The following is a 53,669-nucleotide window of genomic DNA, read 5'->3' as shown; positions in this document are numbered from 1 at the left end:
CTCCGGAACGGAGACGCCTGTGGCCCCTGTGACGTACCACGCGCAGGCCCGCTCCGTTGTCGCTATGAGGCGGGCAGTTGGTCGATTCTTCCGGCGCCGAGGCGCAAGTGACGGATGGGACGAAACCTCACACCTCGAACCGATACCCCATGCCCGACTCGGTGAGCAAGTGCTTGGGGTGCGACGGATCGTCCTCGAGTTTACGCCTCAGCTGCGCCAAATAGACTCGTAAATAATGGGTTTCGGCGGCATACGCCGGTCCCCACACCTCCTTGAGGAGCTCTTCTCGGCCGACCAGCTTGCCGCGGTTGCGGACCAGCACTTCGAGCATCCCCCACTCGGTGGGGGTGAGGTGGACCTCGGTGCCGTTCTTGATGACCTTCTTGGCGGCCAGATCGACGGTGAAGGCATCGGTCTCGATCACCGGCTGCTCCAGCTCGGCCGCCGCGGTGTTGCGGCGGATCGCTGCTCGCAGCCGGGCCAAGAACTCGTCCATGCCAAAGGGTTTGGTGACGTAGTCGTCGGCCCCAGCGTCGAGCGCCTCGACCTTGTCCGACGAGTCGGTGCGCGCCGACAGCACGATTACCGGCGCGGTGAGCCACCCCCGCAGCCCGGCCAGCACGTCGATGCCGGAGATGTCGGGGAGTCCGAGGTCGAGGATCACGACGTCGGGTTTGTGCTCGGCGGCGGCGCGCAGCGCGCCGGCGCCGGTGGACGCGGTGATCACCTCGTAGCCCCGCACCGACAGGTTGATGCGCAGCGCCCGCAGGATCTGCGGCTCGTCGTCGATCACCAACACGCGGGTCATCGCGCCTCAACCATCTGTGGCGCAGCCAATTCCACCACGACCGTGAGACCGCCGCCCGGGGTGTCGCCGGCCGTGATCGTTCCACCCATGGCTTCGACGAAGCCGCGCGCCACCGACATGCCCAGGCCCACCCCCGTGGTGTTGTCGTGATCACCAAGGCGCTGAAACGCCTCGAATATCTGCTCCTCGGCCCCGTGCGGGATGCCGGGCCCCTCGTCGATGACGTTGATCAGCACCCGATCTCCGACGCGCCCTGCATTGACCCGAACCACACAGTTGGGCGCGTACCGTAGCGCGTTGTCGATCAGGTTGGCCAGAACGCGTTCGAGCAGCCCGGCGTCGGCCAGCACCACGGCGTCACCCACATCGACCTTCACCCGGTCGATGGCCGAGCGGTAGAAACCGGTGGCCCCCTTGCCGATACTGATCAGCGCCCGTTGCACCGTTTCCTCCAGATACACCCGGCGGACGTCGGGGTGCACCACCCCCGCGGCCAGGCGCGACGAGTCGAGCAGGTTTCCGACCAGAGCGGTCAGCTGGTCGATGGACTCCTCGATGGTCGCCAGCAGCTCCGCGGTGTCCGCGGGGGAGAAGGCGACGTCCTCGGCGCGCAGGCTGGACACCGCGACCTTGGCCGCCGCCAATGGCGTGCGCAGGTCGTGGCTGACGGCCGACAGCAGGGAACGGCGCAACTCGTCGGCCCGCACGATCGCCTCGGCCCGGCTGGCCTCCTGGGCGAGCTCGCGCTGCCGGATCAGACCCGCGGCCTGCTTGGCTACCGCGCCGAGCACCCGACGGTCGCGGGCCGAAAGCTTTCGGCCCGCCAACAGCATCCAGAACTCGTCGTCGCCGACCTCGATCGCGGTATCGGCGGAATCGACCGTGACGCAAGGATCCCGGCCCACGCAGGCGACGACCTCGCCACGCTTGCCGCCGCCGTGGTCCTCCTCGCCGCGTTCGCGCAGCATGCTGACCGCGCGCTGCGAGTAGGTCTCGCGCACCCGCTCGAGCAACGTCTCGAGATCCGCCCCGCGCAGCACCGACCCCGCGAACAGCGTCAGTAGCTCCGCCTCCTGCGAGGCGCGCCGGGCCTCGCGGGTGCGCTTGGCCGCGCCGTCAACCAGCACCGCCACGGCGACCGCGATCAGCAGCAGCACGAGTTCGGTGACGGCGGCGTCGGGTTCGGCGATGGTGAAGGTGTGCCGGGGGGCGGTCAGGTAGTAGTTCAACAACAGGCTGGAGAGCACCGCCGAGGCGACGGCCGGGGCAACGCCTCCGAGCAGTCCGACCAGCAACACCCCGACGAAGAACAGGGCGCTGTCGCCGCTGGTGCCCAAATATTTGTCGAGCGCTGTCACGATCACCGCGCAGATGACCGACGGCACAACGAAGGCCGCCAGCCACGACGCCACGCGCCGCTCGTTGGGCGACAGCGACGCCGCGCGAAAGCCGCGCTTGGATTCCTCGTGGGTGACCAGGTGGACGTCGATCTTGCCCGACACCTCGACGATCCGCGCGCCGATGCCCTCCTCGAGGACGCGCGCCCACCGTGACCGGCGCGACGTGCCGATCACCAGTTGGGTGGCGTTCATCTCGCGGGCGAAATCGAGTAGGGCCGTGGGTATGTCGTCACCGACCACGGTATGCAGCGAGGCGTCCAGGCTGCTTGCCAGCTCACGGATCTTGGCCATCCGGGCCTCCGACAGTCCGGCCAACCCGTCGCCGCGGATGACATGCACCACCATCAGCTCGGCGCTGGACTTCGACGCGATCCGGGAGGCCCGGCGTACCAGCGTCTCGGACTCGGGGCCGCCGGTGACCGCCACCACGACCCGTTCGCGGGCCTCCCACGTTTCGGTGATTTTGTTTTCCGCGCGGTATTTCGCCAGTGCCGTGTCGACCTGGTCGGCCAACCACAACAACGCGAGTTCCCTTAGCGCGGTGAGGTTTCCGCGACGGAAGTAGTTCGACAGCGCAGCGTCGATTCGCTCCGGCGCGTACACGTTCCCATGGGAAAGCCTGCGGCGCAACGCCTCCGGCGTGATATCGATCAGCTCGACCTGCGAGGCCTGCCGGACGATGGAGTCCGGAATCGTCTCTTTCTGTTCGATGCCGGTGATTTGAGCGACGACGTCGTTCAGGCTTTCCAAATGTTGGACATTGACGGTGGAGATCACCGTGATCCCCGCGTCGAGCAATTCCTCAACGTCCTGCCAGCGCTTGGCGTTTTTGCTGCCGGGTGTGTTGGTATGCGCGAGTTCGTCGACCAAGACGACTTGGGGTCGGCGTGCGAGGACCGCCGGCACGTCGAGCTCGGGAAAGGAACTGCCGCGGTATTCGATGTAGCGCGGCGGAACGAACTCGATTCCCTCAAGCAGCTCAGCGGTTTTCGCCCGACCGTGGGTTTCGATCACGCCGGCCACCAGGTCGGTACCGCGTTCCAGCCGGCGATGCGCTTCGCCGAGCATCGCGTACGTCTTGCCCACCCCGGGGGCCGAACCGAGGTAAATCCGCAGTTCGCCGCGCTTAGGACGGTGGTCAACGACACTCACGTCAACCATCATCCCCCTATCGCGCTAGCTCGAGACCGGATATTTGTGATCGAGTTGCAGATTGAGTTGCAACACGTTGACACACGGTTCACCGAAAAATCCGAGGGTGCGGCCGCTTTGATTCTGTGCCAGTACTTGACGGATCTGGTCCGGGCTGACGTGCCGGGCCTTGGCCACCCTGGCGACCTGGAGGTCGGCGTAGGCCGGTGAGATGTTCGGGTCGAGGCCGCTGCCGCTCGCGGTGACGGCGTCGGCGGGTACGGCGGGGTTTGCGGGCGCGGCACCGCGGATGGGCACGATCTGACCGATCGTGTAGTCCTCGCCGTATTTCGCGCATTCGACCTTCACGCCCTCGTACAGCGTCACGAAGGCCGCCGGGGTCGTCTGGCACGGTTCGTTGACGCTGACCACCCGCGTCGGATGGGTGACGTTGCCGCGGCCGTCGCGGGGGCCGATCACCGACAGCACGGCGCCCACACCGCCACCGGTGCAGAACGGTCTCGACCCGTCCACGCCTTCGAGCTGGCCCACCGCTGCGCTGCGTGAGCACACGGTGGTCAGCAGGCTCGGCTTGAAGCCCGCGTCCGAAGCGGATTTGCCCGACGCCATGAGAGCCGGATCCGCGGGCGTGTCGACGATGCTTTCCGGCCCGAGATTGCTCGCGCTTGTCGACAGCGGGTCGTAGCCGGCCCCGGCCGCCGAGGGGCGGCTCTGGAAGTACTGCGGCAGCGCGTTCCCGTCCTTGTCGGTGAAGAGTTGGCCGATCAGCCGGCTGCCGACGGGCTTGCCGTTGGCGGTGAGGATCGAGCCTTCGGCGTTGTCGTGCAGCCCCGGTATCTGCGCCACCAGCCAGATGAACAGGGGGTAGGCGAGGCCGGTGATCACGGTCAGCACGAGCAGGGCACGAAACGCCGCCCAGTGCATGCGAACAAAACTCGAGAACTTCATGTCAGGACATCCCGGGGACGAATTGGATGATCAGGTCGATCAGCTTGATTCCGATGAACGGGGCGACGATCCCGCCGAGCCCGTATACGTAGAGGTTGCGGCTCAACAGCTTTGACGCGCTGCTGGGTGTGTAGCGCACCCCACGCAGCGATAGCGGGATGAGGGCCACGATGACGACCGCGTTGAAGATCACCGCCGACAGGATCGCCGACTGCGGGCTGTGCAGCCGCATGATGTTGATCATGTCCAGCCCGGGGAACAGCGCGACGAACATCGCCGGGATGATTGCGAAGTACTTCGCGATGTCGTTGGCGATCGAGAACGTGGTCAGCGCCCCGCGGGTGATCAGCAGCTGCTTGCCGATCTCGACGATCTCGATGAGCTTGGTGGGGTCGGAGTCGAGGTCGACCATGTTGCCCGCCTCTTTGGCGGCCGAGGTGCCGGTGTTCATCGCCACGCCCACGTCGGCCTGAGCCAACGCCGGCGCATCGTTGGTGCCGTCACCGGTCATCGCGACCAGCTTGCCGCCCTCTTGTTCCCGCTTGATCAGTGCAAGCTTGTCCTCGGGTGTGGCCTCGGCGAGGAAATCGTCAACCCCGGCCTCGTCCGCGATCGCCTTGGCGGTCAACGGGTTATCGCCGGTGATCATCACCGTCCGGATACCCATCTTGCGCATCTCGTCGAACCGCTCGCGCATGCCTTGTTTGACGACGTCCTTGAGATGGATGACGCCCAGCACCGACGCGTTACCGTCGCGGATCTCCCCGACGACCAGCGGGGTGCCGCCGCCGGCGGAGATGCCGTCGACGAGCTCGCCGAGCTGCTGGGGAACCTTGCCACCTTGACCGCGAACCCATTCCGCGACGGAGCTGGCCGCGCCCTTGCGCAGCTGGTGCCCGTCGATGTCCACGCCGGACATCCGCGTCGCGGCGGAGAACTCCACCCACCGGGCGTGGGCGAGTTCGCCCGGCGTGCGCGCGCGTAGCCCGAAATGCTGCTTGGCGTAGACGACGATTGAGCGTCCCTCCGGCGTTTCGTCGGCCAGGCTGGATAACTGCGCGGCGTCGGCGAGTTGCTCGCTGGTGACTCCGTCGAGCGGGACGAAGGCGCCGGCCTGCCGGTTGCCCAGGGTGATGGTGCCGGTCTTGTCGAGCAGCAGTGTGTTGACGTCGCCGGCGGCTTCCACCGCGCGGCCCGACATGGCGAGCACGTTGCGTTGCACCAGTCGGTCCATGCCCGCGATGCCGATCGCGGAGAGCAACGCGCCGATGGTGGTGGGGATCAGGCACACCAGCAGTGACACCATCACGATGCCGGTGACGCCGTTTGCGTTGAGCGCCTGGGTGTCTGGGACGCCGGGGTTGTTCATCTTCGAATAGATCGCCAGCGGCTGCAGGGTGGCGACGGCGAAGACGAAAATGATCGTCAACGCGGCCAACAGGATGTTCAGTGCGATCTCATTGGGCGTTTTTTGTCGGTTGGCGCCCTCGACGAGCGCGATCATGCGATCGATGAAGCTCTCCCCGGGCTTCTGCGTGATCCGTACGACGATCCGGTCGCTGAGCACGGTGGTGCCGCCGGTGACCGCCGAGCGGTCGCCCCCGGACTCGCGGATCACGGGCGCCGACTCGCCGGTGATGGCCGATTCATCCACGGAGGCAATGCCTTCCACGACGTCGCCATCGCCCGGTATGACTTGGCCGGCCTCGACCACGACGATGTCACCCTGCTGCAGCAGTGGCGCGGCAATCTCTTCTTCGGTGACCGGCGCGCCGGGTTTCCAGTCTCTGAGCCGCCGGGCTGGGGTATGGGTCTTCGCCCGGCGCAGTGACTCGGCCTGGGCTTTGCCTCGCCCTTCTGCGACCGCCTCGGCGAGGTTGGCGAACAGTACGGTGAGCCATAGCCAGGTCACGGTCAACCAGGCGAACCAGGTCGGGTCGATGATGGCCAGCACAGTGCTCCAGGTGGCGCCGATCTCGACGATGAACATCACCGGGTTGCGCCACAGGGTGCGCGGGTCGAGTTTGCGCAGCGCGTCCGGCGTCGACTTCCAGAGCATCTTCGGGTCGAGCAGGCCGCCCTGAACGCGTTTTGTGCTGGCCGGGGACGCGGGCTGAGTCTCCTCAGCCGTATCGACGGTGGAAGCGGTCATCAGTGGATTCCTTCAGCGAGAGGCCCGAGCGCGAGCATGGGCAGGAAGGTCAGGGCCACCAGGATCAGCGTGACCCCGGCGACCATGCCGACGAACTGTGGCCGATGGGTGGGCAGAGTGCCCGCCGATTCCGGCGTCATTCCCTGCTTCGCCAGCGAGCCGGCCAGGGCGAGGACGAGCACGATGGGCAGGAATCTGCCGAAGACCATGGCCAGTCCGAGGGCCGTGTTGTACCAGTTGGTGTTGACGCTGATGCCGGCGAAGGCCGACCCGTTGTTGTTGGCGGCGGAGGTAAACGCGTATAGGACTTCCGACAACCCGTGCGGCCCGGTGTTCAGCATGCCGGACCGTTCACCGGGCAGGGCCATCGCGATCGCGGTGCCGGTCAGCACGATCAGCGGAGTGACCAGGAAATAGCTTGCGGCAAGCTTGATTTCGCGCGGATTGATCTTCTTGCCGAGGTACTCCGGTGTCCGCCCAACCATCAGGCCGGCGACGAAAACGGTGATTACCGCCAGGACGAGCATGCCGTAGAGGCCCGAGCCGGTGCCGCCGGGCGCGACCTCGCCGAGCTGCATGTTGAACATCGTGATCATCCCGCCGAGGCTGGTGTAGGAGTCGTGGAAGGAGTCGACGGCGCCGGTGGAGGTGAGTGTCGTCGAGTCGGCGAACACCGCCGAGTTGGCGACGCCGAAGCGCTGCTCTACCCCCTCCATGGCCGAGCCGACCGCGGTCGGCACAGTGCCATGGTGCTGCAACTGGAACCACATCATGAACGTCACGCTGATCGCGTACAGCGACGCCATGACCGACGCGATCGCATAACCCTGCTTCGTGCTGCCGACCATGCGCCCGAAGGTTCGCGGCAGCGAGAAGCTGATCACCAGCAGCAGGAAGATCTCCAGCCAGTTGGTCCACCTCGTCGGGTTCTCGAATGGGTGGGCGGAGTTCGCGTTGTAGAAGCCTCCCCCGTTGGTGCCGAGCTCCTTGATGGCCTCCTGGCTGGCCACCGGGCCGCCGGTGACGGTCTGCTGCGCGCCGCCCAGGGTGTTGACAACCTGGTCGTGCAGGTGGAAGTTCTGGATCGCCCCACCCGCGACGAGCACGATCGCGCCGACAACCGAGATCGGCAGCAGGATGCGAAGCACCGTGCGCACCAGGTCCACCCAGAAATTGCCAAGATCGCCGGTGCGCCTCCGCGCGAACCCGCGCACCAACGCGACCGCCACCGCCATGCCGACGGCCGCCGAGACAAAGTTCTGCACCGCCAGCCCGGCCATCTGCACCAGGTGACCCTGGGTGGACTCGCCCGAGTAGGCCTGCCAGTTGGTATTGGTGACGAAGCTGACCGCGGTGTTCCATGCCAGCCCCGGCGTCATCTGGGTGGCCGGATCATGCAGGTGCAGCGGCAATTTACCCTGCACCAGCTGGAACACGAACAGGAAGAGGATGCTGATCGACGAGAACGCCAACACGCTGCGCGCGTAGGCGCCCCACGTCTGCTCAGAGCGGGAATCGACACCGATCAGGCGATAGATCGCCCGCTCGACATACGAATCCTTGTCCGACGTGTAGACCCGGTACATGTAGTCCCCGAGGGGAACGTGCACCGCTGCCAGTGCCGCGACGAGGACGAGCAGGAAGATGATTCCCGCTGTTGTTGTGCTCACTAGAACCTCTCCGGGAACAGCAGGGCGCAGCCGAGAAACAGCGCAAGAATTATGGAAAGCGCCAAGCCGACGATGTTTTCGTAGCTCACAGCCGCTCGACCAGCTTTTGCACCAGGCCGAGGACGGCGAACACCGCCACCGTGAGCACGACAAAGGCCACTACGCCCATCTTGTCTCCGTTCCGCGCCGATCCGCGTGCATACGAAAGGACCTCATCGAGTCAGCCACAACGCCGTTCTCGGAGGCAAGGTCAGCTTGAAGCTAATTGGGGCAGGCCCGATAGGGCCTTTGGTTGACACTTTTCTTACGGTGGCCCAGGGCTCCCTTACGGTTTGTTTACGCACGTTCGTTCGAACCTGCCGACAACTCCCGCCCGGCGACATCCGGACCGGCGGCGGCACGCTTTTTCATCCCAGCATCGGAGTAGGTGTCCCCAATCACGATGACGGATAGGAGTTTTGAGGAACTCCGCGGCGGCCGGCCTCGTCAATCGCAAGCTGCGGCATCGGCCGGTGCTTTTACCGATCCCGCGCACAGGGTCGATTAAGGTTCCGTAAACATTGGCGCCCCGGGCGTATGGATGCCGTTGTCATCCCGGCGCGTGCCGTCCTCGCGGCGTAGACCGAAACTCATGCGTGATCGCCAACACCGAACCGTTGAATGCGGCGTAACCGAACCACCACGGGGGCGAGCAACTGTGCCGTCCTGGTTCTCGCGCCTGCTCGACGGTGACCACCTTTGGGGATCGTATGGGGCGGTGGTCAGCCAGTACGGGGTTCGCCGCTACCACCTGATCATCTATCCGCCCGGAACCAGTACCACCGACCGGCGGTTAGCAAGGCTGTGGCGTGAGTGGCCGCTAACCGCTGCCGCGCTGATGCTGTTGTGCGTCATGGTATTGGGCAATGCAATGGACTCACCCGACACCGTGCTGACAGTCGCTGCGGTCGCCTATCTGAGTATCAGCATGCTCCTGTTTTTCCGGGCCGGGCCTCCCCGTGTTCGAGCCAGGTCGATGTCGATCATCCTCATGCCCAACACCATCGACGTGCGGGAGCTGTGCAGGTACGCCCAATGGCGGACGTTGGTCGACATGCTGATCAAGGCCGACCGCATGCTGACGACTCATACGATCTCACCGGTTGAGCATGAGGCCGTCTGGTGGGATGCCTACGACCGTATGGCGGAGATCGAGCATGTCTGATGCGCTGACACCAACCCCAGGCGTCCAGGTATTCCGGTGCCCGTCCGATCATCAGCCCGCCTAGGAAAGCGAGTCGGCGAGAAGCGCGCGTATCGGAGGAGGGAAAAGCCAATGATGGCAGAAGGCCGGCCTCGGGCAAGAGTACCTGAATGTCGGGCGTCAGCGGCTGCCGGGTTTTTCGATCATCGGCAGCCGGACCCGGAAAACCGTTCTGCCCTCGGTGGATTCGGCGGTGACGGAGCCGTGGTGAGCCTTGACGATCGAACTGACGATGGCCAGACCCAGCCCGGTGCCCGTTCCGTTGAGCCTCGAGTTGTCCGCCCGGGCGAACCGTTCGAACAAGCGGGGCAGCAGCTCCGGGTCGATGCCCGGTCCGTCGTCGGTAACGGTCAATTCCGTGTACGGCTCGGGACCGTCGCGGTGGCAGGTGATCGCGGTAGTGACGGTGACCCCGGGCGGGTTGTGCACCCGGGCGTTGTTGAGCAGGTTGCTGACCAGCTGGTGTAACCGCGCGTGGTCGCCGCGGACCCACACCGGTTCGTCGGGCAGGTTCTTCACCCAATGGTGCGCGGGCGCCGCGACCGCCGCGTCGTTGACGGCGTTGCCGACCAGCTCGGCAAGGTCGACGTCCTCGCTCTGCAGGTCTTGCCCTTCACCCAGGCGGGACAGCAGCAGCAGCTCGTCGACGAGCAGCGTCATGCGCCGGGCTTCGGACTCGATGCGGGCCAGGGCGTACTCGGTGGTCGGCGGCAACTCCGAACTGTCCTGGCGGGTCAGTTCGGCGTAGCCCTGAATAGCCGCGAGCGGGGTGCGCAGCTCGTGGCTGGCGTCGGTGATGAACTGCCTTGTCCGCAGGTCGGATTCGGCGCGTTGCGCCAGCGCACTATCGACGTTGTCCAGCAAACGGTTCAAGGTGTGGCCGACGATGCCGACCTCGTTTTGCTGGTTGGTGTCACGCGGCCGGACCCGGACACTGATCCGGTGGTCGTCGTCGGCGAGCGGCATGGCCGCCACTTCCGCCGCGGTGGCCGCCAATCGGCGCAATGGCCGCAGGGTATAGCCGACGACCCACACGGTGAGCCCGGCGGTGACCGTCAGCGCGGCCGCGATGAGCAGGGTGGTGGTGACCTGTTTGCGGGCGATGATTTGGTCGGCGAGGTTCAGCGACACGCCGGCGATCAGCACGTCCGACCCGTCGACGTGGCTCTTGAGCCGGTAATACCCAAGGCTGCCCAGGTTTTCGGTCCGTGGCGGGCCGTTCGCCCACGACTGCGCCTCGATTGCGCGCACCACGTCGGCGGGCGCGGGCCGCGCCTCGGCCTCCGAGAACACCGCCGACCCGGTCACGCTGCCCTCGTGCAACACCACGATCAGGTTTCCCGGGGTCTGATCGGTGAACTGCAGCATCGCCTCCGGCAGTGGCCTCGCGCCGCCGGCCGGATCGTGTTCGCCCCGCACGTATTTGTGGTACGAGTGGCCCAACGCGTCCAAGGACTCGGCGACGTCGGCGTCGCTCATCGCGGTGACGTAGCCGCGCAGGCTCAGCACGGAGACGATTCCGACCGTCATCAGCACCACACTGACCACCGCGAGTACGCCCAATAGCAGCTGGCGGCGTAACGAACGGGGCAGCCACCGCGGAAGATCGCCGGACAGGGCGTCCCGGTCCCGGGTCATTCCGGGGGCCGCAACATGTACCCCACACCGCGCACGGTGTGAATCATCGGTTCCCGGCCGGAGTCGATCTTCTTTCTCAGGTAGGAGATGTAGAGGTCCACGATGCTGGTGCGCCCTGCGAAGTCGTAGTTCCACACCCGGTCGAGGATCTCGCTGCGGCTCAGCGCGCGGCGCGGATTGCGCATCAGGAACCGCAGCAGTTCAAACTCGGTTGAGGACAGCGATATCTGCGTGCCGCCCCGCGTCACCTCGCGGCTGGCGGTGTCCAGCCGCAGGTCGCCGACGTTGAGTGTTTCGGCCGCGGGCGGTGTCTGCTGACCGGAACGGCGCAGCAACCCGCGCAGCCGTGCCACGAGCTCTTCCAGGCTGAACGGCTTGGTCATGTAGTCGTCGGCGCCGGCGGTCAGACCGGTGACCCGGTCCATCACCGAATCCCGCGCGGTGAGGAAAAGTGTCGGGGTGTAGGTGTCGGACTGGCGGACGCGTTCCAGGATTCGCAGCCCGTCGACGTCCGGGAGCATGATGTCGAGCACCAGCACGTCAGGATTGACCTTGTCGAACTTGGCCAGCGCCTCGCGCCCGTTGTGGGCGATGTCGACGACCCAGCCCTCGTAGTGCAGCGCCATTTTCACCAGATTGGTCAGCGCCGGCTCGTCATCGACCAGGAGGACCCTGATCGGTGATCCATCGGCACGGTAAATCCTGGGCAGCTGCCCGAGGATGGCCTGGCGGGGGCGCTGGCCACCCGCGTAGCCCGACGTTGCGGTCATGTCCCTCCATTCTGGCAAGACCCACACGTAACTGTCACGGAGTTCATAGAGTTCTCAAATGTCCGCGGAGTGACCGGCCCGCGTAAGCCACCCCGAATATGAGTTCTCTATGTGTCCGGCCGGACAACTTGCGGGGTGCCGGTTTGCCAAAAACGTTGGTTCGCATGGCCATTGGTTTGCCTTCGCCGGCCGGTTCCAGGCGATACATTCCGAAACCGGGTTCACTCGAGCCGATTTGGTCTCTTTGCAATGTTCCGATTTTCCGGGGATCGGGATAGCGGCCGAAATACGTACGCTCGATGCGGCGGACGACGAAGTCCGGCTAGCGCAAATCGATCACCAAAGTTGGCCTTTCCGAACGTTTTCCGCGCACCGTCACATATCACCGCCGAGCTTCGGCGGCCTCGGGAACTCAACCAGCAGAAGGAAAGCAATGGATTTTGGCGCGTTGCCCCCGGAAACCAACTCCGGTCGGATGTATGTTGGACCCGGGGGCGCGACGCTGCTGGCTGCGTCGTCGGGATGGGACTCGCTGGCCATCGAGCTCAACTCCGCGGCCGGCGGGTACGAATCGGTGATCACGACTCTGACCGCAACGACGGGGCCGACGTCGGCATCGATGGCCGCCGCGGTCACGCCCTACGTGGTGTGGCTGCGAGCCGTCGCCGGGCTATGCGAACAGTCGGCGGCGCAGGCCACGGCCGCCTCGGCGGCTTACGACGCGGCCTACGCGATGACCGTGCCGCCACCGCTCATCGCGACCAATCGCGTCAGCACCGGCGCGGGGGCGGCGTCCGGGCTGGCATCTGCGCTCGGCGGGGCCCCCGGCGGCGGCGACGCGGCCGGGCTGTTGTCCGACGTGGCGGGATTGGGCTCCGATGCCGCCGGCTTCGGCGCCGACGGCGGTGGGGTCGATATCGACCTCTACGGTCTGGGGCTCGATTATCGGGGCCTCGACCTGGATTACCAGGGGCTGGCGCTCGACATGGAGGGTGCTGGTTCGATCCTGGGAGCGGAGGGGGGCCCCGCGCTGCACGGCGCACCAGCTCTGGGCGGTCTGGGGCACGGTGCGACGGCGAGCCTCGGCCGCGCGGCGTCGGCGAGTCTGGGTCAGGGGACGTCGCTGGGGACCCTGTCGGTGCCGCCGGGCTGGGCGAACGCCACGTCGTCGGTGACGCCAATGCCTACGGCCCTCGACGCCAAGGCCATGCCGGGCGGGTGGGGCGCCGCGCCGCCGCCGGCCACGGGTGTCTCCAAGATGCCGCTGGGCGGCATGGTCGGGCGCGAGTCCGGCGGCGTCGTTCACCGGATCGGGTTCCGGCCCTCACTGATCCCGCGTTCACCGGTGGCCGGGTAAGCGCGGAATCGAAAGGGCCCGCACACCGTGGTGTGCGGGCCCTTCGAGCGGAGAAGCGGTGTTAGGCCCAGCTGGACCCAACGGCGCTGTCGGTGCTGGCCATGTTGCTGCCGGCGCTCTGCACCTTCTGCCCGTGGGCGTTGGCCTGCTCGTAGATCACCTGGAAGTTGCGACCCAACTGGGTGATGAACTCCTGGCAGGCCACCGAACCGGCACCGCCCCAGAAGTCACCCGCAGCAAGCACATCGCGAACGATGGCCTGGTGCTCAGCCTCCAGAGACGCGGCCTGAGCGCGGATCAACGCGCCGTGGGCGTCGACATCGCCGAACTGGTAGTTAATGGTCATTGCTTAGCTCCTTAAAAGTGTTGGATAGCAGTGGTTTTCGGCTGCTAGCTGCTCAGGATCTGCTGCGAGGCCTGCTCTTGCTGCTCGTAGTTGTTGGCGTCGCGGATGAGCCCGTCGCGCACTCCGTGGAGCATGTTGACGATGTTGCGGAAGGCCTGGTTGACCTGGCCCATGGTGTCGTACGAGGTCGCCTGCGCCTGGCCGCTCCAGCCCGAGCCGGCGATGTTCATCGAGGACGCCCACATCTTGCGGGCCTCGTCCTCAACGGTCTGGGCGTGCACCTCGAAGCGGCCCGCCATCGCCCGCATTTCGTGCGGGTCAGTCATAAAACGTGTTGCCATGTTTCTTTCTCCTTATCTTTCAAGCCTTCAAACTCGAAGTCTTAACAGTTGCAATTGATGCGGTGGTGGCCGCGTTATGGACAGATTACGACCTACCGGTTAACTGATCGCCTCAAACGGGTGACATGTACCCCCTTATTTCCCGTACCGGTATTCCGACATCAGACGACAACCTGCTTGGGCATGACGATCGGCTTGAAGCCGTATCGCGGCCCGGCGCCGTAGGCACCGGCGCCCTTGGCAGCCCCCGCCATGCCGGGCATGCCGGGCATCGCGGCGACCGGCTCCGCCTCGGCCGCGGCCGTCCAGCCCGAGCCCTCGAGCGGGGCGGTGGAGGAAGCCAACGACGTCGCCGGGGCGGCGGCGTTCCAGCCGGCCGGCACCGACAGCCCACCGACCGCGGAGGCCTCGCCGAGGGCGGCTGACGCCCCCGCGCCCGACACCGAGCCCACCATCGTGCCCGGCACCAGGCCGCCGGCGAGGGGCGTGACGGAATCGGTGAGCGCGAACGGGATCGACGGCACCGTGCCGAGCGTGTGCCCCAACGACACGGCCGTCGGGATGGTGTTGCACACCCACCAGGCCGCGGTGTTGACGGCGCCGTTGATGCCGTTAAGCACGGACGGCGTGCCAAGGAAGTTGTCGATCGAGGACAACAGGCCATCGGTCGTGAAGGGGAGGGTGGGCGCGGCCAACGCGGCATTGGAGACGGGTGCCGCCAACGCCTGCACCGTGCCGCCCGACGAGTCCGCGGCGAGGGCGGTGCTGTCCGCTGCCGCTGCGGCCGCCGGGTTAGTGGTCGACGCCAGCGGCGTCACGGGCGTGAGCACCCCCGCGGCCGCCGAGGCGGCCTGGTACGCGGCCATCATCGCGGCGTCCTGAGCCCACATCGCGGCGTACTGCGCTTCCGTCGCGGCGATCGCGGCCGAGTTGACCCCGAGGAAGTTGGTCGCGACGAGTGTCGCCAGCAACGTCCGGTTCGCCGCGATCACGGGCGGGGGGACCGTCGCCGCAAACGCTGCCTCGTAGGCGGCCGCCGAGGCCGTGGCCTGAGCGCTGGCCTGCTCGAGCGTCGTCGCCGTCTCGGTCAGGTAGGTGATGATCGGCTGGGCCGCGGCCGCCGCCGCCGCCGATCCGCCGCCGGTCCAGTTCTCGGTGGTCAGCAACGAGATAATCGACTCCCACTGGGTTGCCGTGGCGCTGACCTCGGCGGCCAGGTTGGCGTATGAGGCCGCCGCGGCCATCAACGGCCCGGCACCGGCGCCGGCGTACATGAGCGAGGAGGTGATCTCCGGGGGAATTGCTGCAAAGTCAAGAACCATTTGTGTTTCCCGCTCCTTTGTCTTTAGAAATTCGAGGTTTTCGAGGGACTAGACGGTCGCCGGTTTCGGCATGACGATCGGCTTGACGCCGTAGCGCGGAGCGCCGAAGCCGGCGCTGTTGCGCGCGGCCGCGCCCATGCCCGGCATGCCCGGGATGATCGTTCCGGCGCCTGCCTGAGGCGCGGCGGCGGTCCAGCCCACGGTCTGCAGCGGCGCAGCGCTGGTGCCAACCACCGGGGTGGCCGGAGCGGCCCAGGTCGGCGGCACCGACAGTTTGCTGACCATCGTGGCCGAGCCCATCGAGGCCATCGGCGCTGCGCCCAAGCCGGCCATGCCGCCGCCCGCCATGGGCGCCGTCGTGTCCGCGAGGCCCGCGGCGCCGGCGGCAGAACCGGCGGCGTCGGCGGCGGAGGTGTCGAGCAGACCGCCACCGGCCAGACCCAGCAGGTCGGATCCGGCCGAGGCCCAGTTACCGAAGCCGATGTTGCCGATGTTGGCCCCGTTGCTGGAAAGGCCGAAGATCCCACCGAGCATGTTCGGGTTGGTGCCGTTGCCGGTGCTACCGAGCAGCCAAGCGAGGTAGTCGAGTGGAGTGTTCGACGGCGTGGCAGCCGCGGTGGCGAGCGGAGATGCGGCGCTCGACAGCGCGGCCTGGCTCGCGTTGATGGCCTCGGTGTCGCCGTAGCTGCCGGAGCTGATGCCCAGGGTCTGCGCGTAGTTCTCCAGCAACGCCTGCGCTTCGGTGGCGATCGCCTGGTACTGGGTGCCGTACGCCGAGAAGATCGCCGCCTGCTGGGCCGACACCGGGTCGGCGGCGGCCGGAGCGATGACCGTGGTTGCCGCCGCGGCGCCCGCGTTCTGCGCCGCTAGGTTGGTGTTGATCCCCGACAGCAGCTGCTCGGCAGCGAGCATCTCTTCGGTTTGTGTTGTCAGAAATGCCATCGATTGCTCCTAATGTTGGAACGAGCCGACCCCCATGCGGTGGATCGACCTGTGTGTTCGCGTAACGGCCCCTGTGCGTTGGCGTAACACTAACGACCCACGACTCCACGGTCCCGGCCGAAAGCGCCAGCGTGACAGCCGTTTACGGCTTTTTAACGAACGGGTCGGCAGTTTTAACACGGTCTTGCCGGACGACATAGCCGTGTCATCTGTCATCTGCCGGAAAGCCGTGGTTAAGGTGCGCGGGCGCGGATCTTAACCGAAGGCCGCCCCCACCGCATGCCGGACATTTCGCCTATTCGACGGGGACGCGATGTCCCGGAAACGGCGCCCGCGCGCTACATTCGCCGCCGGGCCCCCATAGCCCAATTGGCAGAGGCAGCGGACTTAAAATCCGCCCAGTGTCGGTTCGAGTCCGACTGGGGGCACCGCCGAATCTGCGCCCCGCCGCTCGCACGAGGAACGTGAGCGGCTGTCGGGCTTCACGGCGCTACCTCAGCGGAGTCGCGTGAGATTCTGGGCGCACCACAGCGCCGCGCTCTGCCCCCACTCTGAGCTCACGCAGCATGGACAGCGTCTCCCATCGCCCTCGATGAGCATCCGGACTGACATGGCGGTGGAGTCCCGGTCATCCAGGCCGGCGAGTTGGCAGCAATCCGTCCGCCAATGCCCGCGCACGGGGGCGATCACCTCATCTTTGGATGTTTGCCACACACGACACCAAGGACTTGGGATCGGTAGTCCGCGCACCTCCATGTACTTGTCGCACGCGCCGCCACCGGGTGGCGCACGCCCAGTGGGATTCGGCAGGAAAGGAGCCGCCATGACGACCGATGTCACCGCCCGTCGCGCAGCCAAATCGACTTCGCGTCGCACCCGCATGACCGGCCTGTACGCATTGAAGCCGTGGTTCACCGGGAGGTTGACTCCGATCATCGACATCGCCGTGGCTCGCCGGGTGTCTCCCGACGTCTTCACCGCCGCAGGTGTCGCCGCTGCGGGCGCCGCGGGAGCGGCCATCGCGTTCGGGTGGTGGCCGCTGGCGGCGGTCTTCATGGTGATCCGCCTGGCGGGCGCCAACCTGGACGGAGCGGTCGCGCGCGCTCGTGGGGTGAGCCGGCCGTGGGGCTTCGTCGTCAACGAACTCGGCGACCGCGCCGCCGATCTGCTCGCCTTCGCCGGCCTGGCGGTCTGGGCGGCGCGGCAGCACGGCCCCGGACTGAGCTGGCTGTCCTGGCCGGTGCTTCAGGTCCTCCTGGCGGCGCTGGCCGCCACCCTGCCGACCTTCGCATCGCTGGCCGTCGCCGGGGCAGGCCTCACGCGTCGCAACGGCGGACCGCTCGGCAAGACCGAACGCTGCCTGTTCCTGGTGCTGGCCACCGCATTCCCCGTCATCATGCCCATCCTGCTGATGCAGTTGGTGAACGGGTCACTGCTCACGACCGTTCTGCGGTTGCGGGCCGCGCATCGCGAGCTGAAGGCGCAGCGGGTGCCGGACTTCGTTCCCCGCGACCTGCAGATCGAAGCGACCGTGCCTGTCACGCTGTTCGAGCGCTTTGATGCGATCACCCAGCCGGTTGCCGCGGCTGACCACCTCTCCAACGCCGTCACGCTGCCCATGGCGCTGGTGGCGGCATGACCACCGGCCGGATTACGAGCGCGCTTCGGCACTGGCTCTGGCGGACGGTGTGCGCCGTCTCGGGCGGGCTGACCGTGACCGGACGCTGGAACACCAAAGGCGGCTGCATCGTCGTCGCCAACCACGCCTCCCACGCGGACACCGCGGTGCTGGTCGCGGCGCTGCCGTCCGCAGCCCGTCCCGTCTTCGGCGCGGCCGCCGACTACTGGTTTGACGTGCCGATGCGACGCTTCATAGCGACCTCGCTGATCGGGATACTGCCGGTGCGCCGATCGGGCGACGGCAACTACGACGCGCTGCTCGCGGCCGCCGGCCCGGCGCTCCGCGCGGGACGGACCGTCGTCATCTATCCCGAGGGAACGCGATCGACAGACGGCGTGATCGGCGAATTTCGTTTCGGCGCAATACGTCTAGCGCGTGACTGCGGCGTGCCGATCGTTCCGGTAGCGATCGTCGGGACCGCCGACGTCCTGCCAAAGGACGGAACCTTCACGCCCGGACCGATGGAGGTACGCCTCGGTACGCCTGTCGATCCCCCCACCATCTCCGCACCGCAGCTGCGGTCGCAGGTGCTGGCACTGCGCGGCGACGTCGTGGCCGATGACCGCCTCGCGCTGGCGTCCTGAACCGGCGGCCCGCAATGTCACTCGTCGGCCACTGGCTCTCTCATCTCGATCGGCGGATGCCGCTCAACATCGACCTGGGTCCGCTGCACGTTCACATGTACTCGCGGGCCGTGTTCCTGCTGTGGGTCACGGTGGCGATCCTGGGCGCCGCGGGCATCGCCGTCCTGGTATCGCGTAAGCGGGAGCTGGTGCAGAAATGGCGCACCTGGGTGCTGATCGCACCGGCCGTCGGCATCCCGGTTTGGGCCGGCCACGGCACGTCGGCGGGGTTGGCCGCCGCACTGGCCGTCGTCGCCGTGATCGAGTACGCGCGGCTGGTCAAGCTGGGCCGCGCGGACACCTACGTGCTTGTGATCCTGGCCGTAGCATACCCGATCGCGGCGTGGCTGCGCCCCTCACTCCTGCAGTTCGCGCCGATCGTCGTGCTGCTGTGCGTGGTGCCCTCAGTCCTCGAGGGCGACGTCGAGAACGGCGCCAGGCGCGCCGCGTCCGCCGCATTCGCGTCGGTGTGGATCTGCTGGTCGCTTTCCCACTTGGTCATGGTGGGGCCGGACGCATATCTGCTGTGTTTCGCCGTCGCGGCCACCGACGTCGCGGCCTGGTGTGGTGGAAAAGGGTTGCGGCGTATGCGATGGGCGCGCAGGCCGCTCTCCCCGCTGAGTCCCAACAAGACGGTCGGCGGCATGGTCGGCGCGATCATCGGCGCGTGCCTGATCCTCACCCTCTTGGGCACGATCTCCGTCGGCCTGCTCATCGCCGTCTCCATCGGCGGTGTGTTCGGTGACCTGCTCGAGTCCATGCTCAAGCGACAGGCCCAGGTCAAGGACGCCGGTGACTGGCTGCCCGGGTTCGGCGGCCTGCTCGACCGCATCGATTCCCTGCTGGTTGTCCTCCCACTCGCGTACTTCCTCGGATGAGAGATCTCGATGAATAACGACAAGCCCACGATGCCGATCACCCTGCGAAACCGGGCCGACGACGCCGCGCGCGCCACGGATATGCGTGCACGTTGGCGATTCCCGGCAGAGCCGTTCGGGTCCATCCCGATAAGTCGAACCCTCGAGCGCGTGAACCGCCTCCGGCCCGCGGCGACCGGTGGCCTGGAGATGCGCGATGTCACCCTCGCCGTCGACGGCGAAAGAGTTCTGCTGGACCGGGTTTCGTTCGCGGCGCGCCCCGGCACCTTGACCGCGGTGATCGGCCCCTCGGGGGCGGGCAAGTCGACACTGGCCAAAGTCGTCGCCGGGGCCGAACGTCCGACCAGTGGGACGGTGTCTTTAGAGGCGAGGGCCGTGCACGCAGTGCGCAGTGACATCGGGATGGTGCCTCAGGACGATCTTGTGCACGGCCGGCTCACCGTCGCACAGGCACTGCGGTTCGCGGCGGAACTTCGGATGCCCGCCGACACCGTCGCGAGCGAACGCCGGCGGGTGATCACCGCGGTGCTCGCCGAACTCGAGCTGACACCGCACGCTGACACCCGCATCGACAAGTTGTCGGGCGGCCAACGTAAGCGCGTGTCGGTGGCGATTGAATTGTTGACCAGCCCTTACCTATTGGTACTCGACGAGCCGACGACGGGGCTGGACCCCGCGTTGGACCGCTCGGTGATGGCGATGCTGCGGCGGTTGGCCGATGCGGGCCGCGTGGTGGTGGTGGTGACGCACTCGTTGACGTTCCTGGACGTGTGCGACCAGGTGCTGTTGCTCGCGCCCGGCGGGAAGACGGTGTTCTGCGGACCCCCCGATCGGCTCAGTTCCTCTCTGGGAGCGTCGGATTGGGCTGACATCTTCACGAACGTGTGCGCCGATCCGGACGGTCTTCAGCGCCGGTTCATGCAGGCGCGCGCCTCCCAGGGCGCGGACACTGTGTGCCTTGCCGCGCCCGTTCAGCCGGTCCAACCGCCCGGGGTCGGCGTGTGGCGCCAAACCTCGACGCTCGCGCGTCGCCAGGTGAGGTTGCTTGTGGCGAACCGCGGCTACCTCGCCTTCCTCGCGGTGTTGCCGTTCATCGTCGGCATGCTGCCGCTGACCGTCACCGGTCATGCGGGCCTGAGCCACCTGCCAGAGCTTGGCGCACCACCGTTCGAAGCCAAGCACATCGTCGCGTTGACGAGCTTCGCCGCGATCCTGATGGGCGCCACGCTCAGCGTCCGCGATCTCGTCGGCGAGCGCGCCGTCTTCCGGCGCGAACAGGCGGCGGGACTGTCGGCGTCGGCGTACCTCGTTGCGAAGACGATCGTCTTCGGCACTGTCGCTGTGATCCAATCCGCGATACTCGTTCTGATCGTCACGGCGCCTGCCATCGGCAAGCGCAGCGCGTCGAGTGCGGTGGTCTTGGGTAGCCCGACCTTCGAGTTGTTCGTCGGCGTCGCGGCGACGTGCGTGGCGGCCGTCCTTCTCGGCCTTGCGCTTTCGGCCCTGGCCCGCACCGGCGATCAGGTCATCGTGCTGCTGGCGATGACGCTGATGGCGCAACTGGTGCTCGCGGGAGGCTTCATCCCGGTGACCGACCGACCATTGATGGGAGCCTTGGCCTGGCTGACTCCCGGACGATGGGGGTTCGCGGCGACTGCGTCGACGGCCGATCTGACCAAACTGGTCGCGGGGATTGCCAACGATCCGCTCTGGCAGCACTCCAGCGCGGCGTGGCTGATGAACATGGGCATGTTGGCGGCGCTCGCCGCACTCTTCGCCGGGGTCACGCGGTGGCGCCTACGACGTTGAGGCGGGCGGTTTCGCGCAAACCGCCAAGCGGAACGCGGCTGGGCAGTACGCTCTGATGGTTATGACCAGGGGGAAAAAAGCTTTGATTGCGCTGGTTCTCGCGTTCGCCGTCTCGACGACGTCGGTGGGCTGCATACCCATCAACATTCCGACCTGCCCGGCGGGCGGCGGCCCGGTCGGCTGCTGATCACCAGCGCTGTAGGTTCGGCCGCTTCGGCTACCCGCCGTCGGGCGCACGTCTCGTCGCGGGGGAGCGTGTCGTCGCCTGCGCGGGCGGCGCAATCATCGCACCTCCACGCGGATAGCTAATCCGGCCACCGGGTTCGGGGCATCTTGCTGCCGGAGCTAGAGGCTTTGTGCCCTGTCTAGCCGGCGCCCCTGGAACGAAGATCACCACCAAGGGTTTAGGAGGCCGGTGGTGATCAAGCAAGCCATGGTGGGTGCTGCGGCGGTGGTTCTCTTCCTCGCGGGGTGTTCCGCCGGAAATCACAACAGCGGCGCCGGTCCCACCACGACGACGCCGCGCGCCCAGGCCGTGCGCGGATGGGTCGAACAGACCAAGGACCACATGCAGGACCTGGGGATCGCGATGGGCAAGGCCACCTTCGCGATCGGCGAGCATGACTATGTCGCCCTTGGGGCGGCCTGCCACGAGGGCCATGAGGCGGCGAGCTTCCTCCAGGGCCACTTGCCTTCCCCCGACAAGGAACTCACCGACGCGTTGCAAGCCAGCCTGGACGACTTCGATGCCGCGTCCCACTTCTGCGTCGCCGCGGTCGAGGACAAAGACGCCAACGAGGCACGGCACGCGGGCGAATTCATGAACTCCGCCGAAGGGCATCTCACCACCGCTACCGGCATCAGGGATCGCATCGTCAACGGACCCGCCTGAGTCGGAGATTGGCGACGAAGGGGCCGACGCGCGAGGACCTTGGCCCCTATCAGCGTCCGCGGGCGGGGCCGACAGTGAGAGCACACGACTGCATGACGACCGAAGGGCGAAATGATGAATCGCGAAGTAAGCAAATTTCTCTGCGGAGCGTTCGCCGGAATTGCGTATGCCCACGCGGGCTACGCCATCGCGGCTTCCAGCGGCATCATCGACGAGCCCATCTTCCTCGGGAGGAAGTGGGGCGTCGGGTTCATGTGCACGGAGGCCGTTGTCTATTCCGCGATCAGCGCGGGGCTCGGGTACGCGGGCTGGGGTGCGCGTCCGGTCGAGCCGCGCCGGGTCGGCGCGCCGGAGACGAACGGGCAGAGCGACCAGAGTGCCGGCACGGCGATGTTCCCTCAGTCGGCCTCGGGCTGATCGGCGCGCCCGACGATATGAAAGTTGTTCCGGGGAAAAGACGGAGGACGTGTGCTGTCCTGCTGTCGGCCCTCGTGCTGCTTCCGGCAGCGTCGGCGCCGGCCTCGGCCGACCCGGGCGACGACGCGTTCATCGCGTCCCTGGCGAACTACGGGATCGAAGTGCGGGACCCCGATGTCGCGATCGCGATGGCCCACCGGGTGTGCACCGGATTCGACAACAACGCGAACGCAAGCGTGCTGGCGATGAAGGTGAAGCGCGACACCGATCTCTCGATGAAGGAAGCCAGCTACTTCGTCGGCCTGTCCGTGGCCGCCTACTGCCCGCAGTACCGGGGGCTCATCGACAGCTCGTTGATCTGGCTCGTCCCGGGGCCCCCGCTGATGTGAGCCGACGGCCGGCATCGGCAAGCCGAAACATCTCGGGCACAGTAAGTTGGTCGCGACCGCCACCGTGAAGGAGCCGCGCCGAAGTGACCGACGATCCGCGGGGCGACGGCGTCTCCCGCCAATACGATCGATGGGAGTATCCGCCTCCGGTCACCGATCTGGCGGCGTGGACCAAGACCCACTGGGATTGGTTCGATCCGTTCTGGGCGCACCGGGTGTTGTGGCCGAACCGGGGGTACAAACCGGACCTCGACATTCTCATCGCGGGTTGCGGAACGTTCCAGGCGGCCCTCTTCGCGTTCATGAACCGGACCGCCAAGGTGGTCGCGATCGACGTCAGCCGGTCGGCGTTGAAGCACGAGCAGTACCTGAAAGACAAGCACGGCCTGGACAACCTGGAATTGCACCTGCTGCCCATTGAAGAGGTGGCGACGCTGTCGCGCGACTTCGACCTGATCGTGTCGACCGGCGTCCTGCACCACATGGCGGATCCGCTTGCCGGGCTCACGGCGCTCGGTGGGTGCCTGCGCGCAGACGGGGCATTGGGCGTGATGCTGTACGCGAAGTACGGCCGGATCGGCGTCGAGATGCTCGAATCGGCGTTCCGCGACCTCGGACTGGGGCAGGACGACGCGTCGGTCCAGATGGTCAAAGAGGCGATCGCGGTGTTGCCCGCGGATCACCCCGTCCGCCCGTACCTGAAGGGCGCGCGCGATCTGGTGTCCGACGGCGCCCTGGTCGACACGTTCCTGCACAGCCGCCAGCGAAGCTACACCGTCGCCGAATGCCTGGACCTGGTCGGCGCCGCGGGCCTGGCGTTCCAGGGTTGGTTTCACAAGACGCCGTACTACCCGCACGACGTCGTCGCGCCGGCGAGCGCGTTTCAGGCGCTGCTGAACCAGCTGCCCGACGCCGAAATGTGGTCGGTGATGGAACGACTGCAGCCGGCGAATGCCACCCACTTCTTCATGGCCTGCCGCCACGAACGCCCGAAAGAGCACTACACGATCGACTTTTCGACGCCTGAGGCGCTCGACTATGTTCCGCTCTTGCGGACGGCCTGCCTGCTGTCCGGGGACGACATCCACCTGCCCGGCACCAAGCTGAAACTCAATCCGGCCCAGCTGCCGTTCGTTGAGCAGGTCGACGGCCGCCGCACGATTTCCGAGATCGTCGAGCACGTCGCCCTTCGCGGCGACATCGGCCCCGAAAGTGCTTATCTGGTAGAGGAATTCGGGCGAAAGCTGTTCGAATCGCTGTGGCGTCTCGACTTCCTGGCGATGGCGCTGCCCACCGGTTAGCGGTTCACGCGTTCGTTGGGGATGGTCGCCCGTCGGGGTCCGCCTGCTCCTCGATGTCCCGGGCGGCGAGTTGCCCGAGCAGGCCGCCGATCTCCTTCGCCGCGGCGGTGTGATCGGCCAGGCCGGCCTTGATGGCGTTTCTCGGTAAATCGGGAAACAGCGCGTCGCTCGGTTCCTGAACCACGGCGACTCCTCGCTCGGCCTTGATGGCGCGCAGCCCGGCCACGCCGTCGTCAAGCATTCCCGACATCAGGACGCCGATCGCGCGTGGGCCGTAGTCCAGCGCGACCGACCGGAAGAGCGCGTCAATCCCGGGTCGGCGACCGCCCTCCGACGGTCCGTCCGACAGCGCCACCCGGTGGTCGCGGGCGAGCAGATGGCGGTTGGGCACGGCGGCGTATATCCGGCCGGCCTCCAGCGCGACGCCATCGACCGCCGCGACCGCAGGCAACGGGCCACTTCGGTTGATGATCTGCGCCAGCAGCGACGGCGCCCCACGGCTCAAGTGGATGACGATCATGACCGCGAACGGGAAATCCGGCGGCATGCCGGCCGCCAGTTCGTTCAGCGCCTCGATGCCGCCGGCGGACGCACCGACCGCCACCACGCCTTCAGCCGGCGCTGACGTGCGACCCATAGCTCAACCTAGCTTCGCCTTTGCGATCCGGATGGCTCCAACACTGGCCCACGCGGGGCCCCGCGCCAAGGGCCATAAGCCCCCTACCAGCCCGCTGGCCGACCCGGCAAACCCATTGGCGCCACGGGGATCCGGCGGCCGAACAAGGCTGCGCGGCCGGGCCACAGGCAGCGGACCAAATTTTCGACCCGGCCCGCCGGGGCCGCCGAAATCATCGCTCATACACTGACCCCTCGTGGGCATGCTGTTTGGTCTTGCGCCGTGGATCGTCTATTGGGTGCTCGTCGGTAACGTCCCGTTGCCCGCCGCCGCGCTAGTCGGGCTGGTGGTCGCGGCCGTCGTGCTGGCGATCGGGATTTTCACCGGAAAGCCAGAGCGGACGCTCGAAATCGGTTCCGCCGCAGCGTTTGTGGTGTTGGCGGGGCTGACGTTCGCGCTCGGTGACTGGTTCTCGCAGCGGTGGATCCTGCCGCTAAGCATCGCCGGCTTACTGGTGGTGGCGCTGGTCGGCACGCTGACCGGCGAGCCGTTCGTGCGCGCGTTCGCCGCCGCGGAGCAGCCCGCAGACGTGCGCACGACCGAGCTGTTCGGGCGGGCCGTCAGCGTCGTGAGCTGGATGTGGGTGGGGACCCTGGCTGCCATGACGGTGTCGTCGGCGATCCCACCGATCGTTCGGGCCGATGCCACCATCCTGGACACCAGGACGCCGCTCTCGTACGTCTGCTACTGGCTCATTCCGTTCACGCTGTTGGGCCTGGCGGCGCTGGCGTCGCGGATGCTGCCCGAGCGGATGCTCGCCGGAATCGACGACGTGGCGCGGGAAACCTCGTTCGTCGCCTACGACGAGGCCACCATCGACGAGCTGTACTTCCTTGCCCAGGAGCACGCGAATCGGGAGGTCGGTCCGGGCAAGGAGGCCTACAACGTGAAGGTCGGGGGGATGGGCACCCCGTTGACCGGGGACGAGTCCCGCAAGTCGTGGCCCTCGACGTACAAGGTGCGCGACAAGCGGCGCTGACGGCGCAAGCGTGTTCCGATACGTTGGGTTCCGGCGGGGCGGGCCCGGACCAGCCGCACGCGCTCCGCGCCCGGTTGCGGCCAATCAGGGAGCCCAAAAGGAGTCGCGAATGAACGCGATCAGCCCAGACGCCATCCGTGCGGAGACGATCACCATCACGGGCCACGGCGGCGACGAGATCGAGGCCTACCGAGCCATGCCGCTCGTCGAGGATTCACGCGGCGGCGTCGTGTGGATTCATCACATGCCCGGCTACGACCGCGAGACCAAGGAGTTCGTCCGGCGGCTCGCCGTCAGCGGCTACCACGCCGTGGCCCCGAACCTGTATTCGCGTGAGGCGCCGGGCGCTTCGCCCGACGACGCGCCGGCGGCCGCGCGGGCGGCGGGCGGCGTGCCCGACGAGCGGCTGGTCGGCGATGTCGCGGGCGCGGTCGAGCACCTGCGTTCACTGCCTGGGGCCAACGGCAAGTTCGGCGTCATCGGGCACTGTTCGGGCGGGCGGCACGCGTACCTGGCGGCGTGTTCGCTGCCGTTCGACGCCGCGGTGGACTGCTACGGCGCGTTCATCGTCGAGGATCCGCCGGAGGGGATGCCCAAGGCCATGAAACCGATCCTGCAGCTGGCGCCGAACCTCAGCTGCCCGCTGCTGGGCCTGTTCGGGCTCGACGACCGATTCCCGGCGCCGCCCGCGGTGGCCACGCTGGACGACGAGCTGACCCGGCTGAACAAGCCGCACGAGTTCCACTCCTACGAGGGCGCGGGCCACTCGTTCTTCTCCGTGGACCGGCCCGCGTACCGGCCCGAGGCGGCGGTCGACGGTTGGCGGCGCATCGACGACTTCTTCGCCACCCATCTGAAAGGCTAGGTCCCGCCGATCATGTGCACCTATCTCACCGAACACGTCGAAATCGACGGCAGCGGCAAGGGCGCCACGGGATGGTTCGGCGCCAGCCGCGCGACCGTGTACGTCGATCACCCGGTCCACGCCCCTTACGGCCACACGGTCAACATCGACGTGATCAATCCGCAGCTCGGCCCGTCGGCGCGGGTGGCGCTGGAGCTCACCGAGGAGAGCGCCCTGGCGTTGGCCGACGCTATCCGCAAGGCGATCGCCCATGCGCCGGCGGGGCTGGCCGCCAAGGATCAGGCATGACCGGCGAGCGTGACTACCCCGAAATGGCCGTCGCGCGCGGCAGGGTCGAGCCCGCGCCGCGCCGGGTGCGGGGCTATCTGGGCGACGCGTTGGTCTTCGACACCACCTCCGCGCTTTACGTGTGGGAGGTCCCGTACTACCCGCAGTACTACATCCCGTGGGCCGATGTCCGCCCGGAATTCCTCCGTGACGAGAACCATTCGCAGAAGGTGCAATTCGGCCCCTCACGGCTGCATGCCCTCGACGGTGCCGGCCAGACCCATCCGTCCGCCGCGCGGGTGTTCGACGCCGCCGGTGATGGTCCGGTGGCCGGGACGGTGCGGTTCGAATGGAATGCGTTGCGCTGGTTCGAGGAAGACGAGCCGATCTATGGTCATCCGCGCAATCCCTATTCTCGGGTGGACGCGCTGCGGTCACATCGGCACGTGCGCGTCGAACTTGACGGAATTGTGCTGGCCGACACCAGTTCTCCAGTTCTGCTATTCGAAACTGGTTTGCCGACAAGGTATTACATCGACCCCACCGACATCTCATTCGAGCATCTGGAACCCAGCGCGACACAGACGCTTTGTCCGTACAAAGGGGTGACGACCGGATACTGGTCGGTGCGCTCGGGCCCCCCTGATCAGCAGGTCGTGCACCCGGACCTGGCGTGGACCTATCACTACCCGTTGCCCGCCGTCGGCCAGATCGCCGGTCTGGTGGCGTTTTACAACGAAAAGCTCGACATCATCGTTGACGGCGCCGCCCTGCCGCGGCCCAAAACCCAATTCAGCTAGCGAAGCGCGATGTGATCTTTCCCTCTTCGCGGGGTGGCCCCTGAGAATTTCTTATCCTGGACAGCCCTGGTGCGCTGACCGGGGACGTTAGCGGCGGAAGCGAAACCGGCCGGATGCGCGTTTGCATCTCTTTCGCTGAGGGTAGGCGACTGCGGTACAGCGAAATTGAAAGCCTGAGCAGAACCTGAGCGCGGGGAGTGACGTAGCTAACGTCGGGGGATTTCGACCCGCTTCGACGCGGATTTCGGCCGGTAGGATCTCAAAAACCAGTCGCGTCAGCGCCTTTCGGTGCTGAGATCCTCGTGGATTCGGAGGCCGAATTGTCGCGCAAGTCCCGGTGATTTGCCTCCGCGCCGACAACATAGCAAAGGCGGTGCAGCGTGAGTGTTGTGAACGGCCGAAAGGCCTTGCCTGATGACGGAGAAGAGCGAAACTTCCGATTCGATGACGGCTCGTTGGTTCGGATTGCGGTGCAACACGGTCCGATCAGCGATGTCGGCGTCAGCCCCGACGGCGGCCGGCTGATCGTCGCCCACTACGGCCGCGACGCGGTCTCCATCATCGACACCGATGCGCGGCGGGTGGTGCAGACCCTCACGGGCCTCGACGAGCCCTTCGCGATCGCCCTCAGCGGTGGAAGCAACCCGCGCGCCTACGTCAGCACGGCGACCGCGGCATACGACTCCGTCGACGTCGTCGACCTCGCCACCAACGCGCGTGTCGCGACGCATCCGCTGGCCAACAGCGTGAGCGACCTCGCCGTGAGCACCGACGGCAGGTTCGTCTACGCCGGACGGAACGGCGCCCAGGGGGCCGACGTCACGGTCCTGGACACCACCACGGGTGACTTCGAGGTGATCGACCTCGCCGCGGAACCGGGGACCACCGTGGACTGCGTCCGCATCGGCCCCGAGGGGCGTCAGCTCTACGCCGCCACCAATGGGCCGTCCGGTGGCCAGCTGGTCGAGGTCGACACCCGGCGCTCGCGCATAGCCGGCGCCTACGACCTCGGACTACCGATCCGCGACGTCGCGCTGAGCGATGACGGCGGCACCGCCTACGTGGCCAGCTGCGGCCCCGTCGTGGGCGCGGTGCTCGACGTCATCGACACCCGAACCCGCAAAATCACCGGCACGCGCAAGCTCAGCGAGGTCGCCGGTCCGCTCACCCGCTTGGCGCTCAGCCGCGACGGGCGTCGCGCCTATCTGGTCGGCGATGACCACGTGGCGGTGGTCTGCACGCGCACCCACGACGTGATGGGTGACATCACGGCGGTGCAGCACCCGTCCTGCGTGGTGGAGAGCCCCGACGGCAGGTACCTGTACATCGGCGACTACTCGGGCGCGGTCACCGTGGCACCGATCGCCGCGCGACTGGCCGAGGAATCGACCACTCGGCTGCCCGCGCTGGCGCAGCGGGAACCCGTACTCGCTTAGGGTGATTGCCGACACCGGCGCCGAACTCGGGCTTAGGGTGGAGGCTGCCGGCGGGCCCCCGCCCCCGGCGCGGGATGCGGCCACCCCGCGTCTCGAGGGTTGACATCAGGCCCAGCTGAGCCGAGATCCAAAGGCGGTACCTCAATGGACAGCACGATGCAGGACTTTCCGTTGACGATCACCGCGATCATGCGTCACGGCTGCGACGTGCACGGTGCGCGCACGGTCACCACCGCCACCGGCGACGGCTACCGGCGGACCAGCTACCGGGAACTGGGCCAGGACGCCGCGCGGCTGGCGAACGGGTTGCGGCGCCTGGGCATCCGCGGGGACCAGCGGGTGGCGACGTTCATGTGGAACAACACCGAACACTTGGCGACCTATCTCGCGGTGCCCTCGATGGGCGCGGTGCTGCACACCCTCAACATCCGCCTCTTCGCCGAGCAGATCTCCTACGTCGCCAACGAGGCAGAGGACCAGGTGGTGCTGGTCGACGCGTCGCTGGCGAGGCTGCTCGCGCCGGTGCTGGGTGACCTCAAGACCGTGCACACCGTGATCGTGGTCGGCGAGGGGGACACCGCCCCGTTCGAGGGCTCGGGCAAGACCGTGCTGCGGTACGCCGAACTGCTCGACGGTGAATCCACCGACTTCGATTGGCCGGAACTGGACGAGAAGTCCGCGGCCGCAATGTGCTACACGAGCGGCACCACCGGCAACCCGAAAGGCGTGGTCTACAGCCACCGTTCGAGCTACCTGCACACCATGGCGGCCTGCACCACCAACGGCATCGGCGTCGGAGCCGTGGACAGTGTCCTGCCAATCGTGCCGATGTTCCACGCCAACGCGTGGGGCCTGCCGTATGCGGCCCTGATGGCCGGCGCCGATCTGGTGTTGCCCGACTGCCACCTCGACGCCCGGTCGCTGATCCGCATGGTGGAGGACCTGCGGCCGACCGTGGCGGGTGCGGTGCCCACCATCTGGAACGACGTATTGCATCGCCTGGAGGACGAACCCGAGCACGACATGTCGTCGCTGCGGCTGGTGGTGTGCGGGGGATCGGCCGTTCCGCTCTCGCTCATGCGCACCTTCGAGGAGAACCACGGCGTTCAGATCCGGCAGCTGTGGGGCATGACGGAGACCTCGCCGATGGCCACCATGGCGTGGCCGCCCCCCGGAACCCCCGAGGACCAGCATTGGGCGATCCGCGCCACGCAGGGGCAACCGGTCTGCGGTGTCCAGATGCGGATCGTCGACGATGACGGCACGGTTCTCCCCAACGACGGTGAGGCCGTGGGCGAGGTGGAGGTGCGCGGTCCCTGGATCGCCGGCTCCTATTACCTGACGGCCGATGACTCGAAGTTCGACTCCGGCTGGTTGCGCACCGGGGACGTGGGCCGGATCGACGAGCGCGGCTTCGTCACCCTGACCGACCGGGCCAAGGACGTCATCAAGTCCGGGGGCGAGTGGATCTCCTCGGTCGAGCTGGAGAACAGCTTGATCGGACATCCGCACGTGGTCGAGGCCGCGGTCGTCGGCGTGCCCGACGAGCGGTGGCAGGAACGGCCGCTGGCCGTCGTGGTGGCCAAGGAAGGCGCCACGGTCAGCGCCGAAGACTTGCGAAAGTTCCTCGCGGAGAGGGTGGTTCGCTGGTGGTTGCCCGAGCGGTGGGCGTTCGTCGAGGAGATACCACGCACCAGTGTGGGCAAGTACGACAAGAAGGCCATCCGGGCGCGCTACGCCGAGCACGGCTACTGGGTGGTCGAGGCCCGAGACTGACCCACTAGAGCTGGGTACCGTCGGCACCATGTGTCGACTATTCGGGCTCCACGCCGGGACGCAAGTTTGCACCGCGACGTTCTGGTTGTTGGACGCCCCCGACAGCCTCGCCGAGCAGAGCAGGCGAAACCCGGACGGCACGGGCGTGGGCGTTTTCGACGAGCACGGCCGGCCGCAGCTGGACAAGCAGCCCATGGCGGCCTGGCAGGACGCGGCGTTCGCGACCGAGGCCCGTGACCTGACCGGCACCACCTTCATCGCCCATGTGCGTTACGCGACGACCGGTTCACTCGACGTCCGCAACACCCACCCGTTCCTGCAGGACGGCCGGATCTTCGCGCACAACGGGGTGCTGGAGGGGCTGGACGTCCTCGACGAGCGGCTGCGCGAGGTCGGCACCGACGATTTGGTGCTGGGCGACACCGATTCCGAGCGGGTGTTCGCGTTGATCACCGCCTCGATCCGTGCGCTCGATGGTGACGTCGGCGCGGGCCTGACCGATGCCATGACATGGCTCGCGGCCAACGTACCGATCTATGCGGTGAACGTGCTGCTGAGCACCGCCACCGACATGTGGGCTCTGCGCTACCCCGAAACCCACGAGCTCTACATTCTGGACCGGTCCGACGGCGCCCCCGCCCAGGCCCCGGCGTTCGATATGCGCACCAACCGGATTCACGCGCGGTCGGAACACCTGTGCACCCGCTCGTCGGTGGTGTTCGCCACCGAACGCATGGACGACGACGACCGCTGGCGCCTGCTCGAGCCGGGTGAGCTGGTCCACGTCGACGCCGCGCTGCGCGTCGACCGCCGGCTGATCCTGCCCGACCCGCCCGCGCACCTGCTGCGCCGGGCGGAGCTGAGCGCGTCGGTCCAGGAGGCGCAACACGCGTTGCCGGGCACCCGGCGCTAGCCGATGCCGGCCTGGCAGAGTGGGTGGGCGTGATCACCAGACGAGCGCTAGTGCTGGCCGGCGGGGGGATAGCGGGAATCGCTTGGGAGACAGGCGTTTTACGCGGCATCGCCGACGAGTCTCCGTCGGCGGCGGGGTTGTTGCTGGATTCCGACGTGTTGGTGGGCACCTCCGCGGGGTCGGCGGTCGCTGCGCAGATCGGGAGCGGCGCCCCGCTCGACGAGCTGTTCGACCGGCAGGTGGCCGAGGCGTCGACCGAGATCGATTCCGGGGTCGACGTCGAAACGATCACCGAGATGTTCCTGAGCGCGCTGGGGGAGCCCTACGCCGACCCGTCGGACCGGACCCGGCAGCAGATGCAGCGGATCGGTGCCGTGGCGCTCGCGACCGAAACGGTTCCGCCGCCGGTGCGCCGCCGGGTCATCGCGCAACGTCTGCCATCCCACGACTGGCCCGACAGGGCATTGCGGATCCCCGCAATCGACGTGGCCACCGGCGAATTGGCGATTTTCGATCGAGAATCCGGTGTCGATCTCGTCGACGCGGTGGCGGCCAGCTGCGCGGTGCCCGGGGCGTGGCCCCCGGTGGCGATCGCCGGCCGCCGCTACATGGACGGCGGAGTGGCCAGCACGGTCAACCTGGGTGTGGCCGCCGATTGCGATGCGGCGGTGGTGTTGGTGCCCTCGGGCGTGGACGCGCCTTCGCCGTTCGGCGCCGGGCCGGCCGCGGAGATCTCCGCCTTCAACGGCCCGACGTTCGCCGTGTTCGCCGACTCCGCCTCGCTGGCGGCCTTCGGGTCCAATCCGTTGGATCCCGCCTGCCGCGTCGCGTCGGCGCTGGCCGGCCGCGAGCAGGGCCGACGCGAGGCCGAGGCCGTCGCACGCTTTCTCGGTGTCTGATCCGCCTGCGCCCGATCGCTTTTCAGCCCTCGATCGCGGGCGGCGCGGCACGATCGTTCTCAAAGGCGTCCAACGCCTCGTCCGCCAGCGCACGGCCGACTGCGATCACCTCCGCCGCACGGTGAAACTCCAGGCCCCGGCAGATCGAGCGCGGAACTTCGATCAACAAGTCGGGTGGGTAGACGGCCAGCGTGTGGCGCGCCAGCGCGGCCTGGGCGATGTCGATCGTCCGGTTCATCACCTCGAAGCTGCCCAGTTTCGGGACTTCCGGTGCCGCGTCGAGTAATTCACCCGCCACCTCGTCTTCGGGCGCGTCTTCCTCGACGTCCGGATCGTCCGGCCCGCCGAACCTGCCCAGGACCGCCCGCGCGGTCGGCCGATCGAGCAGAGAGCGGGCGGCCGAGGTGTCGAGCAACGCCGAGGTGCTGCGCACCATGCGGTTCAGCCACTCCGCGGTCACCCCCGACTCCGCGTCGCGGTTGGCGATCGCCTCGCTGCCGGACAGGCTCACCGCTATGGTCACGTCGGCGTTGACCGCCGACAGGGGCGCCATCGGCAGCGGGTCCAGGATGCCGCCGTCGGCCAGCAGACGCCCATCGACCTCGTGCGGGGCGATCACGCCGGGGATGGCGATCGAGGCGCGGATCGCGGTGTCGACCGGGCCGCGCTGAAACCACACCGACTTACCGGCCACCAGGTCGGTAGCCACCGCGGTGAAGGGGATGGGCAGCTCCTCGATGGTGACGGGGCCGAGGATGTCCCGCACGGCATCGAGGATCTTCTCGGCGCGCATCACCCCGGCCGCGCTGATCGAGAAGTCCAGCAGCCGCAGGATGGTGCGCTGCGTCAAGGACTTCGCCCAGTCGGCGAACTCGTCGCGGCGCCCGGCCGCCTCCAAGCCGCCGACCAGCGCGCCCATCGACGAGCCGGCGATCCCCACGATCTCGTACTCGCGGGCGCGCAGCGCCTCGATCACCCCGATGTGCGCGTATCCGCGGGCCCCGCCACTGCCCAGCGCCAACGCCACCCGGGTCGGTGACGATCGGCGCGCAACGGGTGCGGCGGGTCCGTCCGGCATCCCTTCATTCTGCGCGGGGGCACCGGCCCGCACCGCCCGGGTGGGCGGTTTTTCTAGCCGTGAATTGAATTGCGCGGAGATTCGAAAGCGCTAGCCGCATTCGTCATTGGCGGCGGCACGGGCGGCGGTGAGCACGGCCGCCTGCCGGGCCGGCGTCAGATCCGCCCATCGGGCGTTCCAGCTGCCCGCGGTGCCCGACGGCGAGGCCTGGAGCATCGCCAAGTAGGGCTCGAACAGCGACTGACCGGTCCTGGGCTGCGCATCCATCCAGACTTTTGCGGCGTGACAGGCCTGGTAATACTCTTCCTCGGTCGAATCGGCGGGCACGTCGACCCTGGTCGTCACGCCCGCCGGCGAGAGGCCAACGGCGCCCGGGGGCGCCGCACCGGGGCCGGTGGGAATGCCCGCAGGACGCGTCGACGAGGACGCGGGCTTGCCGCTCGGGTGGCCAGCGGAGCACCCCGTGACCGCCACCAAACTGGCCGCCACGGCGAGCATGCCCCACACCAGGGGTCGACGAGCGCACCGGCGCACCCTGCCAATCTATGCAACACTGGCGGCCGTGATGGAGCGCTTCGGATTTTGCGAGTGTTGTCGGCCGTAACACGCCGCCGCCCGTCCGATCCGTTTCCTCTGGAGCTCCCCGATGTCTTTGCCCCTCGCCGCCCCGGCTGCGTTGCGCCCGCGCCACGTTTCGTCCCCATCGTCGGGACCGACCCGCCTGCGGGTGCCCGACCTCATGCACGCCACCGACCAGGCCGCCGACGACGTGCTGAGCGGGCGTTGCGACCACCTGCTGCCACCGGGCGGGATCCCCGAGTCGCGGCGCTGGTTCACCCGCATCCACGGTGACGAGGAGCTGGACGTCTGGCTGATCAGCTGGGTGCCCGGCCACCACACCGAACTGCACGACCACGGCGGATCGCTGGGTGCGCTGACGGTGGTGTCCGGCTCGCTCAACGAGTTCCGCTGGGACGGCCGCGCCCTGCGGCAGCGGCGGCTCAACGCCGGCGATCAGGCCGGGTTCCCACTCGGCTGGGTGCACGACGTGGTGTGGGCACCCCGGCCCGTGACCGTGCCGGTCCCGGGCCTGGCGGGCGCCAACCGGGGGCCGGTGCGTCCGTCGCTCAGCGTGCACGCCTATTCGCCACCGCTGACCGCGATGTCCTACTACGAGGTCACCGGCCGAAATCGCTTGCGCCGCCAGCGCACCGAATTGACCGATCAACCGGAGGGACCGTGATGAGCCGCATCGACGTTGTGTTGAGATCCGCCCGGCGCCGGTTCCGTCGCCTTCCGGCCGCCGAAGTGCCCGACGCGCTGCGGCGCGGGGCGGTGCTCGTCGACATCCGGCCGCAAGCCCAGCGGTTCCGTGAGGGCGAAATCCCCGGTGCGCTGGTCATCGAACGCAACGTCTTGGAGTGGCGCTGCGACCCGACCAGCGAGGCGAAGCTGCCCGAGGCCGTCGGCGACGACGTCGAATGGGTGATCGTGTGCTCGGAGGGCTACACCTCGAGCCTCGCGGCCGCGGCGCTGCTGGACATCGGCTTGCACCGCGCGACCGACGTCATCGGCGGGTATCACGCCCTCGCGGGTTCGGGTGTGCTGGAACAGCTTTCCGGCGCTGTACCGGCGGAAGGCGGCCCCGGGGTGCTCGCCAACTCCGGCACCCCGGGTCGGCGCTGGCTCTAGCTAGCCGGTGGAGGTCGCGTCGGAATGGAGCAGCGGCCGCAGCTTGTCGGTCTTCTCCTGCGACCAACCGGGCGGTGACAGCACGGCGGCCCAGCCGTCAGCCGCATCGGCGACGTAGTGGTGCCCGTGGCCCTCGGGGACGTCGACGGCCACCGCCATGTCCGCCGAAACCTGCAGGAACGTGACCACCGGGATCCAGCGCGTCTCGGGCAGCACGTCGTAGCCCCGCGGCTCCCGCAGCCAATCCGGTTTGCTGAACAGCAGGTCGGGCGACCACCAGGCGATCGGGTCGGAGGCGTGTTGCAGATAAACCACCCGCGGGTGATCCCACGGCTTGTTCGGGCGGCCCAAATCGCTTGGGCGAGCGACGAATCGGACGTTCTTGCCGTCATTGTAGATCGGCAGCCACTCGGGGGAACCGGCGTCGCGCGTCGACGTCAGGTCGGTCCAGATGGTGTTCTGGAACGTCGGTCCGCTGAACAGGGCGCCGTCGGTGCGGGCGAGGACGTTGTTGAGGCTCATGAACGGCGCCTCGCCGCCGAACGATCCCAGGCTCTCGCCGAACACGACGAGCTTGGGGCGTTGCGCCTCGGGCATCTGGCGGATGAGTCGGTCGACGGCCTCGAACAACGCCTGCCCGGCGTGGCGGGCGTTCTCCTTGTCCACCAGGAAGGACAGCCAGCTCGGCAGGAATGAATACTGCATGCTGACGATCGCGGTGTTGCCGTTGTACATGTATTCGAGCGCATCGGCTTCGGCCTCGTTGATCCAGCCGGTGCCGGTGGTTGTCGCGACGGCGACGACTGCGCGTTGCAGCCCGCCGGTGCGCTGCAGCTCGCGGGCCGCGAGTTCGGCGGTCTCCGTGATGCCGTCCGCGGAGTTCAGCCCGGCGTAGGCCCGGATCGGTTCGGTCGCCGGGGCGCCGTTGAAGGCGGTGAGCTGGTCGACCCTCGGACCGGCTTCGACGAAGATGCGGCCTTGGTGCCCAAGGGATTCCCACGACACCAGCGATTCGGGTCCGCCGGAGCGCAGCGGGGTCCGCGGCGGCGCGGTGTCGGGGTTCATCTCGTTGTTCGCCGAGGCGAACGTGTTGTTCATGGTGCGCATCGCGAACTTGAGCACGACGCCGTTGAGCAGGGTGATGGCGAGCACCACCAGCAGCACCACCACGATGGTCGCCGAGAGCCGGAACGGCGCGATGCGGTCGACCTGACCGACCAGGAACCGGACCAGCCACCGGATGAACTGGCCGATTTCGACCAGGGTGAACAGCGCCACCAGCGACAGGCCCGCGGCCACCGGGTAGTCGTACCACTTCAGGTGCGCAACGCCCATCAGGTCGCGCACGTTGTCCTGCCACACGTGGAACCAGACGGCCATCAACACCATGCCCAGCGCGCCGATCGGGATCAGCACCTTCCACGCCCAGCGCGGCGCGGGTGGACTGGACTCCTTCGCCCACAGGTACCGGTACAGCCAGACCGCGAAAACGCCCAGCCCGTAGCCGATGGCGCCCGAAAACCCGCTGACCAGGCCCTGGAACAGCGCCCCGCGCGGCAGCAGCGACGGCGTCATGGAGAACCAGATGAAGATCAGGCCGACGGTGGTGCCGGTGAACGTGTAATGGCGGACCCACCAAGGCTTTTCGGTCCAGCGAGGACCGCGGGTAGCCGGTTTGACTTCCGGCTCGGCTTGAGCAGGTGCGGCCTCTTCGGTGACGGCCGTCGGATTGTTGGTCGCTGGACCCGCCTCGCTCATCGCAGGCCTACCGGTGAGTGAAGTTGGGAGCGCGCTTCTCGATGAACGCCGTCATACCCTCGGACTGGTCGTCGGTGGCGAAGGTCGAGTGGAAGAGCCGGCGTTCGTAGAGCAGCCCTTCGGACAACGTGGACTCGAACGCGCGGTTGACGGCCTCCTTGGCCATCCGGGCGGCCGAGCGCGACATCTGCGAGATGGTGGTGGCGACGGCCTTGGCCTCGGCGAGCAGGTCGTCGGCCGGCACCACGCGCGAAACCAGGCCGCTGCGTTCGGCTTCAGCGGCGTCGATGGTGCGCCCGGTCAGGATGAGGTCCATGGCCTTGGCCTTGCCGATGGCGCGAGTCAGGCGCTGCGACCCGCCCATGCCGGGCAGCACCCCGAGTTTGATCTCGGGCTGGCCGAACTTCGCGGTGTCGGCGGCGATCAACACGTCACACATCATTGCGAGCTCGCAGCCGCCGCCGAGTGCATGCCCGGCCACCGCGGCGATGGTCGGGGTGCGGACGGCGGCCAATTTCGCCCAGGGGGCGAAGAAGTCGGCGTCGAACGCGTCGGCGAACGTCAGGCCGGCCATCTCCTTGATGTCGGCACCGGCGGCGAACGCCTTGGCCGAACCGGTGATGATGATCGCACCGATGCAGGGGTCGTTGTCGAGCTCCGTTGCGGCGGCGGTGACTTCGTTCATCACCTGGGTGTTCAGCGCGTTGAGCGCCTTGGGCCGGTTCAGGGTGATGGTGCCGACGCGCCCGTCGCGTTCGACCAGGATGGTTTCGTAGCCGTTGGCAGTGGGGTCTGTCATCCAAATCGCCTTTCTAGAAACTCAAGTCGTCGTCGACCGGGGTGAAATACGCCTCGATGTCGGCGGCGGTCACCGCGTCCAGCGTCGCCGGTGACCACTTGGGATTGCGATCTTTGTCGATCAGCTGCGCCCGGATGCCTTCCACCAGGTCGTGCGACCGCAGCGACGCCGACGACACCCGATAGTCCTGAACCAGAACGTCTTTCACCGTCTCGAGTTTGGCGGCGCGCCGGACCGCCTCCAGCGCCACCGACAGGGAGATCGGCGAGCGGGTGGAGATCAGGTCGGCGGCGTCGTTGGCTGGGCCGGCGGCTTGCTCGCGCAGCGCGGCGACGATGTCTTGTACCGTGTCACCCGCGTAGCACTCGTCGATCCAAGCGCGTTGTGCCGCAAGCTCGCTCGGTGGCGGCTCGACGGCGTGCTTGGCCAGCGCGCTCTGCACGCCGTCGGCGACGATCGCCCGGGTGAACGCCTCGAGGTCGTCGTGCGGCACGTAGTGGTCGGCGAATCCCATGGCGATGGCGTCGGCCCCGGAAAACGGCGCCCCGGTCAGCGCGGCGTGCAGGCCCAGCCCGCCGGGCGCCCGGGACAGCAGGAACGCCCCGCCCACGTCGGGAACGAAACCGATACCGACCTCGGGCATCGCGATCTTGGAGGTGTCGGTCACCACGCGGATGTTCGCGTGCGCGCTGACGCCGACGCCGCCGCCCATCACGATCCCGTCCATCAGCGCCACGTATGGCTTGGCGAAGTCGGCGATCTGGGCGTCGAGCAGATACTCGTCGCGCCAGAACCGCCGCGCCTCGACGCCGTCCTTGCGCGCGCTGTGATAGATGGAGACCACGTCGCCGCCCGCGCACAAGCCGCGCTCGCCGGCCCCGGAGAGCACCACGGCGCGCACCGCGTCGTCGTCGGACCAGCGGGCGAGGATGGCGCGCAGCGCGTCCACCATCGGCTGATTCAGCGAATTGATCGCCTTGGGGCGGTTGAGCGTGATCAGACCGACGTCGCCGTCGATGCGGGTGAGAACCTCATCGGATTCGTCGGTCACGCCCTAACCTCCCATCGCCGGGTCACCCTCGACGAAAAATCTAGATCGTGACGACCGGCGCCATACCCGCGGGTAAGGGTTATCTTTAACCCGACGCCAGCAGCAAAGGCTCTAGGCGCCGGAAAATGCCCAGTTCGGCTGGGAACCCGGACGGAACGCTGCTCGTTGAGATTGTGTTCGCACAGCTCGAAGCCAATAGAGAGGATCCGACGGTGCGGGAGACAAGCAACCCGGTATTTCGTTCGCTGCCCAAGCAGCAGGGCGGGTACGCGCAATTCGGTACGGGCGCGCCCCCGGCGCAGGGCTATGGCTACGGAGCCGACCCCTACGCGGCGCCCTACCAAGCTCCGTACCAGGAGTCCAGGGCTTCGCGCCCGCTGACCATCGACGACGTCGTCACCAAGACCGGCATCACGCTGGCCGTGCTGGCGGTGTCCGCCGTGGTCTCCTACTTCCTGGTGGCGTCCAACCTGGCGCTGGCGATGCCGCTGACGATGATCGGTGCGCTGGGCGGCCTGGGGCTGGTGCTGGTCGCGACCTTCGGCCGCAAGCAGGACAGCCCGGCCATCGTGCTCAGTTACGCCGTGCTCGAGGGGCTTTTCCTGGGCGCCATCTCGTTCGTCTTCGCCAACTTCTCGGTGTCGCACGCCAACGCCGGCGCGCTGATCGGGGAGGCCGTCCTGGGCACCTTCGGGGTGTTCTTCGGCATGCTCGTCGTCTACAAGACCGGGGCCATCCGGGTCACGCCCAAGTTCACGCGGATGCTGGTGGCCGCGATGTTCGGCGTGCTGTTCCTGATGCTGGGCAACTTCGTCCTCGCGATGTTCCACGTCGGTGGCGGTACCGGTCTGGGCCTGCGCAGCGGCGGGCCGATCGCCATCATCTTCTCGCTGGTGTGCATCGCGATCGCGGCGTTCAGCTTCCTGATCGACTTCGACGCGGCCGACCAGATGGTGCGCGCCGGGGCGCCGGACAAGGCGGCCTGGGGCATCGCGCTGGGCCTGACCGTGACGCTGGTCTGGCTGTACATCGAGATCCTGCGTCTGCTCAGTTACCTGCAGAACGACTAGCTCTCGTCAACGAAAAGACCGGCACGCCGTTGGCGTGCCGGTCTTTTCGTGCTGGGCGTCGACTGTGAACTGACGAGCGCCGAGCGTGCGCTCATGGCGGGCGTTGCCGGCGTGTCGCCGCCCTGGGCGCACGCTCGACGCTAGTGACGAGCGGTCAGCTGAGCCGCTCGATGATCATCGCCATGCCCTGGCCGCCGCCGACGCACATGGTCTCCAGGCCGAACGTCTTGTCGTGCGTCTGCAGGTTGTTGATCAGCGTGGTCGCGATCCGCGCGCCGGTCATGCCGAACGGGTGGCCCAGCGCGATGGCCCCGCCGGACACGTTCAGCTTGTCCTCGTCCATGCCCAGCTCGCGCGCCGAGCCCAGCACCTGCACCGCGAAGGCCTCGTTGATCTCGTAGAGGTCGATGTCGTTGATCGACATGCCCGCCCGCGCCAGCGCCTTCTTGGACGCCTCGATCGGGCCGAGGCCCATGATCTCCGGCGATAGGCCGCTGACCCCGGTGGACACGATCCGCGCCAGCGGCGTCAGGCCGAGTTCCTTTGCCTTGGTGTCGCTGGTGATCACCAGCGCGGCCGCGCCGTCGTTCAGCGGGCAGGCGTTGCCCGCGGTCACGGTGCCGTTGGGCCGGAACACCGGCTTGAGCTCGCTGACCTTCTCGTAGGTGGTGCCGGGACGGGGGCCGTCGTCGGTGCTGACGGTGGTGCCGTCCGGCAGGGTCACCGGGGTGATCTCGCGCTCGAAGAACCCGCTCTTGATCGCTTCCTCGGCGCGGTTCTGGCTGCGCACGCCCCAGCGGTCCTGGTCCTCGCGGCTGACGCCGGTCAGGATGGCGACGTTCTCGGCGGTCTGACCCATCGCGATGTAGACGTCGGGCACGTTCCCGTCGGCGCGCGGGTCGTGCCATTCGTCGGCGCCGCCCGCCGCGGCGGCGGTGCGCTCCTGGGCCTCGTCGAACAGCGGGTTCTTGGTGTCGGGCCAGGAGTCGGAGTTCCCCTTACCGAACCGGGACACGGTCTCCACACCGGCGGAGATGAACGCGTCGCCCTCACCGGCCTTGATCGCGTGGAAGGCCATCCGGGTGGTCTGCAGCGACGAGGAGCAGTACCGGTTGACGGTGGTGCCGGGCAGGAAGTCGTAACCGAGCTCGACGGCGACGACCCGCGCCATGTTGAAGCCGGACTCGCCGCCGGGCAGGCCGCAGCCCAGGATGAGGTCGTCGATCTGGTGGGGGTTGAGCGCCGGCACCTTGTCCAGCGCCGCGCGCACCATCTGGGCGGCCAGGTCGTCGGGCCGCATGGAGACCAGCGACCCCTTCATCGCGCGGCCGATCGGCGAGCGGGCGGCGGAGACAATAACGGCTTCAGGCATGACGGTTCCCTTCAAATCCCTTCCGGATTCCGGCGAGCTCGCTTCACAAACCGTTGACGTGACGCCGACGGACTACGACAAATCTAGTCGTTGACAACCGGGGGGCACGAGGACGGGGCGGGTCCCGGTGCCGGGCGACGCCACAGCCGCGACATCACGCTGGTTCGGGTGTGCCGCTGACCGAGCACGGGCGGGGTCGTCGACGCCGCCAATTCCAACGGCGGGATGTCGACCTCCTCGCCCAGCGCCTCGCACAGCGCGCGCAGCAGCGCGTCGGCCGCGATCGCGTATGCCGGCGCGGACGGGTGGAAGCCGTCGGGGGAGAACATCACCTGGGGCGTCGACCGGAACTGCGGCGTCATCAACTGCCCGAGCGGCACCGGCATGCCGCCGGCGGCCCGGACCGCCGCCGCCTGGGCCCGCGCGAGTTGCGAGCAACGCTCATGCGCCAGCGACCGAAGCGGTTGCGGGATGGCGGTGATGACGCCCAGGTCCGGGCAGGTGCCGGCGATCACCACCGCGCCGCGGGCGCGCAGCTTGCGGACGCTGAGCCCCAGCCGCTGCGCCGACTGGCTGACGCCGTTGAGGGCCGTCACGTCGTTGGCGCCCACCATGATCACCGCCGCGTCCGGCGGAGCTCCGGCCACGAACATCGCGTCCACCTGGCCGCACACGCCTTTCGACGTGGCGCCGACGATCGCCTTGGTGCTCAGCCGGATTCGCTTGCCGGTCTGCTCGGCGAGGCCCCGCGCGATCCGCACCCCCGGCACTTCCTCCGCGCTCAGGCAGCCGTACCCGGCGGCGGTGGAATCACCGAAGATCATCAGGTGCAGGTCGACGGGCATGCCGCGGTGCCACCGCTCGACGGGTCCGCCGCCGCGGGTGTACACGCCGTCGGCGCGGGGCGGAATGTCCCATGACTTGGGGATGACGGTGCGCGCGTGCGTCGCCTGGCCGACGAGCAGGTTGCGCGCGCCCAGATAGGCAGTTCCTGTCGAGGCGAGGGCGCCTGCGGTGGCCAGGGCGATCGCCGAACGACGGGGCACCCGCATGGTCACGCAGTCCATTTTAGATGGGCTTGCATGTTTGCGGGGTCGGGCGACGAACAATGTGGTCACGGGAAGAATCAAATTGGTAACGAATCAGACTTTTTAAATGTTCTCTTAAGAAGTGCCTGTCAAGCTGAGTCGGCGGGGTTGGCTGAGCGCCTTGGGTGAGCGGCTGAACCAGACGCTTAGCTGCCTCGTCACATGCTGTATCGCACTACAACGGCGTAGGAAGTGTTGAGCATGAGCGCACCCGGTCAAGTATCCGGCTCCCCCCGGACTGCCCTTCGTCCTTATCAAGTTCTCAAGGCGCGTCGCGCCGAGACGCGCCGATACGCGATGAGCGATGGCGCGCCGGTCGAGGTCCTCGAGTCCGGGCCGAGCGTTGCTGCGCGGTTGGCCAACCTGACGTCGCGGGTGACCATCCGGCCGGTGCTGTCCGTCGGCAGCCACGTCCCCAACTTCCCGTGGCCCTGGGGGCTGATCGACCTGGCGGCCCGGGTGGTGCTGCCGGTGTCGGCCACCGTCCGCGAGACGGTGAAGCTGCCCAACGCCTCGGCGCAGCTGGTGCGAGCGCCCGGCGTGCTGCCCGCCGACGGCACCCGCCGGGTGATCGTCTACTTCCACGGCGGCGCCTTCCTGACCTGCGGGGCCAATTCGCACGGCCGGCTGGTGGAGACGCTGTCGCAGGCCGCCGACGCGCCGATCCTGGTGGTCAACTACCGGCTGCTGCCCAAGCACTCGATCGGGATGGCGCTCGATGACTGCCACGACGGCTACCAGTGGCTGCGGCTGCGGGGATACCAGCCGGATCAGATCGTGTTGGCCGGCGACTCGGCCGGCGGCTATCTGGCGCTCGCGTTGGCGCAACGCCTCCAGGAGGAGGGCGAGGAGCCCGCGGCGCTGGTGATGATCTCGCCGCTGCTGCAGCTGGCGAAGGAAGACAAGCAGGCCCATCCCAACATCAACACCGACGCGATGTTCTCGCACCGAGCGTTCGACGCGCTGGCCGAACTGGTCGCCAGCGCGGCCGACAAGCACAAAGTCGCGGGGAAGCCCGAGGAGATCTACGAGCCGATCGAGCACATCAAGCCCGGCCTGCCGCGGACGCTGATCCACGTCTCCGGGTCCGAGGTGTTGCTGCACGACGCGCGGCTGGCGGCGAGCCGGTTGGCCGCGGTCGGGGTGCCGGCCGAGGTCCGGGTGTGGCCCGGCCAGATCCACGACTTCCAGCTGGCCGCGCCGATGGTGCCCGAGGCGGTTCGGTCGCTGCGCCAGATCGGCGACTATATCCGCGAGGCCACCGGATAGCGCAACCGCCGTGGGCGCCGAGGGGAAGCACGTCGTGCACCGCCGGAACGTGCCTGACACGATGAACGCATGCGGATCGCCCAGCACATCAGTGAGCTCATCGGCGGCACGCCGCTCGTTCGCCTGAATTCCGTCGTTCCCGAGGGCGCCGGCACCGTGGCGGCCAAGGTCGAGTACCTCAACCCCGGGGGCAGCTCGAAGGACCGGATCGCGGTCAGGATGATCGACGCCGCGGAGGCGAGCGGGCTCCTGAAGCCCGGCGGCACCATCGTCGAACCCACCTCCGGCAACACGGGCGTCGGCCTGGCGCTGGTCGCACAGCAGCGCGGGTACAAGTGCGTGTTCGTCTGTCCCGACAAGGTCGGCGAGGACAAGCGCAACGTGCTGCTCGCCTACGGCGCCGAGGTGGTGGTCTGCCCGACGGCCGTGCCGCCCGACCACCCGGACAGTTACTACAGCGTGTCCGACCGGCTGACCCGGGAGATCGACGGCGCCTGGAAGCCCGACCAGTACGCCAACCCGGAGGGCCCGGCCAGTCACTACGCCACCACCGGCCCGGAGATCTGGGCGGACACCGACGGCAAGGTGACCCATTTCGTCGCCGGCATCGGCACCGGCGGCACGATCACCGGCGCGGGCCGCTACCTCAAGGAGGTGTCGGGCGGGGCCGTGCGGATCATCGGCGCGGACCCCGAGGGTTCGGTGTATTCGGGGGGTACCGGCCGGCCCTATCTCGTCGAGGGCGTCGGCGAGGATTTCTGGCCGGCCGCGTACGACCCCACGGTGCCCGACGAGATCATCGCGGTGTCCGACTCCGACTCGTTCGACATGACCCGGCGGCTGGCCCGCGAGGAGGCGATGCTGGTCGGGGGGTCGTGCGGGATGGCGGTGGTGGCCGCGCTGAAGGTGGCCGAGAAGGCCGGGCCCGACGCGCTGATCGTCGTGCTGCTGCCCGACGGCGGCCGCGGCTACATGGCGAAGATCTTCAACGACGCCTGGATGTCCTCCTACGGGTTCCTGCGCAGCCGCCTCGACGGGTCGACCGAACAGGCCCGGGTGGGTGACGTGCTGCGCCGCAAATCGGGCGAGCTGCCCGACCTGGTGCATACGCATCCGTCCGAGACCGTGCGCGACGCGATCGGCATCCTGCGCGAGTACGGGGTGTCCCAGATGCCGGTCGTCGGCGCCGAGCCGCCGGTGATGGCCGGTGAGGTGGCGGGCAGCGTCTCCGAGCGCGAGCTGCTGTCGGCCGTTTTCGAGGGGCGGGCCAAGCTGGCCGACGCCGTCTCGCTACACATGAGCCCGCCGCTGCCGATGATCGGCGCGGGGGAACTGGTCAGCGCGGCCGGCAAGGCGCTGCGCGACTGGGACGCCTTGATGGTGGTCGCGGAGGGCAAACCCGTCGGGGTGATCACCCGATATGACCTGCTCGGCTTCCTTTCGGATGGGCCGCGGCGACGCTGACGACGCGGCCGTTCGGCGCGCGACGATGTCTCGCCGGGCCGCCGCGCGCTCGGGTACTGTAATGCCGCCTGGTTCAGCTGGTCCGCAGTGGAAGGGGTGCTCATGACCGATCAACCGCCGCCCAGCGGCTCCTATCCGCCGCCTCCGCCCGGATCGCCCGGCGGCCAAGACACCCCGAGCCCGCCGTCGGCGCCGTCCGGCGGTTCGTACCCGCCGCCTCCGCCGCCACCCGGCGGCGGTTCCTACCCTCCGCCCCCGCCGTCCTCCGGTGGGTACGCCCCGCCGCCTCCGGGACCGGCGATCCGCACGTTGCCGACGGAGGCCTACACGCCGTGGCTCAGCCGGTTCCTGGCGTTCGTCATCGACATCCTCCCGTACGCCGTCGTGCACGGCATCGGCACCGGGATCCTGGTCGCCACGCAGCAGACGGCATGCGTCACCGACGTCACGCAGTACGCCGTCAACCAGTACTGCGCGACGCAGAACTCGACTCTGGGCCTGGCCGCGCAGTGGCTGGCGTCGCTGGTGGGGCTGTTCTATCTGATCTGGAACTACGGCTACCGCCAGGGCACCACCGGGTCGAGCGTCGGCAAGTCGGTGCTGAAGTTCAAGGTGGTCAGCGAGGTCACCGGCCAGCCCATCGGTTTCGGTATGTCCGTGGTGCGTTCCCTGGCGCACATCGTCGACGCGATCATCTGCTTCATCGGTTTCCTTTTCCCGCTGTGGGATTCGAAGCGGCAAACGCTCGCGGACAAGATGATGACGACGGTCTGCCTGCCGCTCGACGGAACCGAACAGCAGCCGGGCTAGTCGTGCGGGCGCGGTAGCCCAGGCGGCCGTCGCCTAGGCTGATCGTCGATGAGCGCCGACCGCACCGGACACTTCACTGGACTCGCCACCAAAGCGATTCACGCCGGCTACCGGCCGGACCCGGCGACCGGGGCGGTCAACGCCCCGATCTACGCCAGCAGCACCTTCGCCCAGGACGGCGTCGGCACACTGCGCGGCGGGTTCGAATACGCGCGAACCGGAAACCCGACGCGCGCCGCGCTCGAGGCCTCGCTAGCGGCGGTCGAAGAAGGCGGCTACGGGCGGGCGTTCGGCTCGGGCATGGCCGCCACCGACTGCGCCCTGCGGGCGATGCTGCGGCCCGGCGACCACGTGATCATCCCCAACGACGCCTACGGCGGCACCTTCCGGCTGATCGACAAGGTGTTCACGCAGTGGGGCGTTGGCTACACGCCGGTCGCGCTGTCCGACGTGGACGCCGTCCGCGCGGCGATCACGCCGCAGACCCGCCTGATCTGGGTGGAGACGCCGACCAATCCGCTGCTGTCCATCGCCGACATCGCGGCGCTCGCCGAACTCGGTAAGCAGTCCTCGTCGAAGGTGTTGGTGGACAACACTTTTGCCTCACCCGCGCTGCAGCAGCCGCTGACGCAGGGCGCGGACGTGGTGCTGCATTCGACCACAAAATACATCGGTGGCCACTCCGACGTGGTGGGCGGCGCGTTGATCACCAACGATGCCGAGCTGGACGCGGCGTTCGCGTTCCTGCAGAACGGCGCCGGCGCGGTGCCCGGCCCGTTCGACGCCTACCTGACCATGCGCGGCCTGAAGACCCTGGTGCTGCGGATGCAGCGGCACAGCGAAAACGCCTCGGTCGTGGCGGAATTCCTCGCGGGGCATCCGGCGGTGAGCGCCGTGCTGTATCCCGGCCTGCCGGACCACCCCGGCCACCAGGTCGCCGCCCGGCAGATGCATGGGTTCGGCGGCATGGTGTCGGTGCGGATGCGTGGCGGCCGCCAGGCCGCCCGGGATCTGTGCGCCCGCACCGAGGTGTTCATCCTGGCCGAGTCGCTCGGGGGCGTCGAGTCACTGATCGAGCACCCCAGCGCCATGACGCACGCGTCGACGGCCGGTTCGCAATTGGAAGTGCCCGACGACCTGGTGCGGCTGTCGGTCGGCATCGAAGACGTCGGCGACCTGCTGGCCGACCTCGAGCAGGCGCTAGGTCAGGAGTGGTAGGGCTCCGCGCTGACCAGCGTGACCTCGACGGTGTTGCCGTTGGGCACGACGTAGCTGCGGGTCTCGCCGACCTTGGCGTCGATCAGGGCGCCGCCCAGCGGTGAGTTGGGCGAGTACACCTCGAGCTTGCCGTCGTTGACGCCCTCCTGACGGGTGGCGATCAGGAACGTCTCGCTGTCCGACTTGTCGCCGTTGTAGTAGACCTTCACCACCGAACCGGGCAACGCGACGCCGGACTGCTTGGGCGCTTCGCCCACCTTGGCGTTGTTGAGCAGGTCTTGCAGCTGACGAATGCGGGCCTCCTGCTGGCCCTGCTCCTCGCGGGCGGCGTGGTAGCCGCCGTTCTCGCGCAGGTCGCCTTCCTCCCGGCGGTCGTTGATTTCCGCGGCGATGACCGGACGATTCGCGATCAATTGATCGAGCTCCGCCTTCAGCCGGTCATGTGACTCCTGGGTCAGCCACGTCACCGAAGTGTCCGTCATCTCGTCGTGCTCCTCGTTTGTCGTTCCGCGTACCCGCGTAAGCCTGTTAAACCCCACCGCCGGAGGTATCCGGGTTCTCTCCCCGAGTGCTGCCGATCCGTTGTGCTCACGGCCTTAATGCAGCAATACACGGTCCCATCAGGAACCGTGCATTCACCCATGTTACCACCGCGCAAACAATTGATGACCCCAAATTCGCAGTTCGGCTGTTGTTAAGGGGTCACGCCGGCCGCAGATAGGCGGGCACGTCGGTGCCGCACCCGTAGATGTCGGCCATCACCGGCGGTTTGCTGGACTTCACCGTGGTCGTCAGCTGCACGGTGGCCGACTCGGACGGGGGGACCAGCACCTCCCGCCGGCCCGTCTCGCTGCCGTCCTTCGCCCGCACGCGCACGATGCAGTCCACCGGCCGCGACGGATCGGATCGCGTCACGCTGATCGTTACCGACGCGGTCTGGTCGTCGATGAGCCGATAGCCGGCCAGCGTGCCCGACACGGGGCTGGTGCCCAACCGGTGGTAGCCGACGACCGCGATCACCAGGCCGGCCGCGACCACCAGCGCGCCGAGACCGATGACCACCCAACGCCGGGGCATCCGGGAGCGCCCGTAGCGGCTCTCCGGACGTGAGGCGGAAGTTTCGGTCATCTGGTGGGTATGCCTGGATGGTGGGCTGCCGGACGCTGGCCGGCAGCATGCAACGATCTGAAGAACTGGAATTATAGGTTCGCAACCGGCGACCAGTTGACCGACAAGGGGGCACGTGAGCGAGCTGCGGTTGATGGCGGTGCACGCCCACCCCGACGACGAGTCCAGCAAGGGCGCGGCCACCCTCGCCCGCTACGCCGACGAGGGCCACCGGGTGCTGGTGGTGACGCTGACCGGCGGTGAGCGCGGCGACATTCTCAACCCGGCGATGGACCTGCCCGAGGTGCACGGCCACATCGCCGAGATCCGCCGCGACGAGATGGCGAAGGCCGCCGAGATCCTCGGTGTCGAGCACACCTGGCTCGGCTTCGTCGACTCCGGCCTGCCGCAGGGTGACCCGCCGCCCCCGCTGCCGGAAGGGTGCTTCGCGCTGGTGCCGCTGGAGGAGTCGGTCGAGGCGTTGGTCCGCGTGGTCCGCGAGTTCCGCCCGCACGTGATCACCACCTACGACGAGAACGGCGGCTACCCGCACCCCGATCACATTCGCTGCCATCAGGTTTCGGTCGGCGCGTTCGAGGCGGCCGGCGACTATCGGCGTTTTCCCGACGCGGGCGAGCCGTGGACGGTGTCCAAGCTCTACTACATCCATGGGTTCCTGCGGGCCCGGATGCAGTTGCTGCACGACGAGGCCGTCAAGCACGGCCAGGAACCACCGTTCAAGAAGTGGCTCGAGCATTGGGACGCCGCGCACGACCCCTTCGAGTCACGGGTGACGACGCGCGTCGAATGCTCGGCGTATTTCAGCCAGCGCGACGACGCGCTGCGGGCGCACACCACCCAGATCGATCCCGAGCACGACTTCTTCGCCGCGCCCATCGAATGGCAGCAGCGGTTGTGGCCGACGGAGGAATTCGAGCTGGCGCGCTCGCGGGTGCCCGTCCGGCTGCCCGAGGACGATCTGTTCGCCGGAATCGAGAGCGACGGGTGAACCGCCTGTTTGCGATGTCGAGCGCGTTGGCGGACGGCGCGCCGCAGCACACCGGGCCCGATTTCGGCAAGGCCAGCCCGATCGGGCTGTTGATCGTCGTGCTGCTGCTCATCGCCACGCTGTTCCTGCTGCGGTCGATGAACCGGCAGCTGAAGAAGGTGCCCGAGTCGTTCGACCCCAAGCACCCCGAGCCCGACCAGGCCGCCGACGAGGGCACCGACGCGGTCGATGACGGGCGCACCCCGGGCCAGGCGAACCCCCCGGAGCGCCCGCCGGGACCCGGCGATGAGCCCGGCTGACGCGGCCGCGACGAACACCCTCGGGCTGGCCACCAGCCCGTACCTGCGCCAGCACGCCGACAACCCGGTGCACTGGCAGCAGTGGACCCCGCAGGCCCTGGCGGCCGCGGCCGAGCGCGACGTGCCGATCCTGCTTTCCATCGGCTACGCGGCCTGCCACTGGTGTCACGTCATGGCCCACGAATCGTTCGAGGACGACGAGGTGGCCGCCGCCATGAACTCCGGATTCGTCTGCATCAAGGTCGACCGGGAGGAGCGCCCGGACCTCGACGCCGTCTACATGAACGCCACCGTGGCGCTGACCGGGCACGGCGGTTGGCCGATGACGTGTTTCCTGACGCCGGACGGCCGGCCTTTCTTCTGCGGCACCTACTATCCGAAAGACGGCTTTCTGCAACTCCTTTCGGCCGTCTCCGCCACCTGGCGGCAGCGCCGCGGCGAGGTCGAGGAGGCGTCGGACGCGATCGCCGGCGAGCTGCGTGCGATGGCGGCCGGCCTGCCCTCCGGCGGCCCGGACGTCGCTCCGGCGCTGTGTGACCACGCGGTGGCCGCGGTCCTCGCCGACCAGGACACCGCGCGCGGCGGTTTCGGCGGCGCACCCAAATTCCCGCCGTCGGCGATCCTCGAGGCGCTGTTGCGCCACTACGAGCGCACCGGGTCGGCGGCGGCGCTGGAGGCGGTCGCGCGCACCGGCACCGCGATGGCCCGCGGCGGCATCTACGACCAGCTCGCCGGCGGCTTCGCCCGCTACAGCGTCGACAACGCTTGGGTGGTGCCACATTTCGAGAAGATGCTCTACGACAACGCGTTGCTGCTGCGCGCCTACGCGCACTGGGCCCGGCGCACCGGGGACCCCTTGGCGCGCCGGGTCGCCGCCGAGACCGCGCGCTTTCTGCTCGACGATCTGGCCGACGGCGCCCTGTTCACCTCGTCGCTGGACGCCGACGCCGACGGCCGCGAGGGCTCAACCTATGTCTGGACGCCCGAGCTACTGACCGAGGTGCTCGGACCCGACGACGGCCCCTGGGCCGCAACAGTTTTCGCCGTCACCGCGACCGGCACCTTCGAGCACGGAACGTCGGTGCTGCAGTTGCCCGCCGATCCCGACGACCCGCAACGGCTGGAGCGGGTGCGGGCCGCCCTGCTGGCCGCCCGCCGGACCCGACCCCAGCCCGGGCGCGACGACAAGGTCGTCACGTCCTGGAACGGCCTGGCGATCACCGCACTGGCCGAGGCCAGCGTCGCGTTGGACGACGCCGAACTCGCCCGGGCCGCGCGGGACTGCGCGACCGCGTCGCTGGGCTCGCACCTCGTCGACGGGCGGCTCCGGCGGGCCAGCCTGGGCGGGGTGGTCGGCGACAGCGCCGCCATCCTCGAGGACCACGCGATGCTGGCCACCGGCCTGCTCGCGCTCTATCAGCTGGACGCCGACCCGGCGTGGCTGGCCGCGGCGACCGAGCTGCTCGACACCGCGTTGCGGCACTTCGCCGACCCGGAGCAACCGGGTCGCTGGTTCGACACCGCCGACGACGCCGAGCGGCTGATGGTGCGGCCCGCCGACCCGCTGGACGGCGCGACGCCGTCGGGCGCCTCCTCGATCACCGAGGCGCTGCTGACCGCGGCGCACCTGGTCGACGGGGAGCGCGCGGAGCGGTATCTGCGGGCGGCGGGCGAGGCGCTCGGCGCGCACTCGCTGCTGCTGGAGCGCGCGCCGCGTTCGGCGGGACACTGGCTGGCCGTGGCGGAGGCCGCGGTTCGCGGGCCGCTGCAGATCGCCGTCGCCTGCGATGCGCCGCGGTCGCCGCTGTTGGCTGCCGCGCGCCGGTTGGCGCCCGGCGGCGCGATCGTCGTGGGCGGGGAAAGCGATTCGTTCACGGTGCTGGCCGGCCGCGGCCGGGTGGCCGGCGCCGACGCTGCCTACGTGTGCCGCGGCCGGGTCTGCGACCTGCCGGTGACCACCGCCGAAGACCTCGCGGGGGCGCTGGCGGCGCCACGGTAGCGTGACGTTTCATGCCGAGCGCCGAACACATCACCGACACGGTCAACCGCTACATCGAACTGGTCGCCAAGGGCGGCGCCGACGAGCTGGTGGAGTTGTACGCCGATGACGCCACCGTCGAGGATCCCGTCGGCGGCGAGGTGCACATCGGCCGCCAGGCGATCCACGGCTTCTACTCCGCGGTCAACGACGTCCAGCGCGAGTGCGAGCTGGTGACGCTGCGGGTCGCCGGCAACGAAGCGGCCTTCCATTTCCGCCTGACGATCACCGCGGGCGAGCACCGGATGGTGATCGAGCCGATCGACGTGATGGCGTTCGACGAGGACGGCAAGGTCGCGCACATGAAGGCGTACTGGTCAGCCGCCGACGTCACGCACTCCTAGCGCTCAGTGCAGCCACGCCTGGTTGCCGACGTAGAACACCGCGAACCACATGGCGATGTAGTGCAGGATCGCGGCGACCGCGGTGAAGGCGTGGAAAAACTCGTGATAGCCGAAGGTGCGGGGCCAGGGGTCGGGCCAGCGCAGTCCGTAGAAGATGCCGCCGATGCTGTAGAACACGCCGCCGACGGCCAGCAGCACCGTCGCGGCGACCCCGGCCTTGTGCAGGATGGTCGGGCAGTACCACACGGCCACCCACCCCAGCAGCAGGTAAAGCGGCACCCCGAGCCAGCGCGGCGCCGACGGCCAGCACACCTTGAGCAGGATGCCGGCCACCGCGCCGCCCCACACGATCCACAGCACCTCCATCCCGGTCTGCTGCGGCATGGCCAGCCGCGCGAACGGGGTGTAGCTGCCGGCGATGAACACAAAGATCATCGAGTGGTCGAGCCGCTTCATGAGGCTGCGGGCCGCCTCCGATTTCCAGTGCACCCGGTGATAGGTGGCGCTGACGGCGAACATCGCCACCGTGGCCGCCGCGTAGACCAGCGTGGAATGGCCGGCGCGCGGGGAAGACGCGGCCCAGGACACCGAGACCAGGGTGGCGCCGGTGATGATCGCCAGCCACGCGGACACGAAGTGGATCCAGCCGCGCATGCGAGGCTTGGTTAAGACGTTGGCCGCGCCCTCGACAAGCTGTTCGACGGTATTGCCGGGCGTGATGGCCTCGGATCCGCGCTCGGGGCTGGCGGGGGTGCTCGTCTGGCTGCTCATATCTCCTGGGGCCTCGTCGTGCAGGTCGGGAAACTGCCAGTGGCTGCTTACCCGCCACAGTAATGGGCAATCGTCACGGAACGATGTCCGCATCGCGTGAGATCGCCGGTTCAGGTGGGGGAATTTGGTGTAGCTCACAGTAGGCTGAGTCTCCGTGGAAATTATCCCGCCGCGTCTCAAAGAGCCGCTGTATCGCGTCTACGAGCTGCGGCTGCGGCAGGGCCTGGCGTCGTCCAAATCCGACCTGCCCCGCCACATCGCGGTCCTGTGCGACGGCAACAGGCGATGGGCGCGCGACGCCGGCTACGCCGACGTCAGCTACGGCTACCGCATGGGCGCCGCGAAGATCGCCGAGATGCTCCGCTGGTGCCAGGAGGCCGGCATCGAGATGACCACGGTCTACCTCTTGTCGACGGAGAACCTGCAGCGCGATCCCGAGGAGCTGGCCGGGCTCATCGAGATCATCACCGATGTCGTCGAGGAGATCTGCGCGCCGGCCAACCGCTGGAGTGTCCGCACCGTCGGCGATCTGGAGTTGCTCGGCGAGGAACCGGCCCGGCGGCTGCGCGGCGCGGTGGAGTCGACGCCGGTCGTGGCGCCGTTCCACGTCAACGTCGCGGTCGGTTACGGCGGACGTCGCGAGATCGTCGACGCGGTGCGGGCGCTGCTGAGCAAGGAACTCGCCAACGGTGCGTCCGCCGAGGAGCTCATCGACGCGGTCACCGTCGACGGCATCTCCGAA

The 53,669-nt window shown here is 68.2% G+C and carries 54 protein-coding genes and 1 tRNA gene; 32 read left to right on the top strand and 23 right to left on the bottom strand.

Annotated features, from left to right (window positions below):
• Positions 1–127 precede the first annotated feature (127 nt).
• The 6 genes from A5681_RS06045 to A5681_RS28130 are packed head-to-tail and all read right to left on the bottom strand — an operon-like array spanning position 128 to position 8,219.
• Entirely contained in the window at positions 128–808 is a 681-nt protein-coding gene (locus A5681_RS06045) for a response regulator (RefSeq protein ID WP_067270562.1), read from the bottom strand.
• Complete coding sequence (locus A5681_RS06040) at positions 805–3,372, bottom strand: sensor histidine kinase (RefSeq protein ID WP_067270559.1); 2,568 nt, start codon at positions 3,370–3,372, stop codon at positions 805–807. Before A5681_RS06040 ends, A5681_RS06045 begins: the two co-directional genes overlap by 4 nt.
• Before the next feature lie 12 nt (positions 3,373–3,384).
• On the bottom strand, positions 3,385–4,308 hold the full coding sequence (locus A5681_RS06035) for a potassium-transporting ATPase subunit C (protein WP_067270556.1): 924 nt from the start codon (positions 4,306–4,308) through the stop codon (positions 3,385–3,387).
• 1 nt (position 4,309) lies between these two features.
• Positions 4,310–6,460, bottom strand: a complete 2,151-nt coding sequence (gene kdpB, locus A5681_RS06030) for a potassium-transporting ATPase subunit KdpB (protein ID WP_067270554.1) — start codon at positions 6,458–6,460, stop codon at positions 4,310–4,312.
• Positions 6,460–8,130, bottom strand: a complete 1,671-nt coding sequence (kdpA, locus tag A5681_RS06025) for a potassium-transporting ATPase subunit KdpA (protein WP_067270549.1) — start codon at positions 8,128–8,130, stop codon at positions 6,460–6,462. Before kdpA ends, kdpB begins: the two co-directional genes overlap by 1 nt.
• A complete protein-coding gene (locus A5681_RS28130; protein WP_156737862.1) occupies positions 8,130–8,219 on the bottom strand; it encodes a potassium-transporting ATPase subunit F in 90 nt (29 codons plus the stop codon). Before A5681_RS28130 ends, kdpA begins: the two co-directional genes overlap by 1 nt.
• A gap of 608 nt (positions 8,220–8,827) precedes the next feature.
• Between A5681_RS28130 and A5681_RS06015 the strand changes: the two genes are divergently transcribed.
• On the top strand, positions 8,828–9,334 hold the full coding sequence (locus A5681_RS06015) for a DUF6611 family protein (RefSeq protein WP_067270544.1): 507 nt from the start codon (positions 8,828–8,830) through the stop codon (positions 9,332–9,334).
• A 159-nt stretch (positions 9,335–9,493) separates the two neighbouring features.
• Here the strand turns inward: A5681_RS06015 and A5681_RS06010 are convergent, their stop codons facing one another.
• Together A5681_RS06010 and A5681_RS06005 are read right to left on the bottom strand one after the other, a co-directional pair.
• On the bottom strand, positions 9,494–11,011 hold the full coding sequence (locus A5681_RS06010) for a sensor histidine kinase (RefSeq protein WP_067270540.1): 1,518 nt from the start codon (positions 11,009–11,011) through the stop codon (positions 9,494–9,496).
• A complete protein-coding gene (locus A5681_RS06005; RefSeq protein ID WP_067270536.1) occupies positions 11,008–11,781 on the bottom strand; it encodes a response regulator transcription factor in 774 nt (257 codons plus the stop codon). The genes A5681_RS06010 and A5681_RS06005 overlap by 4 nt, the downstream gene beginning before the upstream one ends.
• 433 nt (positions 11,782–12,214) lie before the next feature.
• On the opposite strand from A5681_RS06005, the gene A5681_RS06000 reads away from it, so the two are divergent.
• The gene (locus tag A5681_RS06000; protein ID WP_067270533.1) at positions 12,215–13,138 is read left to right on the top strand and encodes a PPE family protein; all 924 of its coding nucleotides are present in this window, start codon (positions 12,215–12,217) and stop codon (positions 13,136–13,138) included.
• A gap of 61 nt (positions 13,139–13,199) precedes the next feature.
• Here A5681_RS06000 and A5681_RS05995 read toward each other — a convergent pair whose 3' ends face one another.
• The 4 genes from A5681_RS05995 to A5681_RS05980 form a co-directional block, all read right to left on the bottom strand.
• Positions 13,200–13,484, bottom strand: a complete 285-nt coding sequence (locus A5681_RS05995) for a WXG100 family type VII secretion target (protein ID WP_046182844.1) — start codon at positions 13,482–13,484, stop codon at positions 13,200–13,202.
• 44 nt (positions 13,485–13,528) lie between these two features.
• Positions 13,529–13,825 (bottom strand): WXG100 family type VII secretion target, encoded by a 297-nt coding sequence (locus A5681_RS05990; RefSeq protein ID WP_007168951.1) that lies wholly within the window; start codon positions 13,823–13,825, stop codon positions 13,529–13,531.
• A gap of 161 nt (positions 13,826–13,986) precedes the next feature.
• Entirely contained in the window at positions 13,987–15,147 is a 1,161-nt protein-coding gene (locus A5681_RS05985) for a PPE family protein (protein WP_067270531.1), read from the bottom strand.
• Positions 15,148–15,195: 48 nt separating this feature from the next.
• Complete coding sequence (locus tag A5681_RS05980; protein ID WP_067270527.1) at positions 15,196–16,089, bottom strand: PPE family protein, SVP subgroup; 894 nt, start codon at positions 16,087–16,089, stop codon at positions 15,196–15,198.
• Positions 16,090–16,443: 354 nt separating this feature from the next.
• Here A5681_RS05980 and A5681_RS05975 point away from each other — a divergent pair.
• The 10 genes from A5681_RS05975 (at position 16,444) to A5681_RS05935 (ending at position 24,079) form a co-directional block, all read left to right on the top strand.
• A tRNA-Leu gene (locus A5681_RS05975) sits at positions 16,444–16,517 on the top strand.
• Between the two features lie 395 nt (positions 16,518–16,912).
• Complete coding sequence (locus A5681_RS05970; protein WP_231996222.1) at positions 16,913–17,728, top strand: CDP-alcohol phosphatidyltransferase family protein; 816 nt, start codon at positions 16,913–16,915, stop codon at positions 17,726–17,728.
• Positions 17,725–18,354, top strand: a complete 630-nt coding sequence (locus A5681_RS05965; RefSeq protein WP_067270525.1) for a lysophospholipid acyltransferase family protein — start codon at positions 17,725–17,727, stop codon at positions 18,352–18,354. Before A5681_RS05970 ends, A5681_RS05965 begins: the two co-directional genes overlap by 4 nt.
• 56 nt (positions 18,355–18,410) lie before the next feature.
• A complete protein-coding gene (locus A5681_RS05960) occupies positions 18,411–19,271 on the top strand; it encodes a phosphatidate cytidylyltransferase (protein ID WP_231996221.1) in 861 nt (286 codons plus the stop codon).
• 150 nt (positions 19,272–19,421) lie between these two features.
• Positions 19,422–21,080, top strand: coding sequence for an ATP-binding cassette domain-containing protein (locus A5681_RS05955; RefSeq protein WP_231996220.1), 1,659 nt, complete (start codon positions 19,422–19,424; stop codon positions 21,078–21,080).
• 61 nt (positions 21,081–21,141) lie between these two features.
• Positions 21,142–21,267 (top strand): hypothetical protein, encoded by a 126-nt coding sequence (locus A5681_RS27950; protein ID WP_269454942.1) that lies wholly within the window; start codon positions 21,142–21,144, stop codon positions 21,265–21,267.
• A 231-nt stretch (positions 21,268–21,498) separates the two neighbouring features.
• Complete coding sequence (locus A5681_RS05950; protein WP_156737860.1) at positions 21,499–21,972, top strand: hypothetical protein; 474 nt, start codon at positions 21,499–21,501, stop codon at positions 21,970–21,972.
• 114 nt (positions 21,973–22,086) lie between these two features.
• Positions 22,087–22,389, top strand: coding sequence for a hypothetical protein (locus tag A5681_RS05945; RefSeq protein WP_197498519.1), 303 nt, complete (start codon positions 22,087–22,089; stop codon positions 22,387–22,389).
• A gap of 74 nt (positions 22,390–22,463) precedes the next feature.
• The gene (locus A5681_RS05940) at positions 22,464–22,778 is read left to right on the top strand and encodes a DUF732 domain-containing protein (protein WP_231996219.1); all 315 of its coding nucleotides are present in this window, start codon (positions 22,464–22,466) and stop codon (positions 22,776–22,778) included.
• Positions 22,779–22,861: 83 nt separating this feature from the next.
• On the top strand, positions 22,862–24,079 hold the full coding sequence (locus A5681_RS05935; protein WP_067270487.1) for a class I SAM-dependent methyltransferase: 1,218 nt from the start codon (positions 22,862–22,864) through the stop codon (positions 24,077–24,079).
• A gap of 4 nt (positions 24,080–24,083) precedes the next feature.
• On the opposite strand, the gene A5681_RS05930 is transcribed toward A5681_RS05935, so the two are convergent.
• A complete protein-coding gene (locus tag A5681_RS05930) occupies positions 24,084–24,716 on the bottom strand; it encodes a chemotaxis protein CheB (protein ID WP_231996218.1) in 633 nt (210 codons plus the stop codon).
• Between the two features lie 235 nt (positions 24,717–24,951).
• Between A5681_RS05930 and A5681_RS05925 the strand changes: the two genes are divergently transcribed.
• The 8 genes from A5681_RS05925 to A5681_RS05890 all read left to right on the top strand — a co-directional run bounded on the left by A5681_RS05925 (position 24,952) and on the right by A5681_RS05890 (position 32,690).
• Positions 24,952–25,734, top strand: coding sequence for a hypothetical protein (locus A5681_RS05925; protein WP_067270483.1), 783 nt, complete (start codon positions 24,952–24,954; stop codon positions 25,732–25,734).
• Between the two features lie 109 nt (positions 25,735–25,843).
• Entirely contained in the window at positions 25,844–26,599 is a 756-nt protein-coding gene (locus A5681_RS05920) for a dienelactone hydrolase family protein (RefSeq protein ID WP_067270478.1), read from the top strand.
• 12 nt (positions 26,600–26,611) lie between these two features.
• Positions 26,612–26,887 (top strand): DUF6295 family protein, encoded by a 276-nt coding sequence (locus A5681_RS05915; protein WP_067270474.1) that lies wholly within the window; start codon positions 26,612–26,614, stop codon positions 26,885–26,887.
• A complete protein-coding gene (locus A5681_RS05910) occupies positions 26,884–27,666 on the top strand; it encodes a DUF427 domain-containing protein (protein WP_067270470.1) in 783 nt (260 codons plus the stop codon). Before A5681_RS05915 ends, A5681_RS05910 begins: the two co-directional genes overlap by 4 nt.
• A gap of 380 nt (positions 27,667–28,046) precedes the next feature.
• Positions 28,047–29,102: a WD40 repeat domain-containing protein gene (locus A5681_RS05905; RefSeq protein WP_067270467.1), complete on the top strand. Its 1,056-nt coding sequence runs from the start codon at positions 28,047–28,049 to the stop codon at positions 29,100–29,102.
• Between the two features lie 144 nt (positions 29,103–29,246).
• The gene (locus A5681_RS05900) at positions 29,247–30,878 is read left to right on the top strand and encodes a long-chain fatty acid--CoA ligase (protein ID WP_067270462.1); all 1,632 of its coding nucleotides are present in this window, start codon (positions 29,247–29,249) and stop codon (positions 30,876–30,878) included.
• A gap of 28 nt (positions 30,879–30,906) precedes the next feature.
• Positions 30,907–31,791: a class II glutamine amidotransferase gene (locus A5681_RS05895; protein WP_067270458.1), complete on the top strand. Its 885-nt coding sequence runs from the start codon at positions 30,907–30,909 to the stop codon at positions 31,789–31,791.
• Between the two features lie 29 nt (positions 31,792–31,820).
• Positions 31,821–32,690, top strand: coding sequence for a patatin-like phospholipase family protein (locus A5681_RS05890; RefSeq protein ID WP_067270577.1), 870 nt, complete (start codon positions 31,821–31,823; stop codon positions 32,688–32,690).
• 22 nt (positions 32,691–32,712) lie between these two features.
• On the opposite strand, the gene A5681_RS05885 is transcribed toward A5681_RS05890, so the two are convergent.
• Positions 32,713–33,768 (bottom strand): patatin-like phospholipase family protein, encoded by a 1,056-nt coding sequence (locus A5681_RS05885; RefSeq protein ID WP_156737859.1) that lies wholly within the window; start codon positions 33,766–33,768, stop codon positions 32,713–32,715.
• 90 nt (positions 33,769–33,858) lie between these two features.
• The gene (locus A5681_RS05880; RefSeq protein ID WP_419866294.1) at positions 33,859–34,302 is read right to left on the bottom strand and encodes a lipoprotein LpqV; all 444 of its coding nucleotides are present in this window, start codon (positions 34,300–34,302) and stop codon (positions 33,859–33,861) included.
• Between the two features lie 112 nt (positions 34,303–34,414).
• Between A5681_RS05880 and A5681_RS05875 the strand changes: the two genes are divergently transcribed.
• Both A5681_RS05875 and A5681_RS05870 read left to right on the top strand, forming a co-directional pair.
• A complete protein-coding gene (locus tag A5681_RS05875; RefSeq protein WP_156737858.1) occupies positions 34,415–35,011 on the top strand; it encodes a cysteine dioxygenase in 597 nt (198 codons plus the stop codon).
• Entirely contained in the window at positions 35,011–35,460 is a 450-nt protein-coding gene (locus tag A5681_RS05870; protein ID WP_067270447.1) for a rhodanese-like domain-containing protein, read from the top strand. The genes A5681_RS05875 and A5681_RS05870 overlap by 1 nt, the downstream gene beginning before the upstream one ends.
• On the opposite strand, the gene A5681_RS05865 is transcribed toward A5681_RS05870, so the two are convergent.
• From A5681_RS05865 to A5681_RS05855, 3 genes are read right to left on the bottom strand one after another with little or no spacing between them, the layout of a single operon-like run.
• On the bottom strand, positions 35,461–37,218 hold the full coding sequence (locus tag A5681_RS05865) for an alpha/beta hydrolase (RefSeq protein ID WP_067270443.1): 1,758 nt from the start codon (positions 37,216–37,218) through the stop codon (positions 35,461–35,463).
• Positions 37,219–37,225: 7 nt separating this feature from the next.
• The gene (locus A5681_RS05860; RefSeq protein WP_067270440.1) at positions 37,226–38,017 is read right to left on the bottom strand and encodes an enoyl-CoA hydratase; all 792 of its coding nucleotides are present in this window, start codon (positions 38,015–38,017) and stop codon (positions 37,226–37,228) included.
• Between the two features lie 13 nt (positions 38,018–38,030).
• The gene (locus A5681_RS05855; RefSeq protein ID WP_067270438.1) at positions 38,031–39,068 is read right to left on the bottom strand and encodes an enoyl-CoA hydratase/isomerase family protein; all 1,038 of its coding nucleotides are present in this window, start codon (positions 39,066–39,068) and stop codon (positions 38,031–38,033) included.
• A gap of 212 nt (positions 39,069–39,280) precedes the next feature.
• Between A5681_RS05855 and A5681_RS05850 the strand changes: the two genes are divergently transcribed.
• Positions 39,281–40,138, top strand: coding sequence for a Bax inhibitor-1/YccA family membrane protein (locus A5681_RS05850; RefSeq protein ID WP_067270573.1), 858 nt, complete (start codon positions 39,281–39,283; stop codon positions 40,136–40,138).
• A gap of 154 nt (positions 40,139–40,292) precedes the next feature.
• Here A5681_RS05850 and A5681_RS05845 read toward each other — a convergent pair whose 3' ends face one another.
• Together A5681_RS05845 and A5681_RS05840 are read right to left on the bottom strand one after the other, a co-directional pair.
• Entirely contained in the window at positions 40,293–41,510 is a 1,218-nt protein-coding gene (locus tag A5681_RS05845) for an acetyl-CoA C-acetyltransferase (protein WP_067270436.1), read from the bottom strand.
• Positions 41,511–41,593: 83 nt separating this feature from the next.
• Positions 41,594–42,556: an SGNH/GDSL hydrolase family protein gene (locus A5681_RS05840; protein WP_156737863.1), complete on the bottom strand. Its 963-nt coding sequence runs from the start codon at positions 42,554–42,556 to the stop codon at positions 41,594–41,596.
• 243 nt (positions 42,557–42,799) lie between these two features.
• Here A5681_RS05840 and A5681_RS05835 point away from each other — a divergent pair, with 243 nt between their 5' ends.
• The 4 genes from A5681_RS05835 (at position 42,800) to A5681_RS05820 (ending at position 47,359) form a co-directional block, all read left to right on the top strand.
• Complete coding sequence (locus A5681_RS05835; RefSeq protein WP_067270432.1) at positions 42,800–43,867, top strand: alpha/beta hydrolase; 1,068 nt, start codon at positions 42,800–42,802, stop codon at positions 43,865–43,867.
• 69 nt (positions 43,868–43,936) lie between these two features.
• Positions 43,937–45,331, top strand: a complete 1,395-nt coding sequence (locus A5681_RS05830; RefSeq protein ID WP_067270429.1) for a cystathionine beta-synthase — start codon at positions 43,937–43,939, stop codon at positions 45,329–45,331.
• 102 nt (positions 45,332–45,433) lie between these two features.
• Entirely contained in the window at positions 45,434–46,141 is a 708-nt protein-coding gene (locus A5681_RS05825; protein ID WP_067270565.1) for an RDD family protein, read from the top strand.
• 48 nt (positions 46,142–46,189) lie between these two features.
• On the top strand, positions 46,190–47,359 hold the full coding sequence (locus tag A5681_RS05820; RefSeq protein ID WP_067270426.1) for a cystathionine gamma-synthase: 1,170 nt from the start codon (positions 46,190–46,192) through the stop codon (positions 47,357–47,359).
• On the opposite strand, the gene greA is transcribed toward A5681_RS05820, so the two are convergent.
• Together greA and A5681_RS05810 are read right to left on the bottom strand one after the other, a co-directional pair.
• Positions 47,347–47,841 carry a transcription elongation factor GreA gene (gene greA, locus A5681_RS05815; RefSeq protein ID WP_065442111.1) on the bottom strand — a complete coding sequence of 165 codons (495 nt, stop codon included), beginning with the start codon at positions 47,839–47,841 and terminating at the stop codon, positions 47,347–47,349. The genes A5681_RS05820 and greA overlap by 13 nt on opposite strands.
• A gap of 220 nt (positions 47,842–48,061) precedes the next feature.
• Positions 48,062–48,487, bottom strand: coding sequence for a DUF4307 domain-containing protein (locus A5681_RS05810; RefSeq protein WP_067270424.1), 426 nt, complete (start codon positions 48,485–48,487; stop codon positions 48,062–48,064).
• A gap of 115 nt (positions 48,488–48,602) precedes the next feature.
• Between A5681_RS05810 and mca the strand changes: the two genes are divergently transcribed.
• Genes mca through A5681_RS05790 form a run of 4 tightly spaced genes read left to right on the top strand, consistent with a single transcriptional unit; the run spans position 48,603 to position 52,156 of the window.
• Positions 48,603–49,475 (top strand): mycothiol conjugate amidase Mca, encoded by an 873-nt coding sequence (gene mca / locus A5681_RS05805; protein ID WP_067270421.1) that lies wholly within the window; start codon positions 48,603–48,605, stop codon positions 49,473–49,475.
• Positions 49,476–49,489: 14 nt separating this feature from the next.
• Positions 49,490–49,774, top strand: a complete 285-nt coding sequence (locus tag A5681_RS05800) for a hypothetical protein (RefSeq protein WP_419866295.1) — start codon at positions 49,490–49,492, stop codon at positions 49,772–49,774.
• On the top strand, positions 49,761–51,773 hold the full coding sequence (locus A5681_RS05795) for a thioredoxin domain-containing protein (protein WP_067270415.1): 2,013 nt from the start codon (positions 49,761–49,763) through the stop codon (positions 51,771–51,773). The genes A5681_RS05800 and A5681_RS05795 overlap by 14 nt, the downstream gene beginning before the upstream one ends.
• Positions 51,774–51,784: 11 nt before the next feature.
• Positions 51,785–52,156 carry a nuclear transport factor 2 family protein gene (locus A5681_RS05790; RefSeq protein WP_067270411.1) on the top strand — a complete coding sequence of 124 codons (372 nt, stop codon included), beginning with the start codon at positions 51,785–51,787 and terminating at the stop codon, positions 52,154–52,156.
• 3 nt (positions 52,157–52,159) lie between these two features.
• On the opposite strand, the gene trhA is transcribed toward A5681_RS05790, so the two are convergent.
• Positions 52,160–52,927 (bottom strand): PAQR family membrane homeostasis protein TrhA, encoded by a 768-nt coding sequence (trhA, locus tag A5681_RS05785; protein WP_067270408.1) that lies wholly within the window; start codon positions 52,925–52,927, stop codon positions 52,160–52,162.
• A 154-nt stretch (positions 52,928–53,081) separates the two neighbouring features.
• On the opposite strand from trhA, the gene A5681_RS05780 reads away from it, so the two are divergent.
• Positions 53,082–53,669 (top strand): (2Z,6E)-farnesyl diphosphate synthase (locus A5681_RS05780; protein WP_067270404.1); only part of this gene is annotated, 588 nt, incomplete at its 3' end.

Origin of the sequence: Mycobacterium scrofulaceum (assembly GCF_001667885.1) — a bacterium.
GTDB lineage: Bacteria > Actinomycetota > Actinomycetes > Mycobacteriales > Mycobacteriaceae > Mycobacterium > Mycobacterium scrofulaceum_C.
Note: the sequence above shows the minus strand (reverse complement) of the source record. Positions and strands in the feature narration are given on the sequence as shown.

Excerpts from the sequence above, each read along its gene's own strand:
- A5681_RS05895 (WP_067270458.1), top strand. The coding sequence starts at position 30,907 with ATGTGTCGACTATTCGGGCTCCACGCCGGGACGCAAGTTTGCACCGCG.
- A5681_RS05990 (WP_007168951.1), bottom strand. The coding sequence starts at position 13,825 with ATGGCAACACGTTTTATGACTGACCCGCACGAAATGCGGGCGATGGCG.
- greA (WP_065442111.1), bottom strand. The coding sequence starts at position 47,841 with ATGACGGACACTTCGGTGACGTGGCTGACCCAGGAGTCACATGACCGG.
- A5681_RS05930 (WP_231996218.1), bottom strand. The coding sequence starts at position 24,716 with ATGGGTCGCACGTCAGCGCCGGCTGAAGGCGTGGTGGCGGTCGGTGCG.
- A5681_RS05985 (WP_067270531.1), bottom strand. The coding sequence starts at position 15,147 with ATGGTTCTTGACTTTGCAGCAATTCCCCCGGAGATCACCTCCTCGCTC.
- A5681_RS05825 (WP_067270565.1), top strand. The coding sequence starts at position 45,434 with ATGACCGATCAACCGCCGCCCAGCGGCTCCTATCCGCCGCCTCCGCCC.
- A5681_RS05800 (WP_419866295.1), top strand. The coding sequence starts at position 49,490 with ATGTCGAGCGCGTTGGCGGACGGCGCGCCGCAGCACACCGGGCCCGAT.
- A5681_RS05920 (WP_067270478.1), top strand. The coding sequence starts at position 25,844 with ATGAACGCGATCAGCCCAGACGCCATCCGTGCGGAGACGATCACCATC.
- A5681_RS06040 (WP_067270559.1), bottom strand. The coding sequence starts at position 3,372 with ATGATGGTTGACGTGAGTGTCGTTGACCACCGTCCTAAGCGCGGCGAA.
- A5681_RS05820 (WP_067270426.1), top strand. The coding sequence starts at position 46,190 with ATGAGCGCCGACCGCACCGGACACTTCACTGGACTCGCCACCAAAGCG.
- A5681_RS05860 (WP_067270440.1), bottom strand. The coding sequence starts at position 38,017 with ATGACAGACCCCACTGCCAACGGCTACGAAACCATCCTGGTCGAACGC.
- A5681_RS05795 (WP_067270415.1), top strand. The coding sequence starts at position 49,761 with ATGAGCCCGGCTGACGCGGCCGCGACGAACACCCTCGGGCTGGCCACC.
- A5681_RS05830 (WP_067270429.1), top strand. The coding sequence starts at position 43,937 with ATGCGGATCGCCCAGCACATCAGTGAGCTCATCGGCGGCACGCCGCTC.
- A5681_RS06045 (WP_067270562.1), bottom strand. The coding sequence starts at position 808 with ATGACCCGCGTGTTGGTGATCGACGACGAGCCGCAGATCCTGCGGGCG.
- A5681_RS05945 (WP_197498519.1), top strand. The coding sequence starts at position 22,087 with ATGAATCGCGAAGTAAGCAAATTTCTCTGCGGAGCGTTCGCCGGAATT.
- A5681_RS05835 (WP_067270432.1), top strand. The coding sequence starts at position 42,800 with ATGAGCGCACCCGGTCAAGTATCCGGCTCCCCCCGGACTGCCCTTCGT.
- A5681_RS05870 (WP_067270447.1), top strand. The coding sequence starts at position 35,011 with ATGAGCCGCATCGACGTTGTGTTGAGATCCGCCCGGCGCCGGTTCCGT.
- A5681_RS05915 (WP_067270474.1), top strand. The coding sequence starts at position 26,612 with ATGTGCACCTATCTCACCGAACACGTCGAAATCGACGGCAGCGGCAAG.
- A5681_RS05965 (WP_067270525.1), top strand. The coding sequence starts at position 17,725 with ATGACCACCGGCCGGATTACGAGCGCGCTTCGGCACTGGCTCTGGCGG.
- A5681_RS05885 (WP_156737859.1), bottom strand. The coding sequence starts at position 33,768 with ATGCCGGACGGACCCGCCGCACCCGTTGCGCGCCGATCGTCACCGACC.
- A5681_RS27950 (WP_269454942.1), top strand. The coding sequence starts at position 21,142 with ATGACCAGGGGGAAAAAAGCTTTGATTGCGCTGGTTCTCGCGTTCGCC.
- A5681_RS05970 (WP_231996222.1), top strand. The coding sequence starts at position 16,913 with ATGACGACCGATGTCACCGCCCGTCGCGCAGCCAAATCGACTTCGCGT.
- A5681_RS05900 (WP_067270462.1), top strand. The coding sequence starts at position 29,247 with ATGGACAGCACGATGCAGGACTTTCCGTTGACGATCACCGCGATCATG.
- A5681_RS06010 (WP_067270540.1), bottom strand. The coding sequence starts at position 11,011 with ATGACCCGGGACCGGGACGCCCTGTCCGGCGATCTTCCGCGGTGGCTG.
- A5681_RS06035 (WP_067270556.1), bottom strand. The coding sequence starts at position 4,308 with ATGAAGTTCTCGAGTTTTGTTCGCATGCACTGGGCGGCGTTTCGTGCC.
- A5681_RS05910 (WP_067270470.1), top strand. The coding sequence starts at position 26,884 with ATGACCGGCGAGCGTGACTACCCCGAAATGGCCGTCGCGCGCGGCAGG.
- A5681_RS05865 (WP_067270443.1), bottom strand. The coding sequence starts at position 37,218 with ATGAGCGAGGCGGGTCCAGCGACCAACAATCCGACGGCCGTCACCGAA.
- A5681_RS05790 (WP_067270411.1), top strand. The coding sequence starts at position 51,785 with ATGCCGAGCGCCGAACACATCACCGACACGGTCAACCGCTACATCGAA.
- A5681_RS06000 (WP_067270533.1), top strand. The coding sequence starts at position 12,215 with ATGGATTTTGGCGCGTTGCCCCCGGAAACCAACTCCGGTCGGATGTAT.
- A5681_RS05995 (WP_046182844.1), bottom strand. The coding sequence starts at position 13,484 with ATGACCATTAACTACCAGTTCGGCGATGTCGACGCCCACGGCGCGTTG.
- A5681_RS05875 (WP_156737858.1), top strand. The coding sequence starts at position 34,415 with ATGTCTTTGCCCCTCGCCGCCCCGGCTGCGTTGCGCCCGCGCCACGTT.
- A5681_RS05960 (WP_231996221.1), top strand. The coding sequence starts at position 18,411 with ATGCCGCTCAACATCGACCTGGGTCCGCTGCACGTTCACATGTACTCG.
- A5681_RS05810 (WP_067270424.1), bottom strand. The coding sequence starts at position 48,487 with ATGACCGAAACTTCCGCCTCACGTCCGGAGAGCCGCTACGGGCGCTCC.
- kdpB (WP_067270554.1), bottom strand. The coding sequence starts at position 6,460 with ATGACCGCTTCCACCGTCGATACGGCTGAGGAGACTCAGCCCGCGTCC.
- A5681_RS05980 (WP_067270527.1), bottom strand. The coding sequence starts at position 16,089 with ATGGCATTTCTGACAACACAAACCGAAGAGATGCTCGCTGCCGAGCAG.
- trhA (WP_067270408.1), bottom strand. The coding sequence starts at position 52,927 with ATGAGCAGCCAGACGAGCACCCCCGCCAGCCCCGAGCGCGGATCCGAG.
- A5681_RS05845 (WP_067270436.1), bottom strand. The coding sequence starts at position 41,510 with ATGCCTGAAGCCGTTATTGTCTCCGCCGCCCGCTCGCCGATCGGCCGC.
- A5681_RS06005 (WP_067270536.1), bottom strand. The coding sequence starts at position 11,781 with ATGACCGCAACGTCGGGCTACGCGGGTGGCCAGCGCCCCCGCCAGGCC.